The organism is Acidisphaera sp. S103 (genome assembly GCF_009765975.1).
GTDB lineage: Bacteria > Pseudomonadota > Alphaproteobacteria > Acetobacterales > Acetobacteraceae > Rhodopila.
Map to the genome: position 1 here is coordinate 214510 of NZ_LMUJ01000092.1, position 55779 is coordinate 270288.

The 55779-nt window shown below is 64.7% G+C and carries 54 protein-coding genes, 1 tRNA gene and 1 pseudogene (1 of these 56 only partly in view); 22 read left to right on the forward strand and 34 right to left on the reverse strand.

From position 1 onward, the window contains the following. Both coaBC and GSQ89_RS30705 read right to left on the reverse strand, forming a co-directional pair. A partial coding sequence (gene coaBC, locus GSQ89_RS30700) for a bifunctional phosphopantothenoylcysteine decarboxylase/phosphopantothenate--cysteine ligase CoaBC (protein ID WP_158931905.1) occupies nucleotides 1-745 on the reverse strand: 745 nt, incomplete at its 3' end. 61 nt (nucleotides 746-806) lie between these two features. After that, nucleotides 807-1556: a class I SAM-dependent methyltransferase gene (locus GSQ89_RS30705; protein ID WP_158931906.1), complete on the reverse strand. Its 750-nt coding sequence runs from the start codon at nucleotides 1554-1556 to the stop codon at nucleotides 807-809. Nucleotides 1557-1584: 28 nt separating this feature from the next. Here GSQ89_RS30705 and mutM point away from each other — a divergent pair, with 28 nt between their 5' ends. The 8 genes from mutM to GSQ89_RS30745 all read left to right on the forward strand — a co-directional run bounded on the left by mutM (nucleotide 1585) and on the right by GSQ89_RS30745 (nucleotide 10366). Then, nucleotides 1585-2424 carry a bifunctional DNA-formamidopyrimidine glycosylase/DNA-(apurinic or apyrimidinic site) lyase gene (gene mutM, locus GSQ89_RS30710; RefSeq protein ID WP_158932028.1) on the forward strand — a complete coding sequence of 280 codons (840 nt, stop codon included), beginning with the start codon at nucleotides 1585-1587 and terminating at the stop codon, nucleotides 2422-2424. A 19-nt stretch (nucleotides 2425-2443) separates the two neighbouring features. Beyond that, nucleotides 2444-3532, forward strand: a complete 1089-nt coding sequence (locus GSQ89_RS30715) for a hypothetical protein (protein WP_158931907.1) — start codon at nucleotides 2444-2446, stop codon at nucleotides 3530-3532. Nucleotides 3533-3733: 201 nt separating this feature from the next. Further along, nucleotides 3734-4423: a hypothetical protein gene (locus GSQ89_RS30720; protein ID WP_158931908.1), complete on the forward strand. Its 690-nt coding sequence runs from the start codon at nucleotides 3734-3736 to the stop codon at nucleotides 4421-4423. Beyond that, a complete protein-coding gene (locus GSQ89_RS30725) occupies nucleotides 4423-5976 on the forward strand; it encodes an ATP-dependent acyl-CoA ligase (protein WP_158931909.1) in 1554 nt (517 codons plus the stop codon). The genes GSQ89_RS30720 and GSQ89_RS30725 overlap by 1 nt, the downstream gene beginning before the upstream one ends. 115 nt (nucleotides 5977-6091) lie before the next feature. Further along, nucleotides 6092-7183: an NAD/NADP-dependent octopine/nopaline dehydrogenase family protein gene (locus tag GSQ89_RS30730; protein ID WP_158931910.1), complete on the forward strand. Its 1092-nt coding sequence runs from the start codon at nucleotides 6092-6094 to the stop codon at nucleotides 7181-7183. Beyond that, nucleotides 7180-8172, forward strand: coding sequence for a 3-hydroxybutyryl-CoA dehydrogenase (locus GSQ89_RS30735; RefSeq protein WP_216856491.1), 993 nt, complete (start codon nucleotides 7180-7182; stop codon nucleotides 8170-8172). Before GSQ89_RS30730 ends, GSQ89_RS30735 begins: the two co-directional genes overlap by 4 nt. A 64-nt stretch (nucleotides 8173-8236) precedes the next feature. Continuing rightward, nucleotides 8237-9013 carry an enoyl-CoA hydratase gene (locus GSQ89_RS30740; protein ID WP_158931911.1) on the forward strand — a complete coding sequence of 259 codons (777 nt, stop codon included), beginning with the start codon at nucleotides 8237-8239 and terminating at the stop codon, nucleotides 9011-9013. 156 nt (nucleotides 9014-9169) lie between these two features. Next, the gene (locus GSQ89_RS30745; RefSeq protein WP_216856492.1) at nucleotides 9170-10366 is read left to right on the forward strand and encodes an EAL domain-containing protein; all 1197 of its coding nucleotides are present in this window, start codon (nucleotides 9170-9172) and stop codon (nucleotides 10364-10366) included. Nucleotides 10367-10472: 106 nt separating this feature from the next. Here the strand turns inward: GSQ89_RS30745 and GSQ89_RS30750 are convergent, their stop codons facing one another. Together GSQ89_RS30750 and GSQ89_RS30755 are read right to left on the reverse strand one after the other, a co-directional pair. Next, entirely contained in the window at nucleotides 10473-13061 is a 2589-nt protein-coding gene (locus tag GSQ89_RS30750) for a CoA transferase (RefSeq protein WP_216856493.1), read from the reverse strand. 27 nt (nucleotides 13062-13088) lie between these two features. Further along, nucleotides 13089-13955, reverse strand: coding sequence for an alpha/beta fold hydrolase (locus GSQ89_RS30755; protein ID WP_158931913.1), 867 nt, complete (start codon nucleotides 13953-13955; stop codon nucleotides 13089-13091). 117 nt (nucleotides 13956-14072) lie between these two features. Here GSQ89_RS30755 and GSQ89_RS30760 point away from each other — a divergent pair, with 117 nt between their 5' ends. Next, entirely contained in the window at nucleotides 14073-14633 is a 561-nt protein-coding gene (locus GSQ89_RS30760; RefSeq protein ID WP_216856494.1) for a Uma2 family endonuclease, read from the forward strand. On the opposite strand, the gene GSQ89_RS30765 is transcribed toward GSQ89_RS30760, so the two are convergent. The 6 genes from GSQ89_RS30765 to GSQ89_RS30790 are packed head-to-tail and all read right to left on the reverse strand — an operon-like array spanning nucleotide 14634 to nucleotide 20219. Beyond that, on the reverse strand, nucleotides 14634-15329 hold the full coding sequence (locus tag GSQ89_RS30765) for an ABC transporter ATP-binding protein (protein WP_216856495.1): 696 nt from the start codon (nucleotides 15327-15329) through the stop codon (nucleotides 14634-14636). Beyond that, nucleotides 15329-16045 (reverse strand): ABC transporter ATP-binding protein, encoded by a 717-nt coding sequence (locus tag GSQ89_RS30770; protein WP_216856496.1) that lies wholly within the window; start codon nucleotides 16043-16045, stop codon nucleotides 15329-15331. Before GSQ89_RS30770 ends, GSQ89_RS30765 begins: the two co-directional genes overlap by 1 nt. Next, nucleotides 16042-16986, reverse strand: coding sequence for a branched-chain amino acid ABC transporter permease (locus GSQ89_RS30775; protein ID WP_216856497.1), 945 nt, complete (start codon nucleotides 16984-16986; stop codon nucleotides 16042-16044). The genes GSQ89_RS30770 and GSQ89_RS30775 overlap by 4 nt, the downstream gene beginning before the upstream one ends. Before the next feature lie 2 nt (nucleotides 16987-16988). Beyond that, nucleotides 16989-17855 (reverse strand): branched-chain amino acid ABC transporter permease, encoded by an 867-nt coding sequence (locus GSQ89_RS30780; RefSeq protein ID WP_158931916.1) that lies wholly within the window; start codon nucleotides 17853-17855, stop codon nucleotides 16989-16991. Between the two features lie 19 nt (nucleotides 17856-17874). Then, on the reverse strand, nucleotides 17875-19032 hold the full coding sequence (locus GSQ89_RS30785; protein ID WP_158931917.1) for an ABC transporter substrate-binding protein: 1158 nt from the start codon (nucleotides 19030-19032) through the stop codon (nucleotides 17875-17877). A 29-nt stretch (nucleotides 19033-19061) separates the two neighbouring features. Then, a complete protein-coding gene (locus tag GSQ89_RS30790; RefSeq protein ID WP_158931918.1) occupies nucleotides 19062-20219 on the reverse strand; it encodes an ABC transporter substrate-binding protein in 1158 nt (385 codons plus the stop codon). A gap of 118 nt (nucleotides 20220-20337) precedes the next feature. On the opposite strand from GSQ89_RS30790, the gene GSQ89_RS30795 reads away from it, so the two are divergent. The 3 genes from GSQ89_RS30795 to GSQ89_RS30805 are packed head-to-tail and all read left to right on the forward strand — an operon-like array spanning nucleotide 20338 to nucleotide 21806. Continuing rightward, on the forward strand, nucleotides 20338-21096 hold the full coding sequence (locus tag GSQ89_RS30795) for a metallophosphoesterase (protein ID WP_158931919.1): 759 nt from the start codon (nucleotides 20338-20340) through the stop codon (nucleotides 21094-21096). 24 nt (nucleotides 21097-21120) lie between these two features. After that, complete coding sequence (locus tag GSQ89_RS30800; protein ID WP_158931920.1) at nucleotides 21121-21387, forward strand: type II toxin-antitoxin system Phd/YefM family antitoxin; 267 nt, start codon at nucleotides 21121-21123, stop codon at nucleotides 21385-21387. Beyond that, a complete protein-coding gene (locus GSQ89_RS30805; protein ID WP_158931921.1) occupies nucleotides 21384-21806 on the forward strand; it encodes a type II toxin-antitoxin system VapC family toxin in 423 nt (140 codons plus the stop codon). The genes GSQ89_RS30800 and GSQ89_RS30805 overlap by 4 nt, the downstream gene beginning before the upstream one ends. Here the strand turns inward: GSQ89_RS30805 and GSQ89_RS30810 are convergent. From GSQ89_RS30810 to GSQ89_RS30850, 9 genes and pseudogenes are all read right to left on the reverse strand, one after another. Next, entirely contained in the window at nucleotides 21781-22995 is a 1215-nt protein-coding gene (locus GSQ89_RS30810) for an acyl-CoA dehydrogenase family protein (protein WP_158931922.1), read from the reverse strand. The genes GSQ89_RS30805 and GSQ89_RS30810 overlap by 26 nt on opposite strands. Before the next feature lie 2 nt (nucleotides 22996-22997). Then, nucleotides 22998-23915, reverse strand: coding sequence for an LLM class flavin-dependent oxidoreductase (locus GSQ89_RS30815; protein ID WP_158931923.1), 918 nt, complete (start codon nucleotides 23913-23915; stop codon nucleotides 22998-23000). A 10-nt stretch (nucleotides 23916-23925) separates the two neighbouring features. Beyond that, nucleotides 23926-24282 (reverse strand): VOC family protein, encoded by a 357-nt coding sequence (locus tag GSQ89_RS30820; RefSeq protein WP_158931924.1) that lies wholly within the window; start codon nucleotides 24280-24282, stop codon nucleotides 23926-23928. Between the two features lie 50 nt (nucleotides 24283-24332). Further along, nucleotides 24333-25448 carry a glutamate 5-kinase gene (gene proB / locus GSQ89_RS30825; protein ID WP_158931925.1) on the reverse strand — a complete coding sequence of 372 codons (1116 nt, stop codon included), beginning with the start codon at nucleotides 25446-25448 and terminating at the stop codon, nucleotides 24333-24335. After that, nucleotides 25445-26455, reverse strand: coding sequence for a GTPase ObgE (gene obgE, locus GSQ89_RS30830; protein ID WP_158931926.1), 1011 nt, complete (start codon nucleotides 26453-26455; stop codon nucleotides 25445-25447). Before obgE ends, proB begins: the two co-directional genes overlap by 4 nt. Nucleotides 26456-26528: 73 nt before the next feature. Then, the gene (gene rpmA, locus GSQ89_RS30835; RefSeq protein ID WP_158931927.1) at nucleotides 26529-26798 is read right to left on the reverse strand and encodes a 50S ribosomal protein L27; all 270 of its coding nucleotides are present in this window, start codon (nucleotides 26796-26798) and stop codon (nucleotides 26529-26531) included. A gap of 75 nt (nucleotides 26799-26873) precedes the next feature. Continuing rightward, nucleotides 26874-27182 (reverse strand): annotated as a pseudogene (rplU, locus tag GSQ89_RS30840) (50S ribosomal protein L21); the annotation flags it as partial. A gap of 161 nt (nucleotides 27183-27343) precedes the next feature. Then, nucleotides 27344-28930, reverse strand: a complete 1587-nt coding sequence (serA, locus tag GSQ89_RS30845) for a phosphoglycerate dehydrogenase (protein WP_158931929.1) — start codon at nucleotides 28928-28930, stop codon at nucleotides 27344-27346. A 10-nt stretch (nucleotides 28931-28940) separates the two neighbouring features. After that, a complete protein-coding gene (locus GSQ89_RS30850; RefSeq protein ID WP_158931930.1) occupies nucleotides 28941-30116 on the reverse strand; it encodes a phosphoserine transaminase in 1176 nt (391 codons plus the stop codon). 192 nt (nucleotides 30117-30308) lie between these two features. Between GSQ89_RS30850 and GSQ89_RS30855 the strand changes: the two genes are divergently transcribed. Both GSQ89_RS30855 and GSQ89_RS30860 read left to right on the forward strand, forming a co-directional pair. Then, the gene (locus tag GSQ89_RS30855; RefSeq protein ID WP_158931931.1) at nucleotides 30309-30578 is read left to right on the forward strand and encodes a hypothetical protein; all 270 of its coding nucleotides are present in this window, start codon (nucleotides 30309-30311) and stop codon (nucleotides 30576-30578) included. A gap of 26 nt (nucleotides 30579-30604) precedes the next feature. Next, nucleotides 30605-30919 (forward strand): hypothetical protein, encoded by a 315-nt coding sequence (locus GSQ89_RS30860; RefSeq protein ID WP_158931932.1) that lies wholly within the window; start codon nucleotides 30605-30607, stop codon nucleotides 30917-30919. On the opposite strand, the gene GSQ89_RS30865 is transcribed toward GSQ89_RS30860, so the two are convergent. The 4 genes from GSQ89_RS30865 to GSQ89_RS30880 are packed head-to-tail and all read right to left on the reverse strand — an operon-like array spanning nucleotide 30902 to nucleotide 34516. Beyond that, nucleotides 30902-32026: a DegT/DnrJ/EryC1/StrS aminotransferase family protein gene (locus GSQ89_RS30865; protein WP_158931933.1), complete on the reverse strand. Its 1125-nt coding sequence runs from the start codon at nucleotides 32024-32026 to the stop codon at nucleotides 30902-30904. The genes GSQ89_RS30860 and GSQ89_RS30865 overlap by 18 nt on opposite strands. Continuing rightward, nucleotides 32023-32988, reverse strand: coding sequence for an NAD(P)-dependent oxidoreductase (locus tag GSQ89_RS30870; protein ID WP_158931934.1), 966 nt, complete (start codon nucleotides 32986-32988; stop codon nucleotides 32023-32025). Before GSQ89_RS30870 ends, GSQ89_RS30865 begins: the two co-directional genes overlap by 4 nt. Nucleotides 32989-33017: 29 nt before the next feature. Then, nucleotides 33018-33866 (reverse strand): metal ABC transporter permease, encoded by an 849-nt coding sequence (locus GSQ89_RS30875; RefSeq protein ID WP_158931935.1) that lies wholly within the window; start codon nucleotides 33864-33866, stop codon nucleotides 33018-33020. Continuing rightward, nucleotides 33866-34516 carry a metal ABC transporter ATP-binding protein gene (locus tag GSQ89_RS30880; RefSeq protein ID WP_254073437.1) on the reverse strand — a complete coding sequence of 217 codons (651 nt, stop codon included), beginning with the start codon at nucleotides 34514-34516 and terminating at the stop codon, nucleotides 33866-33868. The genes GSQ89_RS30875 and GSQ89_RS30880 overlap by 1 nt, the downstream gene beginning before the upstream one ends. 161 nt (nucleotides 34517-34677) lie before the next feature. Here GSQ89_RS30880 and GSQ89_RS30885 point away from each other — a divergent pair, with 161 nt between their 5' ends. Beyond that, on the forward strand, nucleotides 34678-35949 hold the full coding sequence (locus tag GSQ89_RS30885) for a DUF445 domain-containing protein (protein WP_158931937.1): 1272 nt from the start codon (nucleotides 34678-34680) through the stop codon (nucleotides 35947-35949). Nucleotides 35950-35961: 12 nt separating this feature from the next. Continuing rightward, entirely contained in the window at nucleotides 35962-36966 is a 1005-nt protein-coding gene (locus tag GSQ89_RS30890) for an LLM class flavin-dependent oxidoreductase (RefSeq protein ID WP_158931938.1), read from the forward strand. Between the two features lie 3 nt (nucleotides 36967-36969). Here the strand turns inward: GSQ89_RS30890 and GSQ89_RS30895 are convergent, their stop codons facing one another. After that, complete coding sequence (locus tag GSQ89_RS30895) at nucleotides 36970-38208, reverse strand: MFS transporter (RefSeq protein WP_158931939.1); 1239 nt, start codon at nucleotides 38206-38208, stop codon at nucleotides 36970-36972. A gap of 95 nt (nucleotides 38209-38303) precedes the next feature. On the opposite strand from GSQ89_RS30895, the gene gcvA reads away from it, so the two are divergent. Further along, nucleotides 38304-39215, forward strand: a complete 912-nt coding sequence (gene gcvA, locus GSQ89_RS30900; protein ID WP_174254954.1) for a transcriptional regulator GcvA — start codon at nucleotides 38304-38306, stop codon at nucleotides 39213-39215. Here gcvA and GSQ89_RS30905 read toward each other — a convergent pair. After that, entirely contained in the window at nucleotides 39180-39503 is a 324-nt protein-coding gene (locus tag GSQ89_RS30905) for a hypothetical protein (protein WP_158931940.1), read from the reverse strand. The genes gcvA and GSQ89_RS30905 overlap by 36 nt on opposite strands. Before the next feature lie 63 nt (nucleotides 39504-39566). Between GSQ89_RS30905 and GSQ89_RS30910 the strand changes: the two genes are divergently transcribed. Further along, nucleotides 39567-40547, forward strand: a complete 981-nt coding sequence (locus tag GSQ89_RS30910) for an LLM class flavin-dependent oxidoreductase (protein WP_158931941.1) — start codon at nucleotides 39567-39569, stop codon at nucleotides 40545-40547. Nucleotides 40548-40728: 181 nt separating this feature from the next. On the opposite strand, the gene GSQ89_RS30915 is transcribed toward GSQ89_RS30910, so the two are convergent. From GSQ89_RS30915 to GSQ89_RS30930, 4 genes are all read right to left on the reverse strand, one after another. Further along, the gene (locus GSQ89_RS30915) at nucleotides 40729-41625 is read right to left on the reverse strand and encodes an LLM class F420-dependent oxidoreductase (RefSeq protein WP_158931942.1); all 897 of its coding nucleotides are present in this window, start codon (nucleotides 41623-41625) and stop codon (nucleotides 40729-40731) included. A 14-nt stretch (nucleotides 41626-41639) separates the two neighbouring features. Further along, on the reverse strand, nucleotides 41640-42539 hold the full coding sequence (locus GSQ89_RS30920) for an LLM class F420-dependent oxidoreductase (protein WP_158931943.1): 900 nt from the start codon (nucleotides 42537-42539) through the stop codon (nucleotides 41640-41642). A gap of 12 nt (nucleotides 42540-42551) precedes the next feature. After that, a complete protein-coding gene (locus GSQ89_RS30925; RefSeq protein ID WP_371734317.1) occupies nucleotides 42552-43526 on the reverse strand; it encodes an NAD(P)-dependent oxidoreductase in 975 nt (324 codons plus the stop codon). Nucleotides 43527-43634: 108 nt separating this feature from the next. Beyond that, nucleotides 43635-44891, reverse strand: coding sequence for an LVIVD repeat-containing protein (locus GSQ89_RS30930; RefSeq protein ID WP_216856498.1), 1257 nt, complete (start codon nucleotides 44889-44891; stop codon nucleotides 43635-43637). 33 nt (nucleotides 44892-44924) lie between these two features. On the opposite strand from GSQ89_RS30930, the gene GSQ89_RS30935 reads away from it, so the two are divergent. Beyond that, nucleotides 44925-45710 (forward strand): SDR family oxidoreductase, encoded by a 786-nt coding sequence (locus tag GSQ89_RS30935; protein ID WP_254073438.1) that lies wholly within the window; start codon nucleotides 44925-44927, stop codon nucleotides 45708-45710. Between the two features lie 69 nt (nucleotides 45711-45779). Next, on the forward strand, nucleotides 45780-47012 hold the full coding sequence (locus GSQ89_RS30940) for a PLP-dependent aminotransferase family protein (protein WP_158931945.1): 1233 nt from the start codon (nucleotides 45780-45782) through the stop codon (nucleotides 47010-47012). A 197-nt stretch (nucleotides 47013-47209) separates the two neighbouring features. Here GSQ89_RS30940 and GSQ89_RS30945 read toward each other — a convergent pair whose 3' ends face one another. Together GSQ89_RS30945 and GSQ89_RS30950 are read right to left on the reverse strand one after the other, a co-directional pair. Next, on the reverse strand, nucleotides 47210-48004 hold the full coding sequence (locus GSQ89_RS30945; RefSeq protein WP_158931946.1) for an HpcH/HpaI aldolase/citrate lyase family protein: 795 nt from the start codon (nucleotides 48002-48004) through the stop codon (nucleotides 47210-47212). 54 nt (nucleotides 48005-48058) lie between these two features. Further along, nucleotides 48059-49642 (reverse strand): cisplatin damage response ATP-dependent DNA ligase, encoded by a 1584-nt coding sequence (locus tag GSQ89_RS30950; protein WP_158931947.1) that lies wholly within the window; start codon nucleotides 49640-49642, stop codon nucleotides 48059-48061. Between the two features lie 101 nt (nucleotides 49643-49743). Here GSQ89_RS30950 and GSQ89_RS30955 point away from each other — a divergent pair. Both GSQ89_RS30955 and GSQ89_RS30960 read left to right on the forward strand, forming a co-directional pair. Further along, a tRNA-Pro gene (locus GSQ89_RS30955) sits at nucleotides 49744-49820 on the forward strand. A 197-nt stretch (nucleotides 49821-50017) separates the two neighbouring features. Then, nucleotides 50018-51211 carry a glycosyltransferase family 9 protein gene (locus GSQ89_RS30960; protein ID WP_158931948.1) on the forward strand — a complete coding sequence of 398 codons (1194 nt, stop codon included), beginning with the start codon at nucleotides 50018-50020 and terminating at the stop codon, nucleotides 51209-51211. Here GSQ89_RS30960 and GSQ89_RS30965 read toward each other — a convergent pair. The 3 genes from GSQ89_RS30965 to GSQ89_RS30975 form a co-directional block, all read right to left on the reverse strand. Further along, nucleotides 51153-53333, reverse strand: coding sequence for a glycosyltransferase (locus GSQ89_RS30965; RefSeq protein WP_158931949.1), 2181 nt, complete (start codon nucleotides 53331-53333; stop codon nucleotides 51153-51155). The genes GSQ89_RS30960 and GSQ89_RS30965 overlap by 59 nt on opposite strands. Nucleotides 53334-53529: 196 nt before the next feature. Next, the gene (locus GSQ89_RS30970; RefSeq protein WP_158931950.1) at nucleotides 53530-54924 is read right to left on the reverse strand and encodes an MmgE/PrpD family protein; all 1395 of its coding nucleotides are present in this window, start codon (nucleotides 54922-54924) and stop codon (nucleotides 53530-53532) included. Nucleotides 54925-54934: 10 nt separating this feature from the next. Further along, a protein-coding gene (locus GSQ89_RS30975; RefSeq protein ID WP_158931951.1) for a dienelactone hydrolase family protein crosses the window boundary here: on the reverse strand, nucleotides 54935-55779 show its 3' portion. 25 nt of this gene lie beyond the right edge of the window; only the last 845 of its 870 coding nucleotides appear in the window; the start codon falls outside the window, past its right edge — the gene reads right to left on this strand; the stop codon is at nucleotides 54935-54937.

A 55779-nucleotide genomic window follows, 5' to 3' on the forward strand; every position in this document is an offset into this window, starting at 1 on the left:
GGTGGACTGTGACTCCTTGGGGATCGGGGACGGCGACCGGCCCACGGACCAGGGTCACGCGGGCTCCGAGTTCGGCCAGCGCCGCCGCGATGGCGTTGCCCTGCCGGCCGGAGGAGCGGTTGGCGATGTAGCGCACCGGGTCGATCGGCTCATGCGTCGGGCCGCTGGTAACCAGGGCGTGGCGGCCGGTGAGCAGACCGACGGCCGGGGCTAGGATTCTGTCAATCGCGGCCAGGATTTCTGGTGGTTCGGCGAGTCGACCGGGACCGAATTCGTTGCACGCCATCGCGCCCTCGGTCGGGTCGACGATGAGGACGCCGCGCTTCGCCAGGGTCGCCATGTTGGCCTGGGTCGCCGGGTGCAGCCACATGCGGACGTTCATCGCCGGGGCGACGAGCACGCGCTTGTCAGTGGCCAGCAGCAGCGTGGACGCGAGGTCGTCGGCCAGGCCGGCGGCCATCTTGGCCAGGATGTTGGCGGTGGCTGGGGCGACCACGACGAGGTCGGCGGTTCGGGACAACTGGATGTGTCCCATCTCCGACTCGTCGGTCAGCGAGAAGAGTTCGGTGTAGACTTTCGATTCGCTGAGGGCCTGGAGGGACAGGGGGGTGACGAACTGGCCGCCGTTGTCGGTCAGCGCGCAGGTGACGCCGTAGTCCCGGCGGCGCAGCAGGCGGATCAGCTCCAGCGCCTTGTAGGCGGCGATGCCGCCGGAGATGATGAGGAGGATGCGTTTTCCGGTCATGGGGTGATGCTCATGTTAGTGCCGGTAACCAGCGGTACCATTCGGCCAGGACAGGCTGGATTCACAGCCGCCACCCCGAATGAATCGCAGCGATGCCGCCGGACAGGTTGCGTACGTTTACCCGAACCAGACCGGCGTCGCGCATCATGCCGGCCAGGGTCTCCTGGTCGGGGAAGGTGCGGATGCTTTCAGCCAGATAGCGGTAGCTGTCAGCGTCGCCGGCGACCATGCGGCCCAGGCGCGGCAGCACTTTGAACGACCAGGTGTCGTAAACCGGGGTCAGCGCGTGGACGTTGACGCGGGAGAATTCCAGGCACAGGAAGCGGCCGCCGGGCTTCAGGACGCGCCTGGCTTCTCGCAGCACCGCTGATTTGTCGGTGCAGTTGCGCAGGCCGAAGGCGATCGAGACCCGGTCCACACAACGGTCCGGCAGCGGCAGTTTTTCCGCGTCTGCGACGGCCAAGCTGATGTCGTTGGCGAAGCCGCGGTTCAGGGCGCGGTCGCGGCCGACGGACAGCATCGCGTTGTTGATGTCGGTCAGGAACACGGGGCCGCCGCCGCGTTTCAGCCAGCCGAAGCTGATGTCTCCGGTGCCGCCCGCGAGGTCCAGCAGTGTGTGGGAGGGGCGCGGTTGCAGATCACTGATAAAAATCTGTTTCCAGGCCCGATGGATGCCCAGCGACATCAGGTCGTTCATCAGGTCGTAGCGCGGCGCCACGCTGTCGAAGACGGCTCGGACCAGGCCGGCTTTCTCGGTGGCGGCGACCGAACGGAAGCCAAAATCGACGGTTGGCATGGGATTGTCGGTCATGGGCCGGATGTATAGCCTGAACGTTGATATGCCGGAACTCCCCGAGGTCGAGACCGTGATGCGAGGCCTGCAGGCGCGCCTGGAAGGACGCGTGCTGCGGCGTGCGGTCGTTCGGCGGCCGGACCTGCGCTGGCCCCTGCCCCCGGGTCTGGCCGCTCGGCTGACCGGTGCGCGTGTCACGAGCTTCCGGCGGCGGGCCAAGTATATCCTGATGCGGCTGGACAGCGGGTGGTCGGTGCTGATCCATCTCGGTATGTCCGGGCGAATGCTGGTGGAGCCGGTGGGGCGCAACGACATCACGTTACACGAGCACATCGAGCTGGAAACCGACGACGGTTGGCGGGTGGGGTTCGTTGATCCGAGGCGTTTTGGTTCGGTCGATCTGATCGAGACCGATCGGGAGGATGCCCATCGGTTGCTCGTGGGTCTGGGGCCGGAGCCGCTGGACACCGCGTTCTCGGTCGCAACGCTGTCGGCGGCGCTGGAGGGGAAGAAGACGCCGATCAAGGCGGCGCTGCTGGACCAGAAGATCGTTGCCGGACTGGGCAATATCTATGTGTGCGAGGCGCTGTTCCGAGCGGGGGTTTCGCCGGTGCGCCTGGCGGCGTCGATTCCGGGTGCGCGGGCCAAGCGGCTGGTGCCGGCGATCAAGCAGACGCTGACCGAGGCGATCGCCGCCGGCGGCTCGTCGTTGCGGGATTATGTACAGACTAACGGGGAGCTCGGGTATTTCCAGCACGCCTGGAAGGTCTATGGGCGGGAGGGCGAGCCCTGCCCCGCCTGCCCGCGTGACAATACGTGCAAGGGCGTGCAGCGGATCGTGCAGTCCGGGCGCAGTACGTTCTATTGCCCGCGGAGGCAGCGCTGATGTGGGGCCGCGATCCAGCGTGAGCCGCGGCACCGTCCGGTTGCTGTTGTCCTGCATGGCTCTCGTGGCCATCCTGGTCGCCGGCCCGGCACGGGCGAACGATTTGCCGGTGGTTTACGAAGGGGCGCCACCGGAGACTGAATTCAATGCGCCGTACGCGATCCGGGTGCTGCCGGGCGGCGCCGAGGTGGAGATTTCGGGCAGTTTCTCCCAGGCCGTGCCTGGGGATTTCGCCGCCGTGCTGGCTGGGGCGCCGCAGGTGCGGGCTGTCCGGCTGGAAAGTCCCGGCGGATATGTGCAGCCCGCGCTCACGGTCGCCGACATTATCCGGACGCGCGGACTGGACACGTATGTCGGGCGGTTCTGCGCCTCGGCGTGCACGCTGGCGTTCCTGGGCGGGCAACACCGCTACGTGGCGCCTGATGCGCGGCTTGGCTTTCATCAGGCCAGTGCGTCCGGGGTGGCACAAGTGCGGGTGGATTCCGTCATGCGGCAGGCTTACGGCGCGGCGAGTGTGCCGGCGGCCTTCATCGATCATGTGTTGCGCACGCCGCCGGAGGCGTTGTGGTTTCCCTCCCGGGATGAATTGGTTGAGACGGGTGTCGCTTCCGGCCCGCCGCCAACGGCGCTGGTGATTCCCGATAGTGTGCTGTTCCAGGCGTGGGCGGATGCGGTCAAGGACCTGCGCTGGGCGTCCGACGAGGCGCTTGTCCAATTCGCCACGACGACGGTGGATCTGCTGGAGCCGCTGCAAGGGGCCGGTTCGGAGATCTGCTGGGATTTTACCCATGACGTTCCGGTCGATATCGAAACCCATGTCCAGGCCGGTACGCTGGTGGCCTTGAAAGCGGCACTGCAACATGTCCGTGACGATGTGAAAGAAGCTCCGACGGTAAGAGTGGATGCGGCGGACAAGGCCGGTGTACTGGCGGCGCTGGTCCAGACGCTGCCCGAGGCGGCGCAAAATCCGACTGCCGCGGCGCTGCGCCAGGACGCTGACCCTGCGGCGTTCTGTCCGGCCCTGCGTTCGATGCTGGCCGCGGCCCTGGCGCTGCCGGTGGCGGATCGCGATCCGGCCTTGCGCGCCTTGCTATCCGGTGGGTCGTGAAGCCCCGCTAGTGTCCCGAATCTGAAGTTCACCACAGTGGGCGAACTTCAGATTCGGGACACTAGCTCTTTGTTTTCAGTGACCTTCCAATCCCAGAAATCCGTCGCAGAATGAGACGAACTTCTGGGGCAGGACACTAGACGCGCCTCACAAGCGGTCCGTAGAGTGCGACGCTTGGCCTGTCAGGGAGTCGCGTGACAAATGACGTTCTCCTGGTTTGCGTTCTTTCGTGATGCCGGTTCGGCGGCGTCGTTCGAGCCGGCGGCGCTGGATTCGATCGCCGGGACGGTTCGGCATCTGCCCGGTCTGCGACAGGGCCTCGTGATGAGCCGGCCCCGTCAGGAAACCGCACATCCGTTCCCGGATAATGAGCCGCCCCCTGCCCTGGTACTGCAACTCCAGTTCGACACGATCGAGGCGCTGGAGGCCGCAATCGCCGCCGACAGCCCGCTGCGGCATTTGGCCGATGGACGCCGAACGGTGACGCAGCAGGCGATGCTGGCGCGGCGCTATCCGGTGCCCGATGCGGTTCTGCGCACGCCGGTGGGGGCACCGCCGTGCAGCTACCTGGTGCAGTATCCGGGGCCGGCGGAGGACCTGAACGCCTGGAATGGCCACTACAACCGGCATCATCCGCCGCTGATGGCGAAGTTTCCCGGTGTGCGGGCGATCGAGATCTACACACGCCTCGATTGGGTCGACGGGCTGGGCTGGGCGCGGGAAGACATGATGCAGCGGAACAAGCTGCTGTTCGACAGTCCGGAGGCGCTGAGTGCCGGTCTACTGACCCCGGTGCTGCAGGAGATGCGGGCGGATTTCAACCAGTTCCCGCCGTTCACCGGTGGCAATGTCCACTACGTGCTGGAAACGCGGTTCGCGAGCGCTCGGTGATGCTGGCGCCGATGGATCGGACGCTGCCGGCCATGCTGCGGTCGGCCGATCCCGAGCGCAAGCTGGTGACGGTGGGCGACACCACCTGGACGGTAGCCGACGCGTGCCGGATCGCCGCTACCCGAGGCGGCAGTCTGCGTGATGCCGGGGTCCGGCGTGGCGATCCGGTGGCGGCGCTGTGCGGCAATGGTTCGGAACTGCTAGAACTGGTGCTGGGATGCGGCTGGATCGGCGCCGTGCTGGTGCCGATCAACACCGCCGCGATGGGGCCGCAGATCGGCTACTATCTTCGCAATTGCGGTGCTCGGTTGCTGGCGGTGGAACATCGTTTTCTCAATCGCCTGATGCTGGCCGGCACGCTGCCCGTCGAGCGCGTCTGGGTGGTGGGCGGAGACGGTCTGTCCGATGGTTTGATGGAGCCGTTTCCAGGTCCGGCCGACCCGGCGGATGCGGAGTTCGCGCTGTCGGGTGATCCGTTCGCGGTGCTGTACACATCGGGGACTACCGGCCCGTCGAAAGGCGTAATCTGCCCGCATGCGCAATATTATTGGTGGGGTGCCAATTCCGCCGCGTTGCTAGAGGTCGAGGCTGATGACGTCCTGTGCACCACACTGCCGATGTTCCATATCAATGCGCTGAACACGTTGGCGCAGGCGCTTCTCACCGGGGCGCACATGGTGCTGGAAAGCCGGTTCTCGGCCTCGGGGTTCTGGTCGGCGATGGCGGCGCGTGGCGCCACGGTGGTGTATCTGCTGGGGGCGATGGTGCCGATCTTGCTGGCCCAGCCGGTAACGCAAGCCGAACGGGCGCATCGCGTCCGCCGCGGCCTGGGGCCGGGTGTGCCGGCGGACCTGATGACGGCATTTTCCGAACGTACCGGGGTGTCGCTGGTGGATGGGTACGGCTCGACCGAGACCAACTTCGTGATTGGGGAGACCGTGGCGGACCGCAAGCCGGGGGCCATGGGCCGCATCCGGCCGGGGTTTGAGGCACAGGTGGTGGACGAACTCGACAACCCCTTGCCCGCCGGGGTTCCGGGGGAATTGGTATTGCGGGCGCGGGAGCCGTTCTCGTTTGCATCGGGCTATCTCGGGATGGCGGACAAGACAGTGGAGGCTTGGCGCAACCTGTGGTTCCACACCGGCGACCGGGTGGCACGCGATGAAGACGGCTGGTTTCGCTTCGTCGACCGGCTGAAGGACGTGATCCGCCGGCGCGGCGAGAACATTTCCTCGCACGAAGTGGAGCAGGTGCTGCTATCGCATCCGGATGTCGAGGCAGCCGCCGCGTTTCCGGTGGCCTCCGACCTGGCGGAGGACGAGGTGATGGTTGCCCTGGTGATCCGTCCCGGCCAGCCGTTCGATCCGGTGGCCCTGATGGGCTTCTGCGAGGCCCGGATGCCGCATTTCGCGGTGCCTCGGTATGTCGAGGTGTTGGCGGACCTGCCGCGCACCGAGAACGGGAAAATACAAAAATTCAAGTTGCGCGAACGCGGAGTGACCGCGGGGACGTGGGACCGGGAGGCCGCCGGGTATGTGGTGCGGCGGCGGTAACCGGTTCGGTTCAGGACTGCTTTACACTTAAAACGTTTCACCGTAACCGGTGATGGTCGAAAACCGTGGAGGGCTGACCATTGGGCAAAATCGCATCGTCGCCTCCGCTGTCCATATGAAAATCGCTGTTCTAGGCGGCGGGAACGGGTCGTTCGCCGCCGCCGGCGATCTGACGCTGGCGGGCCATGAGGTCAGGCTGTGGCGGCGGGATGAGCAAGCGGCGGCGGCCCATCGTTCGGCTGGCGGTTCGGTCGCCGTAAAAGATTATGCCGGCGACAACGAAGCCCGCCTGGCGGTCGTGACGTCCGATCTGGCGGCGGCGGCGGCGGGTGTCGAGTTGATCCTGTGCCCGACGCCGGCGTTCGCTCAGCCGGCGATCGCGGCCAAGCTGGCGCCACTGCTGTCCGACGGGCAGGTCGTGTTCCTACCGCCCGGCAGCTTCGGATCGTTCATCTTCGCCCAAGCCGCGCGTGATGCCGGCAATCGGGCCTCGGTCAGTTTCGCCGAGACGGGCACCCTGCCCTGGCTCGCCCGTAAGCATGGTCCGCACGCGGTGCGGATATCAGGGCGCGGCAAGCGGCTGCCCACGGGTGTGTTTCCGCAGTCCCGAGCGGCGGATGCGTTGCGGGTGATCGCGGTGGCGTTTCCGGATGCAATCGAGCCGTGCGGTGATGCGTTGTCTGGCGCGCTGATGAATGCCGGGCCGATCATCCATCCGCCGTTGATCTTGATGAACGCTGGCCCTATCGAGCATTTCGACCGGTGGGACATCCACAAGGAAGGCACCCAGCCGTCCGTCCGCCGCGTGACCGACCGGCTGGATGCCGAACGGATCGCGGTGCGGGAAGCGCTGGGCTATGGGCCGCCGCATTTTCCTCTCGCCGATCATTACGCGCGCGAGGGCGACGAATGGATGTACGGGCGTGGCTCGCATGAGAAACTGACGGATTCCGGCGACTGGCACGAACATCTGGTGCTGACCGAACACCGCTACATGCTGGAGGACACGCGGATCGGGCTTTCGCTGCTGGTTTCCGTCGCAGCGTTGGTGGGGGTCGACACGCCTCTGGCGCGCGGCTTCCTGGCGCTGGGGTCGGCGATCTGCGGCGAGGATTTCCTGCGGTCCGGCCGCACACTGGCGAGCCTGGGCCTGGGCGGGCTTGACCGGTCGGCGTTGCAGGCGCTGTTGCGGGACGGTTTCGCGTGAGGGAGCCGATCGTCTGCCTGGGTGCGGGACGCATGGGCCGCGGCATCGCCGTGGTTTTCGCGTTCGCCGGCCATGACGTGACGGTCGTCGACTTCAAGCCGCGCCCGCCGGATGCCTTCGTTCGGCTTGCGGCGGAGGCGACGGCCGAGATCGGCGGCACGCTGGCGATGCTGGCCCGTATTGGGCTGATGCGGCCGGAACAGGTGGCACCGGTGGCCGGACGCGTCCGCGTTGTGGGGGGAGCCGAGGCGGAGGCCGCGTTGGCCGACGCGGGCGTGGTGTTCGAGGGCGTGCCGGAAGTCCTGCCGTTGAAGCGTGAGGCATTGGCTCGGGCGTCGGCCATGGCGGGGGCTGGGGCGATCATCACCTCCACCACTTCGACCATCCTGGTGGATGCGCTGGCCGATGCGGTGTCGGGTCCGGAGCGGTTTCTCAACGCGCATTGGCTGAACCCGGCGTTTCTGGTGCCGCTGGTGGAGGTGTCGCCCGGCGCGCGCACCAGTGCTGATTCCACGTCCCGTTTGATGGCGTTGTTGGAGAGCGTCGGCAAAGTGCCGGTGGTCTGCGCGGCTCGTCCTGGCTTCATCGTGCCGCGCATCCAGTTGCTGGCGATGAATGAGGCGGCGCGGATGGTGGACGAAGGTGTGGCCAGCGCGGCGGACATCGACAAGGCGGTTAAGTATGGCTTCCGCTTCGCGGTGCTGGGGCTGCTGGAGTTCATCGACTGGGGCGGCGGCGACATCCTGCATTATGCCAGCGAGTATCTGTCGAAGACGCTGGATCACCCACGTTACCAGGCGCCGGAGGTGATCGCGCGCAACATGGCGGCGGGGCGTATCGGCATGAGCACCGGCCAAGGTTTCCTGGACTATGAGGGCATCGACATGGACGCGTATCGCGAGGGACGGCTGAGCGCGTTCGCCGATCTGCTCCGCGGCATGGGCCTGGCTCGGCCGCCGGTCGTGGACGATGAGATGACCCCGCCATGACAAGGGTGGATGGGGACGGTATGGTCGGTCAGGTTTTCATCGTTGCGTTGGGGAGAGTTGAGTTATGGCGAGCTACGAGAACATCATCGTCGAAACTCATGGCCGCGTCGGCCTGATCCGGCTGAACCGCCCCGCCGCGCTGAACGCGCTGTGCGACGCGCTGGTGAAGGAAATGGGCGAGCAGTTGCGGGCGTTCGACGCCGACAAGGCGATCGGCGTCATCGTCATCACCGGCAGCGACCGAGCGTTTGCTGCGGGCGCGGATATCAAGGAGATGCGCGACCGCACCAACCCCAGCGCGATGGTGGAGGATTTCATCGGCGCCAACTGGGAAGCCGTGCTGCAGATCAAGAAGCCGGTGATCGCTGCGGTGGCCGGCTTCGCGCTGGGCGGCGGCTGTGAACTCGCGATGATGTGCGACATGATCTTCGCCGCCGACACGGCGAAATTCGGCCAGCCGGAGATCAACCTGGGTGTCATCCCCGGCGCCGGCGGCACGCAGCGGCTGACCCGGGCGGTCGGCAAGTCGAAGGCGATGGACATGGTGCTGACGGCGCGCATGATGGACGCGGCAGAGGCCGAACGGGCCAATCTGGTGTCTCGGGTCTTTCCGGCGGATCAGTTACTGCCAGAAGTGTTGAAAATCGCAGACCGAATCGCAAACCTGTCGCCAGTGGCGGTGCAGTTCGGCAAGCAGGCAGTCAACAGAGCCTTCGAATCGACCCTGGTGGAGGGTGTTCGACACGAACGCGCACTGTTTTTGTCGCTGTTCGGCACGCCGGATCAAAAAGAAGGCATGGCGGCATTCGTGGAGAAGCGAAAGGCAAATTTCCAGTCGTGACAAAGCGCTGATGTTTGTATTAAATAAGTTTCCAAGTAATACGTGACATTTCAGAGCACGAATAGGTTATGACGATCGTACGGTGTTGATGCTGTTTTAACATCTCATTACCGGGATTTTTCTCGCGCATATAGGTCGTATAGGTTAGCAGAGGGCATGGAGAAAAGCCTGCCAGCAACACGCGCTGCTGCCCACATACAAGGGCAACCACGCTCGTCGGAAGTCAGCCTGCTTCTGGTCAGCCGCAGCGCAATCTGGTCACGTGCGGTTCACGGCGCGACGCGGGCATTGGGCGGCGGAGACGTGTTGACCTGCGACGCTCGTGACGCGCTGGCTCGGTTGGCTGGAACGACTTCGCATTACACCCATCTTCTTGTGGATCGGAACGATGCGGAGGGGCTGCTGGATGAACTGGCTGATCTCACCACCGAAGTCGCCGCGCCGGACACGGACATGCTGGTGCTGGGCACTGCCGATTCCCGCCGCCCCCATGTCCGAGCCGTGCCGACGGCCACATCCCGATCCGTTGCAGAGGCCTTAATGGCGACTTCCCCTCCCCGCGATGGATCGATCATGAACCTGGCCGAACTGACGGCCGCGCTGCATGGTGCGATGATCGAAACCCGCTATCAGCCGATCATCCGCATCACCGATCGCCATCCTGTCGGGGTGGAGGCGCTTGCGCGCATGAATCATCCGGAACGGGGTACGTTGCTGCCCGACCGCTTCGTGCCGCAGTTGGAAGATGCCGGGCTGGCGGCCGAATTGACCAGGCTGGTGTCCGCGCGGTCGTTCGGCGACCTCGCCGGTCCGTTTCTGGCCGGACGCGGGCTGCGGATGTCGGTGAACTTTCCGCTGGACGTACTGCTGCAACCCGCCGCGCTGGATCGGCTGGAGGAGCAGCGGATCGCCGCCGGGCTGGCCGCCAAGGATATCGTGATCGAATTGACCGAAAGTCGGCCGGTCGACGACATCCCAATGCTGCGCCGTTCGCTGGAGCGGTTGCGCAGGCTGGGGTATGGCGCCGCGATCGACGATGTCGGCCCCGCCGTGCCGCGGCTAGCGCCGTTGCTGGAGCTGCCGTTCACCAGCCTGAAGCTGGACAAGGAACTCGTGCAGCAGGTGAACGAGTCCATGGAGATCGCGGCTTTCCTGGCCATGACGATCGTGCAGGCGAAAGCACACGGGTTGACCGTGGTGGCCGAGGGCGTGGAGACCGACGCGATCTGGAACCGGATGCGCGATCTTGGCGCGGACGAAGTCCAGGGGTTCCTCGCCGCCAGGCCGTTGCCGGTGGCGGCGGTCCCCATCTGGTGGGACGCGTGGATGGGGCAGGCCACGCCACGGGCTTGAGTGGCGCTATGCAATCGACATAGCCATTGGCATCGCCGGTGCAGCCGTCATGTATTTGGGCGGGCAGAAGGCGTGGATGCCGATCTGCACATGACGTCGGCTGCAGTTAGATAACCCCCTCCTCTGCCAGCCGCTGCACGTCCGATTGCGTCATCCCCAGAAGTTCGGTCAGCAGCCAGGCGTTGTCTTCGCCGTAGCCGGGGGCGCCGCGATTGATTGGGCCGCCGATGTAGGCGGGCGTGCGGGATAGTTTCATCGGCAACTCATAGACCGGCCAGGTACCGATCTTGGTGCCGGTGACCTCGGTCAGCCATTTCAGGTGGCGCAGTTGGGGATCGTTGTCACAACGGTCCTCGGAGTTTTGGCAGACGCCGGCGGGGACGTTGGCGTTTTGCAGCGCCGCCATGATGTCTTCGGCGGTGCGGGTGGCAGTCCAGGCGCCGACGGCCGCTTCCAGTGCATCCTGGTGGGCGAGGCGGTCGGTCAGGGTGGCGAAGCGCTTATCGTCCAGCCATTCGGTGTGGCTGGCGGTCTTGGCCAAGGATTGCCATTCCTGGTCGGTGAAACAGGCGATAGCGACCCAACGGTCGTTGCCTTTGCAACGGAATGCGCCGTGCGGCGCGGCCGGCTTGTACGGGGATCGGTTGCCGTAACGACGCCATTCGCGGCCGTTGGCGGACCAGTCCAGGATGGAGGTGCCGGTGAGGAAAAGTCCTGACTCGCACTGGGAGGCGTCGATCCACTGGCCCTCGCCGGTGCGGTCGCGGTGATAGAGGGCACCGAGCAGGGCGAGGGCGTAGCCGTAGGCACCCATCCAATCGAGGTAGGAATAGCCCCAGCCCACCGGCATGGCGGGTTCGGGGAGGCCGGACATGTCGGCCTGGCCGCCGAACGCGGCGGCGACGGGACCGACGGTGCGCATGCGTCCGTAGGTGCCGTGCGCGCCCATGCCGGCTTGTTGGATGTAGATGATGTCCGGGCGGATTTTCTTCATGACGTCGTAGCCGAGGCCCAGGCGTTGCAGGACGCCGGGAGAGAAGCCCTCGGCGACGACGTCGCAGATGCGGACGAGGTCTTTGGCGATCGCCAAGCCTTTTGGGTGGCGGATGTTGAGGGAGATGCCGCGCTTGCCGGCGTTCTTGTTGTTGAACTGGCCGCCCATGTTCAGGTCTTTGACTCCCGGCAGCGGGCCGGTCGCGGCGTCTCGGGCGGCGCGTCCACCGATCGGGGCCATGGCGGCGAGGCGGGTGTCGGGGTTGTCCTTCCACTCTACCTTGTAGCTTTCGGCGCCCATGGCGGCGAGGAAGCGGGTGCCGCCGGCGGAGGCCAGGAACCACGCGAAATCGAGGATTTTCACGCCCTGCAGGGGGAACGGTTTGTTGTGCAGGGCGGATTTTCTTGCGTCGGTGTCTGGTTTTGCCTGGGCAGGAACGGTGGGGGTCTTCGGGTTGATCGTTCCGGTATCCTCACCCAGCAGCGGGGCTCGGCGCCCGACCTGCCAGCTTGTTTTGTTGGTTAGCCATTTGCTGGTGGGGTAGCGGAACGAACGGCCATGTTCCGGGTGGTAGACGTCGGCGAAGGATCTGCGTTGGATCCAGTGCTCGTCGAGGGCGTTTTCGTGCGGTTTGCGGATCGGTGCCCAGAGCAGGCCGGCTTCCTGCGCCTCCAGCCACGGCAGATCGTTGTAGGTCCAGGCTCGGGCGAAGCGCTGCACCACGTCGATCATGTGCGCTCGCGTTTCATCGCTGGCGGTCGAGCCGGGAACAGCGCGGGCTTTCAGGTCAGCGTCGGGTGGCGGCGGTTGCAGGTCGGCCTGCATGCCGTATTTCGACAGCAACGGCACCAGCGCCTTCAGATCGCGGGCCCCCATGCCGTGGGAGATGTACCAGCGGCCGTCCTTGGTGTGCATGATGCTGGGGGAATGGTTCGGGGTCTCCAGCGCGTGGCGGCAGGTCAGGCGCCACAGCGGCACGCGGCGCATCACCCAATGCATGATGTCCAGTTCAGGGTTTTTCGACACGGCCTCATGCACCGCGACAGACACGTCTTGCCCTTGGGCGGTGCGATGGCGCGCGATCAGGGCGGCGATGATGCCGGTGGCGAGTTGCTCACCGGCGATGTGGTAGGCGTGCCAGACCTGCGGTGCGATCGGCGGGGAATCGAAGTTTAGATTCGGATCGGGGTCGTAACCGCAGTTCATCATCACGCCGCCGAGGGCGAGATGGATCAGGTCGGAAGATTTGAAGTTTGCCCAGGGGCCGTCGTCGCCGAATGGCGTCATGCGGGCGGTGATCAAATGCGGGAATTTTTCGTTCAGCGCTGCCCGGTCCAACTTCAGCGCGGTGTTCAGGGCGCCGCAGGACGAATCCAGCAGGATGTCGGCGCCGTCCAGCAGACGCAGCAGCTCGTCCGGCTGCGACTGGATGTCCAGGACGACGGATTTCTTGCCGCGGTTGTAGTTCCAGAAGAACAGCGACCGTTCCGGCCCCGGTTCGTCATTCAGGAACGGGCCGATGCGCCGGGTGGCATTGCCCTCGGGCGGCTCGATCTTGATGACCTCGCAGCCGAGGCCGGCGAGCAGCAGGCCGGTGTATTCGGCGCGCTCATCAGCGATTTCGATGACGCGCAGGCCTTGCAGCATGCCGGGGCCGGCATCGCCCATCATCTCGCCGGGGCCGGTGGATCGTTCGTTCATGGCTTGTTTCCTCCAGGGCGGCGGCGATCAGGGGCGCGTGCGCGCCAGCATTTCCAACAGGGTCGGATTGACGATTTCGGGGGACTCATAGGCCGCCCAATGGCCGGTCTTGGGGATCAGGCGGATGTCGGCTTGCGGGCTATGGGCGCGCAAGGTGGCGACACGCTCCGGGCCTTTGGGGTTGGCCGGCGCGTCCAATTCGCCCCACATGCCGTTCAGCGGTGACTGCAACCGGTCGATCGCCTTCATGATCGCGCCGCTGCGGGAGATCGCGGGGGTGCGCAGGCGGGAGCGAATGGTGTTCCAGTCCTGAATGGCGATGGACAATTCGTCGATCTTCGCCGGGTCGGCGATCATCAGGCGGTTGAGGTTGGTGCGGTGGGTGTCGTGCCTCTCCTGGCCCTCCAGATGGCGGACTTTCTCCAGTTTCACCGCGGAGCCCAGGGCGCCGACGCCTGATGAGCCGATGATGGTAACGGAACGGACGCGCTTGCCGCCCAGGGCGCCGACGCAGGCCGCCATGGTGCCGCCGAAGGAGAAGCCGACGACCTCATAGGTTGTTTCGTTGCCGATGATGGCATCGATTCCGCTGGCGACGATGCCGGCGATGGAGAACGCGTCGTCTCCGTCGGGTGGGAAGTCCGATTCGCCCAGGCCGGGCAGGTCGGGCACCAGGACGCGGTAGGTGGGGACCAGGGCGGGGATGGTGCGGATCCAATGCCGCCATGATCCGGCGCCGCCATGGAACAGGGCGACGACCGGGGCGGTGCCGCCGGACTGATCCCACAGGTGCCAGACCATTTTGCCTTCGCCGCATGGGGTCTCGTAACGGGTTGCCTGCTGCTGGATGCGGTCCAGGATGGTTTGCGGGTCTTCGGTCACTTGGTCGTTCATCCTGGGCGGGTCCTTCGGTTCGTGTCGTGGTGGCAGTTTAGAGGCAGGGACCGCCGGACGCCAAATCCGGGTGCCGACTGAGGTAGTCTGTGGTATCGTGTAGGCATGAGCACAGCGATGCGCCAACCGATGTCGATCGAAGCCTTCCTGGAGTGGGAGGAACGCCAGGCGACACGTTATGAGTTCGACGGGTTCCACGTGTTCGCAATGACGGGTGGGTCTGCCAACCATTCCCGTGTGCAACGCAATTTAATCACTGAGCTTGGGTCCAGGTTAAGAGGCAAGCCGTGTGAGCCGTTCGGCAGCGAACTGAAAATCCTTGTTGCTGGAAGCGTCCGTTACCCCGATGCATTCGTGGTCTGCTCGCCGGTGGCTGGAAAGGCAACATTCATTACCGACCCGGTTGTCGTGTTTGAGATCATCAGTCCCAGCACATCCGGCGTGGATCGCATTATCAAAAACCAGGAGTATCGCGACACCCCTTCGATCCAGCGCTACGTGATCCTGGAACAGGACCGGCAGGCAGCGACGGTGTTCAGTCGCGATCGTGGCGACTGGGCTGGCCACGTGATCGCTGGCGACTTGAACCTGGAGATGTCGGAGATCGGCATTTCCATTCCCCTGGCCGAACTTTACACCGGCGTCGAACTGGTGGTGGACCCGCCGCCCGAACAGTAATCACAAGTATTCGTCGGCCAGCGCCAGGTCGCGGATCGTGTCCACCGGACCGCTACGGCGCACTTCACCGCCGCGCATCACGTAGCCGCTGGTTGCCAGTTTCAGGGCCGGCCGAGCCATTTGTTCGGTCATCAGGACCGTGGTGCCGCGGGCGCGCAGTTGCAGGATGGCGTCGCTGATCTGCTTGATCCAGACCGGTGCCAAACCCAAAAACGGCTCATCCATCAGCAGCAGTTTGGGGAACGACGCCATCGCTCGGGCCAGGGCGACGATCTGTTGCTGGCCGCCGGACAGTTGGCCGGCCGGTTGCGTGGCGCGATCCACCAGCAGGGGGAAGGCCGATCGCAGCCAGTCCAGGGCTTCCATCTGGCGCTTGCGGCCCAGCCCGAATGCGCCGGACAGGACGTTGTCGGTCACCGTCATGGTGGGGAAGACGCGGCGGCCCTCGGGGGAAAAGCCGATGCCCAGGCGGGCGCGGCGTTCACAGGGGATGTGGGTCAGATCGGTGCCGCCGAAGACGATGCGGCCCTTGGCGGTGGGTACCAGGCCGATAATGGCGTTGATGGTGCTGGACTTCCCTGCCCCATTGGCACCGACCAGCAGAACCGTTTCGCCCTCCGGCACATCGATGGAGATACCGGACAGAGCGGTGATGCCACCATAACGAACCCACAGGTCCTCGATTTGCAGCAGCATCAGGCGGCGTCCTCGGTTTCGCCCAGATAGGCGGCGATGACGTCGGGCCGGGCCAGGACCTCGGCGGGGGAGCCGTCGGCGAGCAGGACGCCGGCGTCCAGCACCAGGATGCGCGGGCACATGCGGCGGATCAGGTCCATGTCGTGCTCCACGATCAGCACGCTGGCTCCGGCCTGACGCACGATATCGACAAACGTATCGACGTTGTGGCGTTCGGCGCGCTCCAGGCCGGCGGCGGGTTCGTCCAGCAGCAGGATCGCGGGTCCGGTTGCGAAAGCCATGACCAGGCCCAGCATTTTCTGCAGGCCGTATGGGAGTTTGTCGGAGATTTCGGTCAGGCGCGGGGTCAGGCCGAACTCATCCAGCATGCGGTCCAGGCCGGCGGGCGTACCTCGGCCGCCGAAGCGGATGGCTCGGGCGATGTTTTCACCGACCGGGACGGTTTTGAACGTGTTCGTTTGCTGGAAGCTGCGGGCGAGACCCAGGCGGCTGACGGCGTGGGCGGGCTTGTTGGTAATGTCCCGGCCGCCGAGGAACACACGGCCGGCGGAGGCAGGCTGACGGCCGGAGATCACGTTGATCAGCGTGGTCTTGCCGGCGCCGTTGGGACCGATGACGCCGAGCAATCCGCCTTGCGGCAGGATGAAACTGATGTCCTGGAACACGCGCAGCCCGCCGAAGCGTTTCGCCAATGATTCGACGCGCAACTCGGTCATGACGTGCGCCTCCGCCATAGCGCGGCGACGGTGCCGACAATACCGCCTCGCGCCACCAGGACCACCACCAGGATCAGGACGCCGTACAGGCCCTGCGCGTATTGGCCGTGGGTGCCGAACAGGTTGGTGGCATAGACCAGGGCGCCGGTCCCCAGTACCGGCCCCAGGATCGACACGCGGCCGCCGATGATGGTGTAGGCGATGAAGTCGACCGCGGTGCCGGAATCGAACGAACTCGGGTGCGCCGTCAGCAGCATGTTGACCAACGAATAACCGGCGAGGCCGGAGATACCAGCGGCGACGACGAACCCCATCGCCTTGTAACGCCAGACAACCAGGCCGAGGCTTTCGGCCAGGATCTCGTTTTCCTCGATGGCGGCGAAGTGCTGGCGAAACCAGCGGGTTAGCAGGCCGGTGATCAGTGTTGCCAACATGGCCAGGCCGCAGGCGAATTCCAGCACCTGGCGGTTGGTGCCCATTTCGGTGCCGAACAAGGTCACCGGCGGCACCCCGGCGATCCCGTTGGAGCCTCCGGTCAGGCTGGGTGTTTCGAACAGCACCAATTGCATGATCTGCGACAGGACGAAGGTCACCAGCACGAAGTATGTGCCGCGCAGCCGCAGGACCAGCGCCCCTAGCGGGATGGCGACCAGGGCAGGCAGGATGAACGACGCGGCGGTCATCAGGAACGCGTCGGTGACGTTGTATTCGCCCGCGATCGCCACGGTGTAGCCGCCGATCGCCATGAAAGTCGGCGTGGCGAACGACAGCAGGTTCATGCGCAGCATGATCCAGACACTCTCGGCCGCGATCACGCCGGTGAAGACCTGGTTCAGGATCGAGTAGACCAGCACGCTGTGGGTCAGCATCGGAACGAAGAACCCGGCGGCCAACACCAGCAGCGCGATCAGATCCGCCCAGCCCAGCAGGTTACGGCGCACCCTCAGGCGCCCCTGACGGTGCGGCCGAGCAGGCCGGTGGGGCGGAAGACGAGGAGGAGAAGGACCAGGACGAACAGCACCAGGGCGCCGATGGAGCCGCCGAAATAGACGCTGGAGAACGCCTCGACGACGCCGACGACGAAAGCGGCCAGGGCGGCGCCCTCCAAGGAACCGAGGCCGCCCAGGATGACGGTCAGGAAGGAGGTCGCCAGCACCGGATCGCCGACGCCGGGGGACAATGACAGGATCGGTGTGACGAGGGCGCCGGTCAGGCCGGCCAGTGCTGTGGCGATAGCGAAGGCCAACGGGAACAGCAGTTTCGGCCTTAGTCCCTGTGCCATGGCGATGGCTCGATCATCGGCCAGCGCGCGCAGGCCGCGGCCGAGGTCGGTGCGGTACAGAACAAGCCACAGCGCGGCGATGGTCGTGAGGCAGATTGCCAGGACGATGAGGTTCTCGCGCGGGACGTAGATCGGGCCGAGGTGCATGGCGCCTTTGACGGGGAAGGCGAATTCCATCGATAGCGGGCCGAAGATCGTCAGCAGGCCGGTCGACATCACCAGGTACAGACCGAGCGTGAGCATCAGGGTCGCGAGGTGGTCGTCGACCATACGTTCCAGCAGGTACAGCTCGAATATCCAGCCCAGGGCGCCGGTGGCAATGACCGCCACGAGGACGGCGAGCGGGTATGGCAGGCCGGCATAGGCGACGCAGCTATAAGCGACGTAGCCGCCCAGCATGTAGAAGCCGCCATGGGCAAAGTTCACCACCCCCAGGATGCCGAAGATCAGGGTGAATCCCAGCGCCAGCAAGGCGTACTGCGCGCCCAGGCTGACGCCGATGATCGCGGCTTGCGAGAACTCCGCCACAGCTAGAGGTGTCCTCTTATCATTCCGGTTGGGCTTCCTGGCGTTCGACGCCGAGGTTCTTGCCGTCCTTGATGATGCCGATGCCGAACGGGAAGAACAGGGTCTGCTGGATGCCGAAGTATTTCTTGCCGGTCCAGTAACCCTTGCCGATGTTGGGGTCCTCCACCGGCATCGTGCGCAGCACCGCGGCGACTTTGTCCGCGTCGTTGGTGCCGGCTGTCTGGAGCGCCTTCATGGTCATGCGCGCGCCCGGCAGGTACGACCAGAACGTGGTGCCGCCCACCGGATCGTGGCCCAGAAGCTTGCGGTATTCGTCATCGATCGCCTGGACCTTGGGATCGTCCGTGGGCACGGCTTCGTACCAGTAGAAATCCTTCAACACGTCCATGCCGCCGGAGACGCGCAGGATCTCCGCCGTTCCGGGGCCGCCGACGCGGCCGATCGGGCCGGTGAAGCCCGCCAGGCGCAGTTGCTTGACGATGACGCCGGCGTCACCGGGCGCCGAGGATGCGGTGTCGACCGCATCCGGATGGGTGGCCAGAACGCGGGTGATGATCGGCGCGAAGTTGGTGGTGCCGCGCTGGTAGAATTCGGACGTCGCGGCGACACCGTTGGCCTTGTAGGCCGCGCCATCCACACTGGCCACGTCGGTGCCGGTCTGGTCGTTCGGCACGACGATCGCCACCGACTTCATCGGGAAGGTTTTCATCGCTCGCTTGATGACCAGGTCGGCCCATATCGCCGGGGGCGGACTGACCTGGAACATCAGCGGATACTTCGGTTCCTGCGCGTTGGTCGCATAGGCCGCGTTCCAGGCCAGTTCGCCATTGCGGGCCGCCACTGGCTTGACGGCGGCGTTTTCGACCGAACCCACAGGGCCGATGATCAGATGAATGTCCTGCCCGGCCAGGGCATTGGCGCCGGCCGCGGCACCGTCGGGGGTATATTTACTGTCGTATGACACGACGGCGACCTTGCAGGTCTTGCCGTCGATCTTGACGCCGCCCTGCTGGTTGACCTCGGCCGCGGCGAGTTCGGCCGCGCTTTTCATCGACAGACCCCATTGCGCACCACCGCCGGACATCGGCCCCATGGCGCCGATTTTCAGTTCGCATGATTGGGCGAAGGCGGTCGCCGGCAGCATGATCGCCGCCACGGCGAGAAGCAGGTGCCTCATCGTATCGTATCCCCGTTCGTTTCTGGTGGCTATTCGGGTTTTACCTCTTGCCGCTCGACACCCAGGTTCTTGCCATCCTTGATGATGCCGATGCCGAAGGGAAAGTTCAGTTCCTGGGCCAGGCCGTATTGCTTTTTGCCGGTCCAGTAACCCTTGCCGATGTTGGGATCGTCCACCGGCAAGGTGCGCAAGGCCGCGGCGACGGCCTTGGCATCGTCGGTACCGGCGATCGAGACTGCCTTCAGCGTCATGCGCGCGGCGGGCAGGTCGGCCCACACGGCGGTGCCGCCGATCGGGTCCTTGCCGAGGAGTTTCTTATACTCCGCATCGATGTCCCTGACTTTCGGGTCATCGGTCGGCACGGTCTCAAACCAAAAGAAGTCCTTCAGCACATCGATGCCGCCGGAGACGCGGATGATTTCGTCCGTGCCGGGACCACCCAGCCGTCCGATCGCGCCGGTGAAGCCAGCGAGGCGAAGCTGCTTGACGATGACGCCCGCGTCGCCGGGGGGAGAGGATGCGGTGTCGACGACATCCGGTTTGGCGGCGAGGATACGGGTGACGATCGGGGCGAAATTGGTCGTGCCGCGCTGGTAATATTCTTCCGTGGTGGCGACCTTGTTGGCCTTGTACGCTTCGACGTCTAAGCTGACGGTGTCGGTTCCCGCCTGGTCGTTCGGTGCGATCAGCGTCACGGTCTTCATCGGGAACACCGCCATGGCGCGTTTGACAACGGCTTCACCCCACACCGCCGGACCTGGCGCGATATGGAACATCAACGGAAATTTCGGTTCCAGCGAGTTCTTGGCATAGGCGGCATTCCAGGCAACCTGCTCATTCCGCGCCGCGACCGGCTTGATGCCGGTCGCCTCCGGTGATCCGACCGGGCCGATGATCAGGTGGATATCCTGGGCGGCGAAGGCGTTGGACCCGGCGGCCGCGCCGTCGGCGGTGTATTTGCTGTCGTAGGGCACGACGACGACCTTGCAGGTCTTGTCGCCCATCTTGACGCCGCCTTGCTGGTTCACCTCGGCCGCGGCGAGTTCGGCGGCGCTTTTCATGGCCAGGCCCCATTGCGCCGCGCCGCCGGACATCGGGCCCATGGCACCGAGTTTCATCTCGCAATTCTGAGCGAAAGCGGTCGCCGGCAGCGCGCACAACGCCGCCACGATAAGCTGGTACTTCATGGTTCGTGTCCCCGATTGCCTTGCCTTGGGCTGGATGGGCAGCGCTTGGCGTGCTTGTATTGATCCAGCGTGGGACGCCGTGGCGATACCGTCAAGTGCGGAGCGTTTGGGGAGGCACATGACGATCGTATTTATCGGCGACATCCATCAGATGTGGAACAAGGTCGAGCGCGGGCTGGCCGCGTTGCCGGTTTTGCCCAGGGCGGCGGTGATCCTGGGTGACGTGCAATGCGACAAGCCGCTGGATGTGCTGGCCGAACCGTTGCTGTCCCGCGGCATCGCGGTGCACTGGATTTTCGGCAATCACGACAACGACGGCGGCCCGGGGATGTGGCATTTTCTTACGTCTCCGGATCATAATCCGGTTACGGCGCCGCAGTCGTTGCATGGTTGTGTTACGGAGGTGGAAGGGGTGCGGATTGCCGGGTTGGGCGGGACGTTCCGCCCGAGGATCTGGGAGCCCCCTGCCCCGCCGCGCCTGCACGGGCGGGCGGAATTGCCGGAGGACGTGCGGCAGATGGGGCGCGGCTGGCGGCCCGACCATATCAAGGCGTTGGTCCACTCGCTGGGGACGACCGCCATCTGGCCGGAGGATTACGATGGGCTGGCCAGCCAGCGGGCGGATATCCTGGTGACGCATGAGGCGCCCAGCAGTCACCCGGCCGGCAATCCCGCGCTCGACGCGCTGGCTCGGGCTATGGGCGTCCGGTTGATCGTGCATGGGCATCATCACGTGAACTACCTGGCGACGGCGAAGGACGGCTTGCAGGCGCTGGGTGTGGCGGCAGCGTGGGGGGCGACCGAGGCCGGGGATTTGCTGTGGGAGGGTGAGGCGCCGCGGCATCTGACGGCTTCACCCGCGGGGTGGACGCGATAGGTTTCCTGGACAAATGGCTATCGGATGGCTATACTTTGTCCCATGGGCCAGCACAGTGTCGCCGAAGCCAAGAACCACTTGTCCGATTTGATCGACCGGACCATCGCGGGCGAAGCCGTGATCATCACACGTCATGGCCACCCTGTGGTGGAGCTGAAACCGTTGCGGCCTCGCGCGAAACCGGTTACGCCGGAAGACCTGGACTGGCTGGCAGCGCACCGGGTTGAGATGAACGCCACCGAGGATGCGGGAACGGCGGTCAGCCGGATGCGTGACGAAGACGAACGGTGAGTCTGTATCTCGATGCGAGCGTGATTGTCGCGCTGCTGACGAACGACATCTTCACATCGCGCGCCGATGCTTACATTCGGAACCATCCGGACGTCCTGATCGTGAGCGACTTCGCCGGCGCGGAATTCGCGTCGGTGATCGCGCGCCGAGTCAGGACACGTGAGGTCACCGACCGCGTCGCTCGGCGTGTATTCGCGGAATTCGATGCTTGGACGGCCAGGAATACCGAACGGGCCGAAACGACGACGGCCGACGTCATGACCGCGACGCAGGCGCATCGGCGATTGGATTTGACGTTACGCACCGCCGATGCTTTGAACCTCGCGATCGCCCAGCGGATCGATGCGATCGTGATAACGTTCGATGAGAAAATGATAGTTGCGGCAAAGGCGCTCAGGATTCCCGTCGCGGCGGCGTAGCCAGCGGCGGCAGTACGTCGGCCGGGTCGAGCCCGAGCTCGTGTATGCCCATGTTCCACAGGCAGAAATCCGTTGGCGGGGGCTGGATTTCCGCCAGTGCGCCGTCTCGGAACAGTTGTTCCAGGCGCGATCCCTTGAAGATGCCGTGCGCGCCGCCCAGGGTCAGAGCCGTCCGGGTGACGCTGCTGACCGCTTCCCCGACGAGGTATTTCGCTCTGTACAGCGCGGTTGTCGTTTCGGGCGTGGGGCCCTGGGTGTCGCTTAGCCAGGCGGAACGATAGGTGACGAGGCGGGCGGCCTCCAGCGTGGCGCTCATCGTTGCGATGTGACGACGGACGTCGGGATGGTATGCCAACGGCTGGACGTAGCCTGGCGGTTGGCGGGCTTTGACCACGCGGCGGATTTCGTCGTAGGCCGCGACGGCGAGACCGAGATAGACGGCTGTGTAGGATCCCCAGAACCAGTTCAGGTACGCGCACCGGAACGATCTGATATCGTCCGATCGATACAGGATTGCGTCGTCGGGCACGCGGCAATCGTCCAGCACCAGGGAGTCGCTGCGTGTTGCCCTCATGCCCAGCGTATCCCAGTTGGCGTTGACGCTGCGTCCGGCAGCGCCGTGCGGTATCAACGCCAGCATGCCGGCGGTCGGGCTGGTCGCCGTTTCGGGGTAGACTAGCACCAGCACGTAATCGGTCGCTTCCAGCATGGAGGCGAACATTTTCCGTCCGCTGATGCTGTATCCGCCCTCCACAGGACGAGCGCGCACGGATAGGCCGCGTTCGCCAATCAGGGATGTCGTTCCGGGTTCGGAGAAATTGCCGCCGATCATCTTGCCCTGGCGTACGACCAGATCGGCAAGGTATTGTTTCGCCTGCGGTGTAACGTCAGGGCTTTGCAGCAGCGGCATCACCACCGAGGCATGCATGTTGAACGCCAGCGCCGTCGCCGGACACCCCTGCCCCAGCGCTTCGTAGGCGATGGTGTGGCTGAGGAAGTCGAACCCCTGGCCGCCGAGGGATTTGTCAATCGTCAGCGACAGAAAGCCCTCGGCGCGCAGGCGGTCGTAGTTTTCCGTGGGATGCGAGGCGTCGCGGTCGTGTTCGGCCGATCGTGTGGCAAAATCAGCGGCCAAGGTCAGGCAGCGTTGCCGCAAGCGTTCCTGATCCTGGGTGATGCGGAAATCCACGTTCAGGACAAGCCGACGACCTCCGCCAGGGCGTGGAGTTGCTCAACGTGGCGGGAGACGGGGTTCAACAGCAGATGATTGGCGCCCTGGGCGACCATTTCCTGCAACCGTTCTCGCACGTGCTCCGGCGTGCCGTGGATGCCGGATGTGTCGGTTCCGGGGGGATTGCGGTAGACCTCGGTGTACCAGCGATTCAGTTCGGCCCTGGCAGCGTCCGGCTTTTCGTCGACCGCGATGAAGATACGTTTCGAGATCGGGAACTTACCCGGATCGCGGCCGGCTTTTTCCAGGGCTTCCCGCAGCAGCGGGACGGCTTTGCGAAAATCCTCACTGGTGGAACCGCCGGCACCCATCCAACCATCGGCCAGTTCGGCTGAACGGCGGATGGCGTTTGGATGTCCGACGCCCATCCAGATCGGCAACGGCGTCTGCACCGGACGGACGCCCAGTTTGGTGCCCTCCAGATGATAGAAGCGGCCTTTGTGCGCGACCTTTTCCTGAGTCCAGAGGGTACGGATCATATCGATCTGTTCCCGAAACCTGGCGACGCGGGCTTCCTGCGGAACCTCAAACTCTTCGAAATGAAACGGCCGGCCGATGCCCACGCCCATAACCGCTCGACCGTTGCTGACATAGTCCAAAGTTGCCCATTGATGCGCGACCATACGCGGGTCGTGCACCGGCAGGACCAGCACGGATGCGCCGAGACGGATCCGGCTGGTCGTGCCCGCGGCATAGGTCAGCACGGTCAGCGGATCGAAGGAGTTCACGTGATCCAGGGTGTTTTCCGTCACCCACAGATCACGGAAACCCAAAGCCTCCGCCTTGGTGGCGACAGTCCGGACAGCGTCCATGCCGATGGTGTCCGGAGACCGATGCGGCAGCGACATGCCGAACGGAATCTGATCTTTCAATGCCATTGGATGAATCCTAGGCTTTTTCGATGATTTCCATCTGTGAGCCATCGGTCGCCGACACGAAAGCGACACGATTGCCGCTGCTGCCTTTCAGTTCCTCCAGCACCTCGACGCCGTTCTTGCGCAGCTTCGCCAGCAGGCCGGCATAGTCGTCGGTGGTAACGGCCATATGTTCGATGCCGAGATGTTGCTCGTGGTTCTGCTCGCTGATGAGCGTGGTGATGTTCAGTTGTGTGCCGTGCAGATCGAGCTGCCAGCCGCGGCCGGGCATCTCGGACTTCTTCGTGGCACCGTAATTGTCGATGTAATACTGGACGGTTTTCGCGACGTCCGCGGTCTTGATATGGACGTGGTTGAAGCTGATGGCCATGGCCGTGTTTCCCCTGAAAGTGGTCGTCAGGGGACAGGCTAGACCGGATGTTATCCCAGGACCAGATCGTCGCGGTGGATGATCTCGTCCCGCCCGCGCCAGCCCAGGATTGCCTCGATCTGGTCGGATCGGTGGCCGGCGATGCGTTCGGCGTCGGTGCTGGCGTAGGCGGACAGGCCGCGCCCGAGAATGGTACCATCGGGGCCAACGATTGTGACGGCGTCACCGCGTTCGAACGCGCCCTCGATCGCCCTGACCCCCGCCGGCAGCAGCGACCGCCCGTTGGCTAGCGCTCGTGCAGCGCCGGCGTCCACGGTCAGGACACCCAGCGTTGAGAGCGATCCGCCGATCCAGCGTTTGCGGGCATTGCGGCCCTCGGGCGTCGGCAGGAACCAGGTGCAGCGGGCGCCGCGTTCCAGGTTCTGCAAGGGACGCTCGACATTGCCGATGGCGATCGCCATGGCGCAGCCGGCCTGGGTGGCGATGCGGGCGGCAACCAGCTTGGTGCGCATGCCGCCGGAGGAGTAGCCGGGCGGGGGTTCGCCGCCCATCGCCTCGATCTCGGGGGTCAGCGCTTCAACCACCGGAATATGCGCGGCATGCGGGTCTCGGCGCGGATCGGCGGTGTAGAGTCCATCGATGTCGGACAGCAGGATCAGTTGGTCGGCTTGCACCATCTCGGCGACGCGGGCGGCCAGGCGGTCGTTGTCGCCGAAGCGGATTTCGGCGGTGGCCACGGTGTCGTTTTCGTTGATCACCGGGATGCAGTTCAGGGATAGCAGGGTGTTCAGGGTCGCACGGGCGTTGAGGTAGCGGCGGCGATCCTCGGTGTCGTCGAGGGTCAGCAGCAACTGGGCGGCGGTCAGATCACGCGCCGATAGGGCCTGGCTCCAGGCTTGCGCCAGGCGGATTTGCCCGACGGCGGCGGCGGCTTGTTTTTCTTCTAACTTCAGTCGCTTCTGGGTCAAACCTAAAGTGCGGCGAGCCAGTGCGATGGCGCCGGAGGACACCACGATGACGTCGATGCCGCGTTCCCGCAGCGCCTGGATATCGGCGGCGACGCTGTCCAGCCACGTGCTGCGCGGGGCGGCCTGTTTTTCATCCACCACCAGCGCACTGCCGATCTTGATGACGATCCGCTGCGCCGTCGCAATCGAAGGGATCACGCGGCTTGCTCCTGCCTCGTGGTGTGAATGGTGTTTTGCAGGGTGCGCAGCAATTCCGGAACCCCTTGGCCAGTGGCGCCGGACAACAGGTAGACCGGACGGCCGGAGGCTTTCCGCAAGGCAGCCATTCGGGAGGAGGTTTCGCGTGGTGTCATGGAATCGGACTTGTTCAGACCGATGATCTCGGGCTTTTCGGCCAGACCGCCTCCGTATGCTGACATTTCGCCGCGGACGGTACGCCAGGCTTTCACCACGTCGCCGGCCGCCCCGTCGATCAGATGCAGCAGGACGGCGCAGCGTTCGACATGGCCCAGAAAGCGGTCACCGAGGCCGGCGCCTTCGTGTGCGCCCTCGATCAGGCCGGGGATGTCGGCCAGCACGAATTCTTCCGTGTTGGACAGCCGAATGACGCCAAGCTGCGGATGCAGGGTGGTGAACGGGTAGTCGGCGATCTTTGGTTTGGCGGCGGATACGACCGCCAGGAAGGTGGATTTGCCGGCATTGGGCAGTCCTACCAGACCGGCGTCGGCGATCAGTTTCAGCCGTAGCCAGACCCAGCGTTCCTCGCCTGGCCACCCCTTCGTCGCCTTGCGCGGCGCCCGGTTGGTGGAGGTCTTGTAGTGCGCGTTGCCGAAGCCGCCGTCGCCACCCTGCAGCAGCGTGATTCGTTTGCCGGCGATGTCCAGATCGGCCAGCATCGTCTCCTGGTCGTCGGCGAAAACCTGGGTGCCGATCGGGACAGTGACCGTGACGTCGTTCGCGCCCGCGCCCGTCCGATCCGACCCCGAACCGCTGCCGCCCTTCGGCGCTCGGAAATGCTGGGTGTAGCGGAAGTCGATCAGCGTATTCAGATTGTGTTCGGCAACGAAAATGATGTCGCCGCCCTTGCCGCCGTTGCCGCCGTCCGGGCCGCCGAATTCGATGAACTTCTCTCGCCGGAAAGCGACCACACCGTCGCCGCCGTCACCGGAGCGGAGGTAGATCTTGGCCTGGTCGAGGAATTTCATGGGTCTGGTCCGGAAATGAAACGGGGGCCGGCATGGATACCGACCCCCGCGCAGACGTTATGTGGGGTCGATGCTACTCGGCGGCGAGCGGCAGCGGCTCCACGGAGATATGCACCTTGCCTTCGGACCGGCGGGTGAATTTCACCTTGCCGTCGACCAGGGCGAAGATCGTGTGGTCGCGGCCGAGGCCGACATTGGTGCCGGGATACCACTTGGTGCCGCGCTGACGGACCAGGATGTTGCCGGCGATGACCTTTTCCCCGCCGAACTTCTTGATGCCGAGGCGGCGGCCTTCGGTATCGCGGCCGTTGCGGGACGAGCCGCCTGCTTTTTTATGTGCCATGGCGGTTTACTCCTGCGTTGCTTCGACGGCTTCGGGTTCGGCGGCAGCGGCCGGCGCGGTGTAGGTCTGGCCGTTGGCGTTGATCCCGCCGATGCGCAGCACGGTGACGTGCTGGCGATGGCCGTTGCGGCGGCGGCTGTTCTGCCGGCGGCGCTTCTTGAAGATGATGACCTTGTCCAGGCGATCCTGGGCGATCACGGTCGCGGTGACGGAAGCGTCGGCGACGATCGGCGCACCAATGGTCAAGTTGCCGTCAACGCCCACGGCGAGCACGTCGGTGAAGGTCACGGTGCCGCCGGCTTCGGCGTCCAGTTTCTCGACTTTGAGTAGCGCGTTGGGTGTAACGCGGTACTGCTTTCCGCCGGTGCGGATGACAGCGAACATTGGCTCAAACTTTCTTATGACAGCGCGGGCCGCGAGGGGCGTGGGAGCCCCTGGCGACCGGAAGGGCGCGTTATAGCGACGGACGCGGGGGTGTCAACCCGGAAATGTCGCGGATTTGGTTTGTCGATCAGCGGGTTGCTTATGTCACCCCAGTCGCGGGGTCAAAACGCCAGCCCCGTCGCCTGCATCACCAGCGGCAGCGTGCGGACCATCTCCAGCACCGGCTCCGGTACGCCCTCATCCACCGACACCAGGCAGATTGCATCGCCGCCCAGTTCCGCTCGGCCCAGATGGAAGGTGGCGATGTTGATCCCTGCCCCCGCCAGCGTGGCGCCGAAACGGCCGATGAAGCCGGGTTTGTCCTGGTTGGTCACGTAAAGCATGTGCGGGGCGAAATCGGCTTCGACCTTGATGCCCTTGATCTCGACGATCCGCGGCCTGGACCCGGCGAACAGCGTGCCGGCCACCGAACGGGTCAATCCGGCGGTTTCCACGGTCACCCGCACCAAAGTCAGGTATTCGGTGGGGCGGTCATGCACCGTCTCGGCGACATCGATCCCGTGGTCGCGGGCGACGACGCCGGCGTTGACCATGTTGACGCCCTCCATCAGCGGAGACATCAGGCCGGCGAGCATCGCGGCGGTCAGTGGACGATGGTTCAGCGCGGCGGCCTGGCCTTCGTATTCGATGGTGACGCGGCTGATCGCGCCTTCCCGAGCCTGGGTCAGTTGGCCGGCGAAGGCGCCCAGCAGACGGCAGAGTTCCAGGTAGGGTTTCAGGCGCGGCGCATCCTCGGCCGAGACGGACGCCATGTTGATGGCGTTCGTTACGGCTCCGGTCAGCAGGAAGTCGCTCATCTGTTCGGCGACCTGGAGGGCGACGTTTTCCTGTGCCTCGGCCGTCGCGGCGCCCAGGTGCGGCGTGCAGACAACATTCTCCAGCCCGAACAAGGGTGAGTCGGTTGCGGGTTCGGTTTCGAACACATCCAGTGCGGCACCGGCGACATGACCGGACTTGATGGCGTCAGCCAATGCGGCCTCATCCAACAGGCCACCGCGGGCACAGTTGATGATGCGGACGCCCTTTTTGGTCTTCGCCAGCGCCTCGCGAGACAGAATGTTCCGGGTCGCGTCGGTAAGCGGTGTGTGCAGCGTAATGAAGTCGGCACGCGCCAGCACCGTGTCGAGATCGGCCTTTTCGACGCCCAGTTCCAGCGCTTTTTTCTCCGACAGATATGGGTCGTAGGCCAGGACACGCATTTTCAGCCCGACCGCGCGATCGGCGACGATCGAACCGATGTTGCCGCAGCCGATCAGACCCAGCGTTTTGGCCGTCAATTCGACGCCCATGAAGCGGTTCTTTTCCCATTTGCCGGCTTTGGTGGAACCGGAGGCCTCAGGGATCTGCCGAGCGAGGGCGAACATCATGGCGATGGCGTGTTCGGCGGTGGTGATGGTGTTGCCGTGCGGTGTGTTCATCACCACCACGCCACGCGCGGTGGCGGAACGAATATCGACATTGTCGACGCCGATCCCCGCTCGGCCTACGACTTTCAGCCCGGTCGCGGCGGCCAGCAGTTCTTTTGTTACCTTGGTGGCGGAACGGATGGCCAAGCCGTCGTAGTCGCCGATGATGGCGCGCAAATCGGCCGGGGAAAGGCCGGGCTTCAGATCGACGTCGATGCCGCGGTTACGAAAAATCTCGACAGCAGCGGGCGACAGCTTGTCGCTGATCAATACCTTGGGCATTGGGGCGTCCTTATTGAGCAGGAACGAATGACGCGGCAACCTGAGCAGCGGCCCAGTCCAGCCAGGGCAGCAGCGCCTGGATGTCGCTGGTCTCCACGGTCGCGCCGGCCCAGATACGCAGGCCCGGCGGTGCGTCTCGGTAAGCGCCAATATCGTAGGCCACACCTTGCTTTTCCAGCAGCGACGCCAATTGCTTCGCCGCCTTCACCTGGCCATCCGCCGGCAGCGCGGTGAACCACGACGCGACGATTTTCAGACAGATCGAGGTGCGGGACCGGGTCGTCGCATCCTTCGCCAGGAAGTCGGCCCAGTCACTGTTAGCAACCCAGGCGGCGACGGCAGTCAGATTGGCCTCGGAACGAGCGATCAGAGCGGGCAGGCCACCGATGCGTTCGGCCCAGCGCAGGCCGTCGAGCGCATCCTCTACACACAGCATGGATGGGGTGTTGATGGTTTCGCCCTTGAAGACGCCCTCGGCGATTTTGCCCTTCGACGTCAAGCGGAACACTTTTGGTAGTGGCCTGTCGGGTGTGTAGGTTTCCAGGCGCTCGACGGCGCGCGGTGACAGCGCCAGCATGCCATGAGCGGCTTCTCCGCCCAGCACTTTCTGCCAGGACCACGTCACCACATCCAGCTTGTCCCACGGCAAATCCATCGCGAAGGCGGCGGATGTGGCGTCGCAGATCGCCAATCCTTGCCGATCCGCGGCGATCCAATCGGCGTTCGGCATGCGCACGCCGGATGTGGTGCCATTCCACGGGAACACGAGGTCTTTCCGCGAATCGACCAAGGCCAGATCAGGCAATTCGCCGTACGGGGCGGACAGCACACGCGCATCCGCCAGCTTCAGATGCTTGACGACGTCGGTCGCCCAGCCCTCGCCGAAGCTTTCGAATGTAATGATATCGACGCCGCGAGCGCCCAGCATGGACCACAGCGCCATCTCCACGGCCCCGGTATCGGAACCCGGCACGATGCCCAGACGCCAGTCCGCGGGCATACGCAGGATCGACCGTGACAGGCTGATGACCTCGGCCAATCGAGCCTTCGGTTCGGCGGCACGATGGCTGCGACCGAGGAATGCGCCCGCCAGTGCGTCCAGCGTAAAGCCGGGACGTTTGGCACAAGGACCAGAGGAAAAATTGGGATTCGACGGACGTACGTCCGGTGTCGCGGCGCTTGCCATGCGGTTCTCCCTTACAGAAGAAAAGCGTCCCGGTGGGGGGACGTGACCCGCCGCCGCGTCTAGGCGCCTAGAGGCTTCGCGTCAAACATTTTTTCGTGCCTCACGTTGCCGTCAGCCGGTCGCTTTGGCGGTCCCATGACTCACCTGCCGGTGCTAAGCAGCGCGCCATCACCACAACCCCTGGGAGCGACGATGACGGAGATCGATGACGTCCCTGCACGCCTGATCGTGCTGGAGACGGTGGTGAAGCAACTGATCACCCACATGGCGGTGCGCGACGACGATCCGTCGCGCTGGGTGGAGACCCGCAAGGCGCTGGCGTTGAGCGTGATCGACGCGGAGGGACCGATTCCCGCGTCCGTGCTGCTGGATGCGATGACGGAGTTTTTCGATCAGTCGGCGTCGGTCGCCGGCGACTACGCGCCGGACAAGCCTGCAACGCCGCGGGGGTTGGTGCGTTAGGGGGGGGTCACCACAAGGATGGCACTATGCTGCGAGTACTTTCGCTGACCGCGCTGATCATGGCCGCGACGCCGGCGCTGGCGCAAAACCCGCAACCCGCGCCGCCGCAAAACCCGACCGTGCCAGTGGCGCCGCCGAATGCGCCGTCACCGCCGCCGGAGCAGATCGCACCGGCGCACGGCAACCTGAGTGACCGGCTCGCTGAACACAACGGCACGATCAAGCCGCCAGAGGTCGACCCGGGGATGGCGGTCAAGCCTCCCCGGGATGCCGAAGGCACGACGCCGGTGATTCCGCCACCCGGATCGCCGGGCGGCAACAAATCAATCGTGCCGAAATAGGGATTTCAACGCACCGCACACGGTCTCGACCTCGGCATCGGTCAGTTCCGGATACAGCGGCAGACTAAGAATCTCCGTGGCGGCCAGTTCGGTTTCCAGACAGCCGCCGGGTCCCAGCGCAACGCGGCCGGCATAAGCGGGTTGCCGATGAACCGGGGCCGGGTAGTGGATGCCGGTGCCGATCCCCTGTTGCTTCAGAGCCGCTTGCGCCCGATCCCGACCCCGTGATCGCGTCACATAGAGATGATAGACGTGATCGGCATCCCCGCGCTGTCCAGGGGGTCGCAACGGGCCGTTCTCAAGGACGGTCGTGTAGGCCGTCGCGATCTGCTGGCGGCGCGCATTGTGGCGGTCCAGATGCGCCAGCTTGACCCGCAGGATGGCGGCCTGGACCTCATCCAGCCGGCTGTTCATGCCGACCTCATCGCTGATGTAGTGCTTGTGCCAGCCGTACTGGCGCAGCGCGGCGATGCGTTGGGCGACAGCAGGATCGGAGACCGCGACGGCGCCGCCATCCCCAAACGCACCCAGGTTCTTGGTGGGATAGAAACTGAAAGTCGCAGCGTCGCCGAACGTGCCGACCCGCTTGCCTTGCAGGCGTGCGCCGTGCGCCTGGGCACAGTCCTCGATCAGCAGCACGCCGTGCTCGCGGCACAGCGGAACGATCCGCGCCAGATCGACCGGTTGTCCATACAAATGTACCACGACAACAGCCTGGATTTTCGGCAGCCCAGGCAGTGGCTGTTCCAGCGCTCGGCGCAGCGCTTCCGGGTCCATTGTGTAATGAACCGGATCGATATCGACCAGCAGCGGCGTCGCGCCGGTCATTTCGATCGCCGCCACTGTCGCCACGGCGGTATGGGAGACCGTCACCACGGTGCTGCCGGACCCGATACCCAGGCCACGCAGCGCCAGGGCGATGGCGTCCGTGCCGTTGCCGCAGCCGATCACCGAGGAAACGCCGATCCAGGCAGCGAATTCAGCCTCGAATGCCCGCAATTCGTTGCCGAGGATATACCAGCCGGACGACAGGACCCTCGCCACCGCTTCGTCGATTTCGGCTTTCAGGGCGCGATACCCGGCGCCGGGGTTGGCCTGAGGGATCACAGGTAGTCCGCCAGTCTGGTTCTGTACCAATCCAAGGTCCGGCCGATGCCGTCTTCCAGCGACGTCCGCGGTGCCCAACCCGAGGCTGCCCGAAACGCGCCGTCGTCGGCATGGTAGCTACCGATGTCGATACGCGCGCGATCCGCCGGGAATTCGCGCGTGACATAGGTGCCGCCAGCCAGGCGTACGACCATCTCGGCCAGGTCGTGCAACGAGGCCGGGGGCGACCCGCCGATGTTATAGATCTGACCGTGGCAAGCGGGCTGTTCCGCGGCGGCCAGAAACGCCTCGGTGACGTCGTCCACATAGGTCAGATCGCGCAGTTGCGCGCCACCCCAGACCTCGAACGGACGTTTTTCCAGGACGCAGCGGATCCAAATGCCCAGGAAGGTCTGTCTTGCGTCACGGATCCGCAGGCGGGGGCCATAGCAGTTGGTCAGCCGTAAGGACACGACGGGACGGTTGCGGACGCGGTTTTCCAGCATCCAGTACTGCTCGCCGGCGAATTTGGAGACGCCGTTGGCGTCGGGCGGCGCGACCGGCTGGCGTTCGTCCACCGGCAGCTTTTCCACGCGGCCGTAGAACTGGCGGGTGGAGGCATGCACCACGACGGCGTCCGGCGCGGCCTCTCGCGCGGCCTGGATCAGACGCACCTGGGCGACCGCGTTGACGGCGATGTCGGCCAGGGGATCGGCCTGCCCGCCCATGTGGCTGGTCTGCGCGGCGAGGTTGAAGATGACCGAGGCGTCCTCACACAGCGGCCGCAGATCGATCTCCCGGATGTCGCCGCGCACGAAGTCGATGTCCGCGCCGTCCAGGTTGCGCGGATTGGCGCCACCGCCGAACAGGAATCCGTCCAGCGCAGTGACCCGGGCACCGCGAGCCGCCAGCGCATGGCAGAGGTTGGAGCCGAGGAAGCCGGCTCCTCCGGTTACGAACACTTTCCGACGCGACCAATCCATGACCGTTCCCTACCCCGTGTCCCCGCCTCTTACGCGTGCGGCATCGCCTGCCGCCACAGACTCGCACGCGGGCCGGCCACCAGACTGAGCAGCCATAGCCCCCCCGCCGTCAACACGATTGCAGGGCCGGCGGGAATATCCACGTTGTACGACAGGATTAGCCCCCCCACCGAGGACAAACACGCCAGCAGCACCGAAACCCGAACCTGCCCCGCCAGCGAATCGGACCAATGCCTGGCAGCGATTGCCGGCAGCATCATCAGGCCAACCGACATTAAGGTGCCCAGCGCGACGAAGCCCGAGACCACGCACAGCACCACCAGCACCAGGAAGATCAGGTGCCACAGCCCCCCCTTCCCCGACGTCGCCGCCATGAAACCCGGATCGAGGCTTTCCAGCACCAGCGGCCGCCAGATCAGCGCCAGCACCGGCAGGGTGATCGTCGCCACGCCGGCCATCCCGAACAGCGCCGTGTCGTCCACCGCCAGCACATTGCCGAACAGCAGGTGCGTCAGGTCCAGGCTATGCTGTGATGAGATCAGCGCGACGCCGGCCGCGAGCGCCAGCAGATACATGCCCGCGAGCTGGCTGTCCTCCCGCCCGCCGGTGCGGCGTGCCAGCCAGCCGGCCACCACCGCGACCGCCAGCCCGGCCACGACGCCGCCAATGCCCATCGCCCAGACCGACAGCCCGGCGAAGATCGCGCCGATGGCGATCCCCGGCAGGACGCCGTGTTGCAACACGTCGCTCATCAGGCTCATGCGGCGCAGCACCAGGAAGACGCCCAGCGGTGGCGCAGCAATGGACAGCGCCAGACATCCCGCCAGGGCGCGCCGCATGAAGCCCAGCGTGAACGGCTCCAGCAGGAAATTCAGCATCAGGCCGCCTGCAACCCCGCGTCCCACTGCGCCGTCTGGCCGGTCAACATCATCGTGTGAGGGAAATGTTCCCGCACCAGGTCCATGTCGTGCAGCACAGCGATCACGGTGCGGCCTTGCGCATGCCAGTCATGCACCACCGACAGCAGCAGTTGCGTCGTGGCGGTGTCGACGGCGGTGAACGGCTCATCCAGCAGGATCAGCTTGGCATCTTGCACGATCGTCCGCGCGAACAGCACGCGCTGGAACTGGCCGGCGGACAGCGCCTGGATCGGGCGGGATTCCATCCCGGCCAGGCCGACCCGGTCCAAAGCCGCCGACGTCGCCGCCATCCGGCCGCGGCCGATCGAGCGGAACGCCCCCACCCGGGTCGCCGCCAGCGCCACCACGTCGCGGCACGTGATCGGGAACGACCGGTCCAGGTGACTGCCCTGGGCCAGCAACGCGGTATCCGCCGATGATACCCCATGCCGATCGATCCGGCCGCCAGCCAGCGGATGCAACCCGGCGATCGCCCGCAGCAGGGTGGTCTTGCCCGACCCGTTCGGACCGATCAGCGCCGTCAGACTGCCGGTGTCGACAGTGCCCGACAGCCCGGACAGGATGACCCGCCCCCCATGCCGCAATTCGACGTCTTCGAGTGTGATCACAGCGCCCACACCACAGCAGCCCACACCATGGCGAGCAGCACCACGACCAAAAACAGGCGGGCGCCGGCGCCGGCGGTCGGAGACAATGGGTCGGTCATGGTTACAGTATAACATTGCACCGGGTTGGACGGAAGGGCGCCGTTCGCATAAACAGAGCGTCGATGACCAAACCTGATCCCGATGCCCCGGCCAGACGCGCCCTGCGCCGGCACCGCCAACTCGCGACCGGTTTGCTGGTCCTGATGGCCGCCCTGACCCTGGGCAGCTACTTCGTCCCGCATGGCTGGTGGCAGGGCTTCCTGCAAGCCGCCGCCAAGGCTGGGTTCATCGGCGGCGTCGCCGATTGGTTCGCAATCACCGCGCTGTTCCGCCATCCTCTCGGTATACCAATTCCCCACACCGCCATCATCCCCAACCAGCGCCACCGCATGGGCCAGGCGTTCGGCCGCTTCGTCGCGACGCATGTCTTCACCGGTGCCGAGGTCTCCAACGTCCTCGCCAAACTCGACCTGCCCAGCATCGTGCATCGCTTCCTCGCCGACCCGGCAGCCGCCCGCCCGGCCGCCGTCGCCCTGGCCGGCATGCTGCCCAGGCTGCTCAACACCGTGGAAGATGGCCGCGCTCGGCGAGTCCTGGGCCGCGTGGTCCCACGGATCGTCGGCGGACCGGCGGGGGGGCAGGTCGTCGCCCGAGCGCTGCACGGCCTGGTGGACGGCGGGCGTCATCAGGAAGTGTTCGGTTTCATCCTGAGCCAGTTGAAGGCCACACTGGCCAGCCGCGAGGACGCGCTGCGGTCCGCGATCGAGGAACGCGTCCGCGAACAAGGCGGCCGCCTGGTCGGCTGGGCCATGGGTGCGTCCATCGCCCGCCGCGTGCTGGTCCTGATCAACACCGAACTGGATAAAATGAGCCCGGACGGATCGGAACTGCGCGCCGCGTTCGACGAATGGGTCCGCCGCGAGATCAACCGCATGGAAACCGAACCGGAACGCGCCGCCGAAGTCGGGCTCGCCATCCGCCGGGTGGTCGCGCATGAGACGATCCAGGCCTGGATGTGGGACATCTGGGCACGCATCCGCGTTGGCGTGGAATCCGATATCGCCAAGCCGAACGGGCGGGCGGTCTCCTACATCGAGGCCAGCCTGGGCAATCTCGGCGCCATACTCGAAGCCGATCCCATCGCCCGTGCTCGTTTGCAGGCCGCCGCCGAGGGTACCGTCCGCGCCTTCTTACCCAACGCCCAGGTCCGCATCGCCGACTTCATCAGCCAGGTGGTGGCGAACTGGGACGCCGTCACCCTGGTGGACCGGTTGGAGCTGCGGGTGGGCAAGGACTTGCAATATATTCGCATGAACGGAACCATCGTCGGCTTCCTGATCGGCGGCCTGCTCTACGCGGTGCTGGACACGCTGTTCGGGACGACGATCTTCTAAACGGAGCGGCGCATGTTACGGCTTTCGGTTCTGGACCAGTCGACCATCGTCACCGGCCGCTCGCCTGACGAGTCGATCCGCGAAAGCATCGCCCTCGCCCAGCATTGCGAGGCGCTGGGCTATGCCCGCTACTGGTGCGCCGAACACCATAACTCCGACAGCCAGGCGGGGACGGCGCCGGAGATCCTGATCGCCGCCATCGCCGCGACGACCCAGCGCATCCGTGTGGGGTCGGCCGGCGTGATGCTGCCACATTACTCGGCGCTGAAGGTGGCAGAACAGTTCCGCGTGCTGGACGCCATCGCGCCGGGGCGCATCGACCTGGGGCTGGGACGGGCGCCGGGTTCGGACGGGCGGACGGCCTATGCACTGAACCCACAGGCGGAGACAGCGGCGGACAAATTCCCCGCCGATGTGCGCGATCTGATGGCGTGGCTGTCGGGGACGAAACTGATCGAAAACCATCCGTTTCGGGAGATACGAGCGCAGCCTGGTGGACCGACGACGCCGGAGGTCTGGATCCTCGGCAGTTCCGACTATGGCGCACAGGTTGCCGCCTATTTCGGCCTGCCGTTCTGCTTCGCCCATTTCATCACCGACGGGCGCGGTGTCGAGCAGGCCATGGCGATGTACCGGGAAGGCTATCGCCCAAGCGAGGCGCATCCGGCGCCGCATGCGGCCCTGTGTGTTTGGGCGATGGCGGCCGACACGCAGGAGGAAGCGGCGCGGCTGTTCCAGTCGCGGCTGGTGTCGCGGATGAACCGCGACCGGGGCATTTTCGCCGCGCTGCCTTCCCCGGAAGAAGCCGCAGCGCAGGTCTACACGGGCGGCGAGGCCGAACGTGCCGAACGGATGCGGTCACGCGCATTGTTCGGCACGCCGGATGTGGTTGCCGGCAAGTTGCGCGCGCTTGCCGCCGGGTGTGAGGTCGAGGAGATCGCCGTCCTCACCACCTTGCACGACAAGCAGGCTCGGCGGCACTCCTACGCGCTGCTGGCTCGGGAGATGATGCCGTAGCGTTCACGGCTGCTTCGGCATCGCCAGCATGATGCCGGCGGCAATGACGTTACCGGCGATGCTGGCCAGGATGGGCAGCGTGTAGCTGTGGCCAATGTCGAACGCGAACCCGGCAGCACTGGGGCCGACCAGGGTGCCGAACGCCACGCTGGTGTAGAGAACGCCGATGATGCCGCTGACATTGCGTCCGCCGAAATAGTCCATGACCAGGGCGGGAAGCACGGCGACATAGCCGCCGTAGAAGATGCCGAAGACGAAGGCGAAAGCGGACAGTCCCCAGAAGCCGTTGCAAAACAGCCAGATCACCAGCGACACCGCCATGCCGGCGAACATCAGCAGCAAAGCATGCTGGCGGCCCAATCGATCCGCGAGGTCGCCCAGGAAAAACCGTCCGGCGGTGCTGCCGATTCCGATCATCCCCAGCAACAGGACTGACGACGCCGGTGGGATGCCATGATCCACCGCGTAGGGCACCAGATGCGCCAACGGGATGAACAAGCCGAACGAGCCGATCAGACAGGCGGCATACAGGCCCATAAACCGTCCCGAGGTGATGGCCACTCGCACGGAGGCGCCTTGGGGGCGGATGTCGGACCGCGTGGGATCGCCGTCAGGGGCCAGACCGCGGTCCCTCGGGTCGTTCTCGATCAGCAGCGCCAGTCCCCCACCCAGGACGGCGGCGAGACAGCCCAGGATCAGGTATGCGTCGCGCCAGCCCAGTGTCTGCACCAGGAACGACGCCAGCGGCGGCATCGCCAGCGTGCCGACGCCGATGCCACTGACCGCCAGGCCTGAGGCGAAGCCTCGGCGCCGAACGAACCACCGTTGCACCGCGCCGAGGGCGGGAACGTAGGAACACCCAACGCCCAGACCGACGCCTAGGCCGTAGGCTGCGTAGACCTCGGTGAGGGTGGTGGCGAAACCGGCGGCAGCGAGGCCCGCGCCGATCAGCAGCATGCCGCCGACCGCCAGAAGGCGGGAGCCGAACCGATCGGCCAAGGGCCCGCTGACGACTCCCAGGCCGAAATAGAGGAATCCGGCCAGGGAGAACACCAGCGATACCGACCCGCGGGAGGCGGCGAAATCCTTCTGTAGAGGCTCGACGAAGGCACTGAACGTGTAGGCGCTGCCGAAACCGACGAACGTCACCGCGAAGGCCGCAGCGACCACGAACCAGCCGTAAAACATGGGACGGCGTTCTTCTTTTGCTGCATTAGCTTGGCTAAGGTAGATATCGGGCATGGAGAAGACCTCATTATTGTCTCTGGGACAAGATGTGCGGGTCAAACCCCGCCCGCAAACCAGAACTTCTGCGCCATTCGATTAAGGTCAGCTAAATGATCGAGCATCTTCTACCACCGCTCAATGCCCTGCGTGCCTTTGAGGCGACCGCTCGGCATCTGTCAGTGAAGAACGCGGCGGACGAATTGTGCGTGACGCCTGGTGCGGTCAGCCAGATGGTGAAATCGCTGGAACTGCATCTGGGGGTCTCGCTGTTCCGGCGGGTGAACCGCGGTATCTTCCTGACCGATGCCGGACAGGGCTACCTGCCGCCGATCCGCAATGCGTTCCGGCAGATCACCGAGGCGACGAAGCGCCTGACCGTGTCCGCCGATAGCGGCGTCCTGACCGTCAGCGCCGCGCCGTTTTTCGCCGCCGCCTGGCTGGTGCCTCGCCTGAAGGACTTTCAGGACGAACATCCTGGGATCGACGTTCAGGTGGTCACCGGCAAGGCGCTGGCGGATTTCGAGCGCGATGGTGTGGATGTCGCGATCCGACACGGTCTGGGCCGCTATCCGAGACTACACAGCGAGCGCGTGCTGGCGGTGGAGATCGTTCCCGTCGCTGCCCCCGACCTCGTGCGGCAGTTCGGGCTGCCGGCGGGTCCGGCGGACCTGACTCGGTGGCCGCTGGTGCACGAAATCGAGCGCAAGGGCTGGCTGTTCTGGTTCCAAGCCCAGGGCGTGTCGGATGTTGCGGCCCCGCGCGGCCCGTCCTTCGACGATTCCACTCTGCTCGTTCAGGCGGTGCTGGCGGGTCAGGGCGCGGGGCTGTTGCCGGCCGCGCTGGTGGCGTCGGATATCGCCGCCGGCAGCCTTGTCAGGCTGGCGGACATCGCACTGCTGGAGGATTTCGCGTATTACGTGGTCTGTCCGGAGATCAATCGCGACCGGCCGAAGGTCGCCGCGTTCCGGCAGTGGATCCTGGCCGCGTCAGGGGCGCCAGACGCTCCGCTGGCCGGCCATTGATCGCTGCGCCTTCCAGACGCGGTAGCGGAACAACGCCCAGGCCACGACCCCGGCACCGACCGCCACCGGCAGGATGATCAGCGCCAGCCACAACGCCAGCGCCGCCACCGACAAGGCCCCGGCGAGCACCGCGGCCACCACCGCCCACATCATGATGCGGGTGGATACCGGTGGCCTCGGCGGTGAGACGAAGTCACCGTTCAGGGTCATTTCCAGTTCGGGCGGGCGGCGTTGGTCCATGCCGCGAATGTGGCGCGCCCCCGGTTCGGGTTCAAGCCCGACTTCCACTGGTCCGCGTTCCTTTGGATGCGATCATGGCGTAGCATCGCGCAACATATGGAGGAATGACTGATGAAGGTTGGACTGTTCATCAACACCCAGTATCCGGAAGAGGAGAATGTGCCGGCGCAAATCCCGGCCCTGGTGGAGCAGGTGCGTGTGGCGCGTGACGCCGGGTTCAAGTCGTTGTGGTTCCCGCATCACTGGCTGACCCAACCGATGCAGATGCTGCAGATCATGCCGGCGATGGCCTTCCTGGCGGCCGAGGCGAAAGGCATGGTGGTCGGGCCGAACATTCTGATCCTGCCGTTGCTGAACCCGATGCATGTGGCCGAGGAAGCCGCCACGCTGGATGTGCTGACCGGCGGCAACTACGTGCTGGGTGCCGGCCTGGGGTATCGGGAGCCGGAGTTCACCGCGTTCGGGATTTCGTTGGCGGAGCGTGCCGGTCGGTTCTCCGAAAGCGTGACGCTGATGCGTAAGCTGTGGGCTGGCGGCCGCATTACCCACGAGGGGAAGTTCTTCACGGTTCGGGACGCGGGGATCAGCGTGAAGCCGGCGCGTCCGGGCGGCGTGCCAATCTATGTCGCCGGACTGGTGGACTCGGCGGTGCGACGGGCCGCTCGGATTGGCGATGCGTGGTTGGTTGCGAATGCGTCGTCGATCCAGGAGATCACCCCGCAGATGCTGACCTATCGGGCGGCGCTGAAAGAATATGGCCGGACTCCGCTGGAGTTCCCGATCGCGCGCGAATGCTATGTCGGCAGCAGCCGAGCGTCCGCTTACGCGGAATGCAAGGCGGCGCTGGAATACAAATATGCGGCCTACGGGCAATGGGGCATGACCAGCCCGCTGGAGGGAACGAATTTCGACGACTTCGCCCGCGATCGTTTCATCATCGGCGACAAGGAGTCGGTGAGGGACGAGATCCTGCGCTATGTCGAACTGCTGGGCAGCGACCACTTCATCATGCGCAGCCAATGGCCGGGGCTGGAGCAGGAGAAGGTTCTGGGTTCGATCCGACGCCTGGGCGAGATTTTCGCGACGTTGTAGCGGGCTGCGCCAGATTGGGCGTTGTTCCGGCAACGACTCGTCATACCGGCGGATGCCGGTATCCACGCCTTGTGCCTTTCCAAGCAAAGGCGTGGGTGGTGAGCCTGCGCTCACCATGACGAGGAGACGATGAAGCGATCCCGCGGACGTATCGGGCGCCGGCGGGATTACTTCATTGTTTCTACACCAGATCCGCGACAACTTCCTTGAATCGCGTAATCGCCGCCAGGTGGTCCGCGGCGGTGCGACCGGCGATACGTTTGTGGTGACCCGTGGCATACGTCGTATGCGCTGTCACATGCGTGACCCCGGCCTTCTTCCAGAACGCGAAATCCCGATGCCAGGCTTCTTCATCGCCGGACCCCAGCGACAGCCAAACTTCCAGTCCGACACTGGCAGGATCGCGGCCTTCAGCCTTGATCAGACCGCGCAGTTTGTCGAACACCGCCAGAGCCGTTTCGTCGGCGGGATAGGCCAGCGGCATCCAGCCGTCGCCGTATTTCGCTGTGCGCTGCAAGGTCGCGTCATGATGACCGCCGAACCAGACGGGGACGCGGCCGGAGGTGGGGCGCGGGTTGATACCGGCGTCATCGATGGTGTGATAGCGACCCTTGAACGAGACATGCGGCTGCGCCCACAGCGCCTGCATGACCTGGACCTGTTCCTCCGACCGGCGACCGCGGTTGGAGAAGACCTCGTTCAGGCCGGTGAATTCCACCTGGTTCCAGCCAACGCCGACTCCCAGACGCAAACGGCCGCCCGACAGCACATCCAGACAGGCCGCCTGCTTGGCGACCAGAACAGCCTGCCGCTGCGCCAGGATCAGCACCCCGGGCGCGAACCCAAGCGTCTTGGTACAGGCGGCGAGGAAACCGAACAGCACGAACGGATCATGATAGGGATTTTCACTGGTCCCCACCCTGCCCTTGCCGGCGACCGTTGCCGGATTGGCGCCCAGCACGTGATCGGGCGCTTGCAGGTAGTTGAAGCCCAGGCCTTCGACGGTCTGGGCGTAGTCTCGTATCACCGAGGGGCCAGTGCCGATATCGGCGACAGGCAGTGTTGCACCTAGTTGCATCTGTTTGTTCTTTCTTAAAGAAGGTCGCCGATCACGTCGCGGTAGCGCTTGGCCGCTGCCAGGTGATCGCCCAGCGTCTTGCCGGCGATACGACGATGCCGAGCCCTGCCATTGAACGTTGTGGTCAGGCAAAGATGAGTTGCGCCGCCTTGCTTCCAGAATGCGGCTTCCTTGTGCCAATCGGCTTCGGCGCCCTCGCCGATCGACGTCCAGACCTCGATCCCCACCGCAGCCGGATCGCGACCGGCTTGTTCGGTCAACCGGCGGAGATGGCCGAATATGTCGAGTGCCGACTGATCCGGCGCATACGCGTTCGGCATCCAGCCATCGCCCCATTTGGCGATGCGCGGCAACGTGTGCTCGTGGTGTCCGCCATACCAAAGCGGAACCTTGCCGGAGGCCGGGCGCGGATTGATCCCGGCATCGTCGATGGTGTGATACTTACCCTTGAAGGTCACATGCGGCTGCGCCCACAACGCCTGCATGACCTGCGCCTGTTCTTCCGAACGCCGGCCTCGGTTGTGGAAATTTTCGTTCAGGCCGGTGAATTCGATAGGATTCCAGCCGACACCGATCCCCAACCGGAAACGACCACCGGACAGCACGTCCAGGCAGGCCGCCTGCTTGGCGACCAACGCGGTCTGGCGTTGCGCCACGATCAGCACGCCGGTGGAAAACGCCAGTTTGGTCGTAGCGGCGGCGAGATAGCCCAGCAGCACGAACGGATCATGATACATGCCGCCGGCCACCGCGGCACGCGGCTCAGCACTGCTCGCGACCGGCCCGCCGCCCAGCACATGATCGGGCGCTTCGAGGAAATCGTAGCCCAGGCCTTCAAGGCTTTGGGCGTATTCACGAACGGTGGACGGATCGCCACCGGTATCGCCAAACGGAATCAGAGCACCTAATTGCATTGTCAGCGTTCCTTACTTCGTATCGGGCTGAAGAACGGCCTTGATCTTGTCGGGCGTCACGGCGATCGGCGGGATGCCCGCGCGCTCCTGTTGCAGCAGCGAGCCTACGCGGGAATCGCGAGCGCCCCAACCGCGGTTCAGCGCCTCGGTCAGTTCCATCAGCGCCATGTTCGTCAGTCGCATCGGCACCTGGACATCGCGCGCCAATTGGCACGCCAGCGAGACATCCTTGTGCAGCAGGCGCAAGGCGAAGTCGGCGGGATCATAGCTGCCGGTCAGGAAATGATCCGCCAGACGATCGAAGGTGCGGCTGCGGCCGGTGGCGCCCTGGCGCACCGCGGCGAACAAGGACAGGGGTTCGACCCCGGCCTTGATGCCCATGGTGAAGACTTCGGACAACACGACGGTCATCGTCGCCGAGGTGGCGTTATGGACCAGCTTGGCGATCGATCCGGCCCCGATCGGACCGATATAGACGGCCTGGTCGCCCATGGCTGAAAGGACCGCGTGGTATTTGTCGAACACCGCCTGGTCGCCACCGACCCAGATCGCCAGCTTGCCGCTGTTGGCGCCTCTGGGTCCGCCGCTGACCGGTGCGTCGAGGAAGTCGATGCCCTTCTCGGCGAAGGTCGCGTGCAGTGAGCGCACGACATCGACCGCGTTGGTGGAGAGGTCGAACCAGGCGGCGCCTTTGCGGAAGCCTTCGACAAGCCCGTTTTCACCGGTGCCGACGCGCTGGACATCGGCCGGCGTGGGCAGTGAGGTGAACACCAGATCGCATGCCTCGGCCACCGCTTTGGGGCTGTCGGCCCAGGTGGCGCCGGCGTTCAGGTGCTTGGACGCCGCCTGGCGGGTCAGGTCGTGCACGACCAGGTCATGCCCGGCCTTCTGCAGGTTGGACGCCATGCCGGAGCCCATCATGCCCAGTCCGATGAAGCCGATTTTCATTGTTTCCTCTGATGTCGTGGTCGTTGTGGCCGGTCTTATCCGTTATCCGTCATGGCCGAGCGTATGCCGGCTATCCGCGCTTCGTCCATTGGTGCGCAGATGGCCGGGACACGTCCAGCCATGACGGTAAAGCAACAGTGAGTGCGTTTAAGCCCCTTCCCACTGCAGGATAAACAGACCGGCATCGTAATCGGTGATATAGATCAGCCCGTCCTTCTGCACGAACAGATCAGCCGTGTGCCGGATCTTCGCACGTCCGCGCATCGGCTCCATCCATTTCGTCGGCTGCGGCGGCACCCAGAAGCCGATCTCCGCCGGGCGGTACGGGTCGGCGATGTCGAACACCCGCACACCCGCGCTCTGCCAGGTCGCGAAAATCGTTGTCGAAGACTGGAACGATCCAGGCCGGTTCTCATGCAGGTTGTGCGGGCCGAACTGACCGCCGATCTTCACGTAGTCCCGGTCGGACGGCGTCGGCAGAGTCGCGATCGAAACGGGGTTCGATTTCTCGCGGATATCGAAAATCCAGGTCCGCTTCATTTCCTCCTGGTCGATGTTCAGCGTTGCCTCATCCGCGACCAGCAGCAGGTTGCGATCGTGCAGCGGCAAGGCGCTGTGGGTGCCGCCGGGGAACGGCGGCGACCATTTGCGGTGCACGATCAGTTCCGGCTTCGTCTTGTCCTTGACGTCCAGGATCGTTAGCCCGCCGTCGCGCCAAGACGCATAGGCGATATCGTCCTCCACCACCGCGTGGTGCAGGGCGCAGCGGCCTTTCCAGTTCGCCTCCTCACCCGCCGCCGCGTTCATGCCGGGGATCCACCAGCGCCCGACCTCCCGCGGCTTGGTCGGATCGGCCATGTCGATACAAATGAAAATATGATCCAGGAACCCGTCCAGCAGCGCCGAGGCGTAGGCATACCGTCCGCCCGTCCACCAGATGCGGTGCAGGCCCAGCCCCTCCACCTCCATGAAGCCGATCGGCCGCGGATTGGCCGGATCGGACACATCGTAGACCCGCATGCCGGCGGAAAAATCCTCACCACGCTTGCCATAGCGGGATGAATCCACCTGGTTCGAACTGCTGTAGTAATCCTTCAGCGACAGCAGCGCCTTCAGGTCGAGTTCCTCGATGCACAGCAACAGGTCGTTCGCCGTCTGCAGGTGCATGCACCACGAATTCGGGTGTATCGGCATGAAGTTGACCGGCTTCGGATTGCGCGGATCGCGCACGTCCGTAACGACGATCCCCCGGCTGACCCTGGTGCCGATGTAGGCGTGACCGCGATGGACCATCACCTGCACGCCGTCGCCCCGGCCGTTCTGATCGGTATGACCGACCAGCGAGATATTCCGTGCCCCATCCGCCGTGATCATGCCCTTGCCTCCGATTGTTTTCAGTCCCATCAGATTAGCCTGACGCGCGAAAGGGGAACAGACATGGTTACCGGGGCCAACACGCCGCTGACGGTCGATTTGACGGGTTACAAAGTGGCGATTTCGGCCGGTGCGAACGGCATCGGCAAGGTCATCGCCGACAGTTTCGCCTATTGCAACGCGCAGGTATTCGTCAGCGACGTCGACACGGCCGCGCTGGAAAGCTGCGGGCACCCCGGCATGAAGGCCGACGCCGGCGATCCGGCGCAGTGCGAGGCGTTCATCGACGCCGCCGTCAAGCACCTGGGCGGACTGGACGTGCTGGTCAACAACGCCGGGATCGCCGGGCCGACAGCGCTGGTCGAACACGTCACGCCGGAGGAACTGGATGCGACGCTGCGGATCGACATCGCCTCGATGTTCCATATGTCCCGGCGCGCGATCCCGGCGCTGCGGGCCAGCGGCGGCGGGGCGATCGTCAACCTGTCCTCGGCGGCGGGACGGTTTGGCTTCGCGCTGCGGGCACCCTATGCGGCGGCGAAATGGGGGGTGATCGGCTTCACCAAGTCGCTGTCGATCGAGTTGGGTCCTGACGGCATCCGCGTCAATGCCATCCTGCCGGGGCCGGTGGACGGGCCGCGGATCAGGGCGGTGATCAAGGCGAAGGCAGCGGCGGCGTCGATCTCGGAGAACGAAATGACCGAACGGACGGTGGCGACCACCAGCCTGAAGTGCTTCGTCACCCAGCAGGACATCGCCAACATGGCACTGTATCTGGCCAGTCCGTTCGGCGGCACCATCAGCGGCCAGGCGATCAGCGTCGATGCCGACATGCAGAACACCATGTGACCTGCAGGGCTTGTCCGCGAAGCGATCGGTGCTAGCTTTCGCGGCAACAGCCAAGAGGGAACGGCAGGCATGACCACGGCATCGATCGACTACGGCAAGCTTTTCAGTTCGGATCTGCCCGACCCGGCGCCACGCTGGGCGCCATTCCCAAAATACTATTTCGTCGGCGGCAACAACGACCCCGAACAGATCCCCATCGAGGGTCTGATCGAGGCGGCCGGGTCGGTGCTGCGGCGGGAAGGCTCGAAGCTGGCGATCTACAATCTGGGTCTGGGACCGCAGGGTTTCCCGGGATTGCGCCAGTTCGTCGCCGACAAATGCGACCGCCAGCGCGGCATCAAGACGCCGATCGACGATATCCTGATCACCACCGGGTCCGGCCAGGGCATCGATATGATCAGCAAGCTGCTGGTCAACCCGGGTGACACCGTTCTTACAGAGGAATACTGCTACCAGGGCGCGATGAACCGGTTCCGCAAGATCGGTGCAAAGATCGCCGGCATGAAACTGGACGCCGACGGCATCGTGATCGAGGCACTGGCCCAGCAACTGGTCGAACTGAAGGCCAAGGGGATCACGCCCAAATTCATCTACACGATCCCCACGATCCAGAACCCAACCGCCAGCATCCTGCCGCTGGACCGCCGGCTCGCGCTGATCAAGCTGGCCCGCGAATACAACGTCGCGATCTTCGAGGATGAATGTTACGCCGACCTGCTATGGGACGGCGTCGAGGCGCCGCCGGCGCTGTATGCTTTGGATCCTGGCTGCGTCATTCATCTCGGTTCGTTCTCGAAATCGCTAGCCCCGGCACTGCGGCTTGGTTACATCATCGCCGGCTGGGATATCATGAGCCGGCTGTTGCCGCTGAAGGGCGACAGTGGCACCGGCGCGTTGGATCAGATGGTCGTCGCCGAGTATTTCTCGAAGAACTACGATCGCCACATGGGGCACCTCAACGGCGTGCTGCGCGGCAAACTGGATGCGATGACCGAGGCGGTGGCTCGCGAATTCGGGTCGGCTGCGGAATGCTGGGCGCCGAAGGGCGGGATTTTCCTGTGGATCAAGCTGCCGGACAGTGTCGATGTGCGCACGCTGGTCAAGCCCGCGGCCGCGGCCGGGATCGTGTTCAATCCGGGCCCAGAATGGGCGGTCAGCGCGGATAATTCAAGTAACTGCTTGCGGCTTTGCTTTGCCATGCCCAGCAAGGAGACCATCCGAGCGGGTGTGGCCGAATTGGCTCGGGTTTGTTACGAACAGACGGGGATTCCGCCTCGCAGCGGGAATGTCGTTCGGGGGTAGAGACAGACGAGGGTGGATCGGCCGCGGGTTATCCGTCATGGCCGGGCTCGGTCCCGGCCATCTTCGCACCGCCGGTCGAAGCGCGGATGGCAGGGACCAAGCCCGGCCATGACGGCGAGATGGTACCTGCCCGCCGCGTGAGAGCTACCTGCCTCCCGTGAGAGGGTGCCCGTCTGCCGCCGGAAAGTACCGACGCGTCAGGCCGGCGCGTTCGGCAACCCGTTGAAGAACGCGGACCGCTCGCCGGCCCCGGTCATGATGTAGCTGTGGTCCGCGCCGGTTAGCACGAAGCGGGCGCCCATCGCGACGTAGCGGCTGGCGTGTTCTTCGTCGTACACGCCACCCATGCCCAGGGTTTTGCCGTGGCGGCGGCAGGCCTCGCCGACCGCCTGGTAGGCCTCGACCACCTTGGGATGACCCATCTGGCCCGAAATCCCCAGCTCCGCTGTCAGGTCGGAGGTGCCGATGAACAGCACATCTACACCGGGAACCGCCGCGATCGCGTCGGCGTTGCGTACGGCCTCGGGGCTTTCCAGCATGACCACGGTCAGGATTTCGCCGTTGATCGCGGCTTGTGCCTCGGCGTTGGACGGTGGACGGAAGCCGTAAATCGCCGGCGGGCCGCCCCAGCTTCGGTACCCCATCGGCGGATAGTGGAAGACGTCGGCGATCCGCTTCGCATCGGCCGCGGTATCGACGTGTGGCACGACGATTCCTAGAGCGCCGTTGTCCAGCGCCCGCGTCGCCTCATCCAGCGCGCCGGCGCAAACCCGCACGATGGGCGTCACGCCCACGGGCAAGGCGGCGATGCAAAGCTGCGTGGTTTCCTGGACGGAGAACGCGCCATGTTCGGTGTCGATGAATATCCAGTCGTGGCCGGTGGCGGCAGCCAGCACCGGTGTGGCCGCGGTACGCAAATGATGCACGCCGAAGCCCAGCGCCATTTTCCCGGAGGCGAGGCGCTGTTTCGTCACATTGGTTGTCAGAGGCATGAGGGTTTCCGCCATTTCGTTTGGCCGCGAACGCAGCACGCCGAGCCGCCCCGGTCAATCGGCAGCCGCTCGGTCTTCCACCAGCGCCATCAGCGTTTCCAACCGGTCGGCCTCCGCCGCCGGCTTGTCGGTGCGGATACGAGCCAGTCGAGGAAACCGCATCGCCACCCCGGATTTGTGGCGACTCGATAATTGGACTGCATCGAAGGCAACTTCCAGTACCATGGACTTCTCCACCTCGCGGACTGGACCAAACCTGGCGGTGGTATGGTTGCGGATCCATCGGTCCAAAAAGGTCAGTTCCTGGTCGGTGAAGCCGAAATAGGCCTTGCCCACCGGCACCAGCTCGTCATCCCGCCATACACCGAATGTGTAGTCGGAATAGAAGCTGCTGCGCTTGCCGTGGCCTCGCTGCGCATACATCAGCACTGCATCGACGGTCAGCGGATCGCGCTTCCATTTCCACCACTGGCCTTTCACCCGGCCGGGCAGATACGCGCTGTCGCCGCGCTTCAGCATCAACCCCTCGATCGAGGCCGCGCGCGCGCCGTCACGCAACACCATGAGTTCCTGGATGGAGGAGAACCGGATCAGCGGCGACAGATCCATCGCGGCGGGCCGCTGGCGGGCGATCCAGGCTTCAAGGCGGGTGCGCCGCTGGTCGAATGGCAGGCCGCGCAAGTCCTCGGTTCCGTCGAACAGCAGGTCGTACAGCCGAACGGCGACGGGGTATTGCGCCATGATTTTCGCGGTCACCGCCTTGCGGTTCAGGCGCTGCTGCAGATCGGCGAACGGCGCCACGACGCCATCGCGGATCACCAGCAGTTCGCCATCCAGCACGGCGTGGAAATCCATTGCCTCCACGATCTCGGGAAACGCGCCGGAAATGTCATCGGCGCCGCGGGAAAACAGTCGCCGCCCGCCGGCCGTGGCGACCAGTTGCACCCTGATCCCGTCCCATTTCCACTCGGCACGCCAATCCGGCGGGTTCAGGGCGGCGATGTCGGACGCCTCCAGCGGGTGCGCCAGCATGGGTGGGCGGAAGACGGGGGCATCCGCGGGGTCCGGCTTAGGTCCCCTGCCCTCCAGCCAGGCGAATAACGGCCGGTACGGCGGTTCGAGCCCGTGCCAGACTTCTTCCACATCGTCGGCCTGGACGCCGCCGATCTCGGCCAGCGCGATCTTCGCCAACCGAGCGGAGGCACCGACCCGGAGGCCGCCGGTGATCAGTTTCAGCAGCGCCAACCGGGTGGAGGCGTCGGCCCGATCGAGCCATCCCGCCACCAACCCCGGCAATGCGGGTTTACTGGTGACTTCCAGGGTTTCGACGAGTTCAGCCAGGCCCGGAAGGTCCGTGGTGGTTGGATTGGTGGGCCAGATGAGCGCGACCGTTTCGGCCAGGTCGCCGACGTAGTCGTATGACAGGTCGAACAACACGGGGTCGGTGCGGGTCGCCGCCAGTTCGCGGATCAGGCCGGGTTTGGCGGCGGTGAACGACAGCGCGCCGGTGATCGCGGCCAGGCCGATGCCGCGGTCCGGATCGGCCTGGGTGGCGAAATACCGCCGCAGCAACGCGATCTTGGCATTGCGCGACGGCGTGAAGACGAGACGTTCCAGCAGGTCGGCGAACGCGATCATAATACCGCATGTTGGACCGATCGCGGTGAAACGCCAGTCCGGTGGCAATGAAGCGCATTGCGGTCACCGGGCGAGGCTGGTAAACGACCCGTCCCGACGGTCGGAGCGTAGCGCAGCCTGGTAGCGCATCAGTCTGGGGGACTGGGGGTCGTGGGTTCGAATCCCGCCGCTCCGACCAAATGTCCCAAGTAAATGGCCAAATCAGGCGTATTGCGTTGTAAGCAGGCCAACTGGTTTTGAGACACCGTACGCCAGATGAGACACTTTATTCCTCCCAACGCTCGACAATAACAGCCGTGTTACCGCACCGGTTCGTCTGATCAAAGGACCCAAGTCCGCTGGCGCAGTTCACGGTTGCTCGGTATGAAGCCGCCCATGGCAACTGTTCCCCGCCTGCCCCGTTCGGTCTTGTCATTGCGCTTGCGCGGGATGTTGCGCTTGGCCCGAGACCTCGCATTCAAGTTTGCCGACTGGCTGATCCTGTTCGTACCGGCTCGCGGACCGCGCCGGGGGATCGCGGTCATCATGCCGCACGGTCTAGGCGATCTGCTGCTGGTAACGCCGGCATTCCGACACATCCGCGCCCATTTTCAGGGTGAACCTATCCTGCTGGTGTGTTCCGCCAGCGCCCAGGCTTACGCTGTCGCCTATCTGCAGCCAGACCAAATTTTGCTCCTCGATCGCGTCAGCATGCGGTGGAACCTACGACATCGGATCAGAGTGCTCGTTGCCATGGCGCGTGCCGGCGCACGCGTTGCCCTGCAGCCGAACTATCATCGGGAACATTTGATCGAAGACGCAGTGATGCGGGCTGCCAGGGCGGATGTATCAATCGGATCATGGGGTTCGCCAATCCTGATCACATCACGTGAGCGTGCGTGCAGCGACCCTTGGTACTCCACGCTGATCCATGAGCCATCCGAACTGCCCCATGAAGCTGATTTCTATGCCACGTTCTGTGAAGCGGTAACCGGAAGCCGGCCACCGCGGATCTTGCCCAAACTTCTCCGTCCCGGGCTTCATCCCGACGTACCGAAATCCGATTACGTCGTCGTGGCTTGCGAGGCATCGTCCGTCGTGAAGGCGTGGCCGGCCGAACGCTTCCTTGAGACCGCCCGGGCGATTTCCGCCAGAACAGGGTTCGCGATTGTGCTGGTGGGGGAGTTCGCGTCCCAATCGTCCGGTGAACAGGGCATGATCGATCTGCGTGGCGCGACTGATCTGACTGCTTTGATCTCGGTACTCGCCCACGCGAAACTCGTTCTGTGCAATGACAGTGCGCCGGTTCATCTGGCCGCGGCGCTAGGCGTCCAGGTTGTCGCGGTTGGCGGCGGGGGGATACCCGATAGATATTTACCCTATCCAACGACGGAGCCTCATCCGGCACCACCTGTCTTGGTGACGGTCGATCCCGCCTGGGCATGCTTCGGGTGCGGTTGGCGCTGCCAATACGCTGTGCCGGCCGGACAGCCGCTGCCTTGCGTAACAGACGTGTCCCCGGATCAGGTGCTCAATGCCTGCCTGGCCGTGCTACATCAGCCGTCGCGGATGCGAGCGCTTCCAGCCTAGGGCTCGTCTGATATCCTGCGGTCGCATGCCTCCACATCTCGCATCCGGCTTGGGGGATCGGCAAGCCACCGATGCTCGCCAGGGCACCCTTCGGCGTCGGGCCAAGGTTATCGCGAGGTGGAAATGCCAGCGCGATTTCGGTGGAGAGCAGCGCTAGATTGGGATTCCATCGGGGATCATGATCCAGCCAATGGCCCCATCGCTGCCGCATGAAGGCGATTTCGCGCTGCAATCTGGCAAATTTCACCGCCGTGTGATCCGCGCCCCGAGAAGCCGACTCGAGATGATAGAGTTCCGCATGGGGCGTCCAAACATTACGATAACCTCGCTCCGCCAGCTTCAGGCAAAAATCGACGTCGTTGAAGGCGACAGCCAGAGAAACCTCGTTCAGACCACCAACCTCAAGATACGCCTCACGACGCACCAGCAGGCAGGCGGCGGTTACCGCCGTCACGCTGCGTACCAGTTTCAGATGGCCAAAATATCCACTGTCGTCGCGCGGCTTGCCAAGATATTGGCGATCCGCGACGCTGAACGCGTTGATCGTGAGACCGCCATGCTGGATAGTGCCGTTGGGATACAGCAATTTGGCACCCACCGCTCCGATGCCCGGACGGATCGCATGTGATATCATCTCCCGCAACCAGCCCGGATTGATCACGTCGATGTCGTTGTTCAACAGCAGAATCAATTCGCCACCGGCTTCGCGCACCGCCTGGTTATTCAGCGCCGCGTAGTTGAATGGGCCAGGACAGCGCAGAATGCGGATGCGATTGTCCAACGCCAACCGCTCCAGTAATGCCTGTGCTACAGGTTCGTCCGAACCGTTATCGACAATCAGAATCTCCAAAGACCGATAATCCGTTCTATCAAGCAAGCCCCCTGCGGCGCGTGCCAAAAGATCCGCATGGTTTCGGGACGGGATGACCACCGAAACCAATGGTTCCGGTGACGGGATCGGGTAGATCACGCGATTCCATACGGAATCGGCCGACGTCGACTCCAGTTGGGCATCCGGTATGTTGCGCGATAGAAATTCACGCACGGCACGCTGGTCGTTGCTTGGATATTGCTTTCGGTCATGCCGCGAGAACGGACTGTCTTGAACACCTAGACGCCTATGATAAAGCACCTTCGGGATATGCTGGATACGATCTGGCGCGATATGTTCGACCAGGCGCAACGCCAGATCGTAGTCCTGATTTCCTTCCAGCCCAGCTCGGAATCCGCCGATTTGTTCCACCAGACCACGCCGAAAGACCCCAAGGCAGCCGATCAGGTTCTGGCCCAACATCAACCCCAGATCCCAGTCAGGCTTGAAGTACGGCATCGACCGGCGGCCAGTGTCGTCAATGCTGTCCTGGTCCGAATAGACGATGTCGGGCGCCGGATGGGCGACGATCCGGACCACGACCTCACATAATGCATGCGGCGAAATCTGGTCATCATGGCCGAGCAACGCGATGAAAGAGCCGCTGGCAAGAGCAACGGCCGCATTGCACGCCACTGAGACGTCATCCGCGCTCTCCCCGCGTATCAGCTTGACGCGGAAGTCGCCGGCCTGCGTCTGCCGCAGCAAAGCAGCAACAGACGAATCCCGCGGCGAACCATCGACAATACAAAGCTCCCATCGCCCGTAAATCTGATTCTGGACGGATCTGATCGCCTGGCGGAGGTGATCCAGCGATGGATTAACGACTGGCATCAGAATGGAAATCAGCGGTGGGTCCACGAGCGATGCCATGCGAGCGGCCATTTTCCGGCTTGTCTTTACGCCGGCTTGCTCATAGAGACGGATCCAGGAAGAATAATCCTGTTCCATATTGGCGCTTGCTGCCCGAAGGCGAGCGAGAAGACCGCGCACCCTGGATCGCGAGGCATTGGGCAGGCAAGCCGCCACGCAAAATAAGCCGCTGAAAACCCATGGCATCCAGCGCCGCGGCAGCATCATCCACAGGCGGCGCACACCATCAAACGTTATCCGCCTTGCCCGGAGCACCACCGGAACCTCCGCGTTACCGCGCGAGGCCAGGGGGAAGGGCGACAGGCGGCCGTGAACGCGCATCGCTACGCCGATGATCCGGTCTGTCAGGTTTCCGTCGGGGATAAATGCGGGAATCATGCAGCCGCCCCTGTCTGTGTTCGGACAAGATCGCGGCGAATGGTTGAAAACCGGTTAATGGGCCTACGAAAAAGGACGAATGACAAACCGGTGGCGCGCGAATGGGTCAAGCCGTGCCGGTATGAAGATGCCACTCGCCTCCGTTACGAGCGGGCTGCATACGCCGGCGAATGACCTTTAATGGGCCGAAATATGGTCAGGGCAAACGAATAAGCCGGGCCGTCAAACTTGTCGTGTTGTCCAATGTGTCCAGTCGCGTCACCAGTTCGCACAGACGCGCCGCATCATCGGCGGACAACACGGATCGTGCGTTGTCGTCGAATTTTCGTACGATCTCCGCCTGCCCCACCGGGTCCTCGGGACTGCCTCGGCGAGCCAGGCGTTCATGACGGAAGGTGCGGCCGTCGCGCGTGGTCAGTTCCAACCGAGCGGCATGACGGAAGGGCGCGCCCATGGCTTCCAGACCGTCGTCCTCAAACGCCGATATCCGCGGGATGAAGTCCAGGATCGCGGGATCAGCGAGCCGCTGTTCGGCGTACTGCCGCACCGACGCGTCACGATGCAGGGCGATCACCGCCAAACCATAGAACAGGTTCATCTGCGCCGCCGTGACGCCGGCCGGCTTATACGACCACGCCGTATGCACGAACGTCATATGGCTGCACCCTACCGAGATACGTTCGATGTCGCCGGCATCCAGATTCTGGTCCGTCATCACCGTGTCCAAAGCGTCCAGCGCCGTGTGGATGCTCGTTACGCTCGGGAACAGCTTGAATCCGACCTCGGCCGTCTCCCACACCGATCCCAGACCTGCGGTCAGCCTGGCAGTGTCGGGACGGCCGGAGAAGGAACTGAGAAACCCGCCGTAGCCAGCCTCCAGCACATCCAAGATTCCCGTAAACCCACGCTTGGCCAGCAGCGCCGCCTGCACCCCAGACTGCGCCGCTCGGCCTGCGTGCAGGCGCTTGACCATGGCGCCTTCCTGCGCCGCCATCAGCCCGGCCCCCATGGACCCGGCGATCCCCAGCGCATGCTGCATCTGTTCGGCCGACAGCCCCAGGATGCGCCCGGCAGTTGCCGCCGCCACGAACACGCCGGACGTGCCCTGTGGATGGAAACCGCGCAGGAACAGCGCCATGGTCGCGGCGTTGCCGACACGGGTGCCGACCTCGTAGCCGGCGACGATCGCCGTCAGCACGTCGCGTCCGGTCATCCCGCCCGCGGCCTCGGCGAACGCGAAGGCCACCGGGCAGGCTAGCGAGTTCGGATGAACGATCGATTCCTTGTGGATGTCGTCCATCTCGAACGCATGCCCCGCGGTACCGTTGACCAGTGCCGCCTGCCCCACCGATCCCCGATCGGACGTGCCCCAGAACGATGCGGCCGGCGTGGCGCCCTCGGCAAGGGCGACTTCCCGCACATGCCCGGTCCAGGGCAGTCCGGCGCCGAACAGCGCCACCCCCAAGCCGTCGAGGACGCACAGCTTGGCGTGTTCGACGACCGGCGCTGGAATGTCCTCGAACCGCAACCCGGCGGCGAACCGTGCGAGGTCCCGGGTCGCGTGTGCCAGCAACGGCTCTGTCTGAGTCATGGGGCGGCGATCAGGTCGGCCTCACGCCGAAACGGTGGAACCAAGCTTGCGCGCGCTTCCATGCATCCTCGGCATCGGCCTGATGGTAGCTGGGCCGGTAGTCGGCGTGGAAGCCGTGCGGCGCGTCGGGATAGATGACGATATCGACGATCTTGTGCGCGGCCTTGGCCTTGGCTTCCGCCTGATGCACCGAGTCGACCGGGATGCTCTGATCCTGCGCGCCATACAGCCCCAGCACCGGGCATTTGATCTCGCCGGCGATATCCAGCGCCGTTTGCGGCTGGATCGGCGTCGGGGTGCCAAGCAGCGGGCCGTAGAACGCTACGGCCGCCTTCAGGTGCGGCGAGTGTGCCGCATACAGCCATGTCTGCCGCCCGCCGCGGCAGAATCCCATAACGCCAACGCGCGCGGGATCGCCGCCGTTGTGTGCAGCCCAGGCGGCGGTGGAATCCAGGTCCGCCATGTACTGCGCGTCCGGTGCCTTGGAGATCACGTCGGTCACGATCTGCTTCACATCGGTCATTTTCGACAGGTCGCCGATGCGGGCATAATACTCGGTCGCCACGGCCAGATAGCCCAGCTTCGCCCAACGCCGGCAGACATCCTTGATGTATTCGTGGACGCCGAAAATCTCCTCATTCACCAGGATCACCGGGAACCGGCCCTTGTGCGCGGGTTTCGCGTAATAGGCCGGCAGCGTCCCGTTGTTGGTCGGGATCTGGGTCTCACCGGCGTCCAGCCCGGTGGCATCGGTGTGGATTGCCTGTGCGTCCACCCGCTGCGTGGCCAGGGTAAAGCCGCTGATCAGCCCGGTCATCAGCACCCCGCGGCGGGCAAGCGGATAATCCTGAAGGC

What these genes read in the sequence shown, in the direction of transcription:
- GSQ89_RS30790 (WP_158931918.1), bottom strand. Translation starts at nt 20,219, where the DNA reads ATGAAGTACCAGCTTATCGTGGCGGCGTTGTGCGCGCTGCCGGCGACC.
- GSQ89_RS30920 (WP_158931943.1), bottom strand. Translation starts at nt 42,539, where the DNA reads ATGCAATTAGGTGCTCTGATTCCGTTTGGCGATACCGGTGGCGATCCG.
- GSQ89_RS30885 (WP_158931937.1), top strand. Translation starts at nt 34,678, where the DNA reads ATGACCAAACCTGATCCCGATGCCCCGGCCAGACGCGCCCTGCGCCGG.
- GSQ89_RS30795 (WP_158931919.1), top strand. Translation starts at nt 20,338, where the DNA reads ATGACGATCGTATTTATCGGCGACATCCATCAGATGTGGAACAAGGTC.
- gcvA (WP_174254954.1), top strand. Translation starts at nt 38,304, where the DNA reads ATGATCGAGCATCTTCTACCACCGCTCAATGCCCTGCGTGCCTTTGAG.
- GSQ89_RS30935 (WP_254073438.1), top strand. Translation starts at nt 44,925, where the DNA reads ATGGTTACCGGGGCCAACACGCCGCTGACGGTCGATTTGACGGGTTAC.
- obgE (WP_158931926.1), bottom strand. Translation starts at nt 26,455, where the DNA reads ATGAAATTCCTCGACCAGGCCAAGATCTACCTCCGCTCCGGTGACGGC.
- GSQ89_RS30850 (WP_158931930.1), bottom strand. Translation starts at nt 30,116, where the DNA reads ATGGCAAGCGCCGCGACACCGGACGTACGTCCGTCGAATCCCAATTTT.
- GSQ89_RS30890 (WP_158931938.1), top strand. Translation starts at nt 35,962, where the DNA reads ATGTTACGGCTTTCGGTTCTGGACCAGTCGACCATCGTCACCGGCCGC.
- GSQ89_RS30965 (WP_158931949.1), bottom strand. Translation starts at nt 53,333, where the DNA reads ATGATTCCCGCATTTATCCCCGACGGAAACCTGACAGACCGGATCATC.
- GSQ89_RS30725 (WP_158931909.1), top strand. Translation starts at nt 4,423, where the DNA reads ATGCTGGCGCCGATGGATCGGACGCTGCCGGCCATGCTGCGGTCGGCC.
- GSQ89_RS30740 (WP_158931911.1), top strand. Translation starts at nt 8,237, where the DNA reads ATGGCGAGCTACGAGAACATCATCGTCGAAACTCATGGCCGCGTCGGC.
- GSQ89_RS30720 (WP_158931908.1), top strand. Translation starts at nt 3,734, where the DNA reads ATGACGTTCTCCTGGTTTGCGTTCTTTCGTGATGCCGGTTCGGCGGCG.
- GSQ89_RS30800 (WP_158931920.1), top strand. Translation starts at nt 21,121, where the DNA reads ATGGCTATACTTTGTCCCATGGGCCAGCACAGTGTCGCCGAAGCCAAG.
- GSQ89_RS30870 (WP_158931934.1), bottom strand. Translation starts at nt 32,988, where the DNA reads ATGGATTGGTCGCGTCGGAAAGTGTTCGTAACCGGAGGAGCCGGCTTC.
- GSQ89_RS30915 (WP_158931942.1), bottom strand. Translation starts at nt 41,625, where the DNA reads ATGCAACTAGGTGCAACACTGCCTGTCGCCGATATCGGCACTGGCCCC.
- GSQ89_RS30960 (WP_158931948.1), top strand. Translation starts at nt 50,018, where the DNA reads ATGGCAACTGTTCCCCGCCTGCCCCGTTCGGTCTTGTCATTGCGCTTG.
- GSQ89_RS30745 (WP_216856492.1), top strand. Translation starts at nt 9,170, where the DNA reads ATGGAGAAAAGCCTGCCAGCAACACGCGCTGCTGCCCACATACAAGGG.
- GSQ89_RS30765 (WP_216856495.1), bottom strand. Translation starts at nt 15,329, where the DNA reads ATGCTGCTGCAAATCGAGGACCTGTGGGTTCGTTATGGTGGCATCACC.
- GSQ89_RS30755 (WP_158931913.1), bottom strand. Translation starts at nt 13,955, where the DNA reads ATGAACGACCAAGTGACCGAAGACCCGCAAACCATCCTGGACCGCATC.
- GSQ89_RS30815 (WP_158931923.1), bottom strand. Translation starts at nt 23,915, where the DNA reads ATGGCATTGAAAGATCAGATTCCGTTCGGCATGTCGCTGCCGCATCGG.
- GSQ89_RS30820 (WP_158931924.1), bottom strand. Translation starts at nt 24,282, where the DNA reads ATGGCCATCAGCTTCAACCACGTCCATATCAAGACCGCGGACGTCGCG.
- GSQ89_RS30855 (WP_158931931.1), top strand. Translation starts at nt 30,309, where the DNA reads ATGACGGAGATCGATGACGTCCCTGCACGCCTGATCGTGCTGGAGACG.
- mutM (WP_158932028.1), top strand. Translation starts at nt 1,585, where the DNA reads ATGCCGGAACTCCCCGAGGTCGAGACCGTGATGCGAGGCCTGCAGGCG.
- GSQ89_RS30895 (WP_158931939.1), bottom strand. Translation starts at nt 38,208, where the DNA reads ATGCCCGATATCTACCTTAGCCAAGCTAATGCAGCAAAAGAAGAACGC.
- GSQ89_RS30930 (WP_216856498.1), bottom strand. Translation starts at nt 44,891, where the DNA reads ATGGGACTGAAAACAATCGGAGGCAAGGGCATGATCACGGCGGATGGG.
- GSQ89_RS30910 (WP_158931941.1), top strand. Translation starts at nt 39,567, where the DNA reads ATGAAGGTTGGACTGTTCATCAACACCCAGTATCCGGAAGAGGAGAAT.
- rpmA (WP_158931927.1), bottom strand. Translation starts at nt 26,798, where the DNA reads ATGGCACATAAAAAAGCAGGCGGCTCGTCCCGCAACGGCCGCGATACC.
- GSQ89_RS30760 (WP_216856494.1), top strand. Translation starts at nt 14,073, where the DNA reads ATGCGCCAACCGATGTCGATCGAAGCCTTCCTGGAGTGGGAGGAACGC.
- GSQ89_RS30770 (WP_216856496.1), bottom strand. Translation starts at nt 16,045, where the DNA reads ATGACCGAGTTGCGCGTCGAATCATTGGCGAAACGCTTCGGCGGGCTG.
- GSQ89_RS30730 (WP_158931910.1), top strand. Translation starts at nt 6,092, where the DNA reads ATGAAAATCGCTGTTCTAGGCGGCGGGAACGGGTCGTTCGCCGCCGCC.
- GSQ89_RS30860 (WP_158931932.1), top strand. Translation starts at nt 30,605, where the DNA reads ATGCTGCGAGTACTTTCGCTGACCGCGCTGATCATGGCCGCGACGCCG.
- GSQ89_RS30970 (WP_158931950.1), bottom strand. Translation starts at nt 54,924, where the DNA reads ATGACTCAGACAGAGCCGTTGCTGGCACACGCGACCCGGGACCTCGCA.
- GSQ89_RS30945 (WP_158931946.1), bottom strand. Translation starts at nt 48,004, where the DNA reads ATGCCTCTGACAACCAATGTGACGAAACAGCGCCTCGCCTCCGGGAAA.
- GSQ89_RS30875 (WP_158931935.1), bottom strand. Translation starts at nt 33,866, where the DNA reads ATGCTGAATTTCCTGCTGGAGCCGTTCACGCTGGGCTTCATGCGGCGC.
- GSQ89_RS30950 (WP_158931947.1), bottom strand. Translation starts at nt 49,642, where the DNA reads ATGATCGCGTTCGCCGACCTGCTGGAACGTCTCGTCTTCACGCCGTCG.
- GSQ89_RS30705 (WP_158931906.1), bottom strand. Translation starts at nt 1,556, where the DNA reads ATGACCGACAATCCCATGCCAACCGTCGATTTTGGCTTCCGTTCGGTC.
- GSQ89_RS30785 (WP_158931917.1), bottom strand. Translation starts at nt 19,032, where the DNA reads ATGAGGCACCTGCTTCTCGCCGTGGCGGCGATCATGCTGCCGGCGACC.
- GSQ89_RS30750 (WP_216856493.1), bottom strand. Translation starts at nt 13,061, where the DNA reads ATGAACGAACGATCCACCGGCCCCGGCGAGATGATGGGCGATGCCGGC.
- serA (WP_158931929.1), bottom strand. Translation starts at nt 28,930, where the DNA reads ATGCCCAAGGTATTGATCAGCGACAAGCTGTCGCCCGCTGCTGTCGAG.
- GSQ89_RS30940 (WP_158931945.1), top strand. Translation starts at nt 45,780, where the DNA reads ATGACCACGGCATCGATCGACTACGGCAAGCTTTTCAGTTCGGATCTG.